General features: G+C 56.5%; 52 protein-coding genes and 1 other RNA gene (2 of these 53 running past the window's edge). 31 read left to right on the forward strand and 22 right to left on the reverse strand.

All coding sequences use genetic code 11. The features are described 5' to 3' along the window. The 10 genes from BLT38_RS09880 to BLT38_RS09925 form a co-directional block, all read left to right on the forward strand. On the forward strand, window positions 1–161 hold the 3' end of the coding sequence (locus tag BLT38_RS09880; RefSeq protein ID WP_083345021.1) for a hypothetical protein. Its footprint begins 682 nt before the window's first position; the window shows 161 of its 843 coding nt (coding positions 683–843); its start codon lies off the left edge, out of view; the stop codon is at window positions 159–161. A 438-nt stretch (window positions 162–599) separates the two neighbouring features. Then, complete coding sequence (locus BLT38_RS09885) at window positions 600–3065, forward strand: ribonucleoside-diphosphate reductase subunit alpha (RefSeq protein ID WP_083345022.1); 2466 nt, start codon at window positions 600–602, stop codon at window positions 3063–3065. A gap of 194 nt (window positions 3066–3259) precedes the next feature. Further along, on the forward strand, window positions 3260–4306 hold the full coding sequence (locus tag BLT38_RS09890; protein WP_083345023.1) for a ribonucleotide-diphosphate reductase subunit beta: 1047 nt from the start codon (window positions 3260–3262) through the stop codon (window positions 4304–4306). A gap of 85 nt (window positions 4307–4391) precedes the next feature. After that, window positions 4392–5030 (forward strand): helix-turn-helix domain-containing protein, encoded by a 639-nt coding sequence (locus BLT38_RS09895; RefSeq protein WP_083345024.1) that lies wholly within the window; start codon window positions 4392–4394, stop codon window positions 5028–5030. Between the two features lie 56 nt (window positions 5031–5086). Then, the gene (pabB, locus tag BLT38_RS09900) at window positions 5087–6964 is read left to right on the forward strand and encodes an aminodeoxychorismate synthase component I (protein WP_231966854.1); all 1878 of its coding nucleotides are present in this window, start codon (window positions 5087–5089) and stop codon (window positions 6962–6964) included. A gap of 126 nt (window positions 6965–7090) precedes the next feature. Then, window positions 7091–7873 carry a ZIP family metal transporter gene (locus BLT38_RS09905; protein WP_083345026.1) on the forward strand — a complete coding sequence of 261 codons (783 nt, stop codon included), beginning with the start codon at window positions 7091–7093 and terminating at the stop codon, window positions 7871–7873. Between the two features lie 130 nt (window positions 7874–8003). After that, complete coding sequence (locus tag BLT38_RS09910; RefSeq protein ID WP_083345027.1) at window positions 8004–10334, forward strand: arylsulfatase; 2331 nt, start codon at window positions 8004–8006, stop codon at window positions 10332–10334. Window positions 10335–10766: 432 nt separating this feature from the next. Beyond that, window positions 10767–10988 carry a 50S ribosomal protein L28 gene (gene rpmB, locus BLT38_RS09915; protein ID WP_083345028.1) on the forward strand — a complete coding sequence of 74 codons (222 nt, stop codon included), beginning with the start codon at window positions 10767–10769 and terminating at the stop codon, window positions 10986–10988. Window positions 10989–10997: 9 nt separating this feature from the next. Beyond that, window positions 10998–11150: a 50S ribosomal protein L33 gene (gene rpmG, locus BLT38_RS09920; protein ID WP_083345029.1), complete on the forward strand. Its 153-nt coding sequence runs from the start codon at window positions 10998–11000 to the stop codon at window positions 11148–11150. A gap of 276 nt (window positions 11151–11426) precedes the next feature. Continuing rightward, on the forward strand, window positions 11427–12293 hold the full coding sequence (locus BLT38_RS09925) for a hypothetical protein (protein ID WP_083345030.1): 867 nt from the start codon (window positions 11427–11429) through the stop codon (window positions 12291–12293). A 156-nt stretch (window positions 12294–12449) separates the two neighbouring features. Here the strand turns inward: BLT38_RS09925 and BLT38_RS09930 are convergent, their stop codons facing one another. The 3 genes from BLT38_RS09930 to BLT38_RS09940 form a co-directional block, all read right to left on the reverse strand. After that, the gene (locus BLT38_RS09930; protein ID WP_083345031.1) at window positions 12450–13712 is read right to left on the reverse strand and encodes a pyridoxal phosphate-dependent aminotransferase; all 1263 of its coding nucleotides are present in this window, start codon (window positions 13710–13712) and stop codon (window positions 12450–12452) included. 500 nt (window positions 13713–14212) lie between these two features. Beyond that, on the reverse strand, window positions 14213–14743 hold the full coding sequence (locus BLT38_RS09935) for a hypothetical protein (protein WP_231966855.1): 531 nt from the start codon (window positions 14741–14743) through the stop codon (window positions 14213–14215). A 115-nt stretch (window positions 14744–14858) separates the two neighbouring features. Continuing rightward, a complete protein-coding gene (locus BLT38_RS09940) occupies window positions 14859–15770 on the reverse strand; it encodes a SphA family protein (RefSeq protein ID WP_172838219.1) in 912 nt (303 codons plus the stop codon). Between the two features lie 184 nt (window positions 15771–15954). Here BLT38_RS09940 and BLT38_RS09945 point away from each other — a divergent pair, with 184 nt between their 5' ends. Then, window positions 15955–17394: an alpha-L-fucosidase gene (locus BLT38_RS09945; RefSeq protein WP_083345033.1), complete on the forward strand. Its 1440-nt coding sequence runs from the start codon at window positions 15955–15957 to the stop codon at window positions 17392–17394. A gap of 53 nt (window positions 17395–17447) precedes the next feature. Here BLT38_RS09945 and BLT38_RS09950 read toward each other — a convergent pair whose 3' ends face one another. Next, window positions 17448–19202 carry a VWA domain-containing protein gene (locus BLT38_RS09950; protein WP_083345034.1) on the reverse strand — a complete coding sequence of 585 codons (1755 nt, stop codon included), beginning with the start codon at window positions 19200–19202 and terminating at the stop codon, window positions 17448–17450. 48 nt (window positions 19203–19250) lie between these two features. Continuing rightward, entirely contained in the window at window positions 19251–19913 is a 663-nt protein-coding gene (locus BLT38_RS09955; protein WP_331711418.1) for an esterase family protein, read from the reverse strand. Window positions 19914–20404: 491 nt separating this feature from the next. Here BLT38_RS09955 and rpsP point away from each other — a divergent pair, with 491 nt between their 5' ends. The 5 genes from rpsP to rplS all read left to right on the forward strand — a co-directional run bounded on the left by rpsP (window position 20405) and on the right by rplS (window position 22994). Next, on the forward strand, window positions 20405–20653 hold the full coding sequence (gene rpsP / locus BLT38_RS09960) for a 30S ribosomal protein S16 (RefSeq protein ID WP_047488381.1): 249 nt from the start codon (window positions 20405–20407) through the stop codon (window positions 20651–20653). A gap of 217 nt (window positions 20654–20870) precedes the next feature. Beyond that, window positions 20871–21113 carry a KH domain-containing protein gene (locus BLT38_RS09965; RefSeq protein WP_331711419.1) on the forward strand — a complete coding sequence of 81 codons (243 nt, stop codon included), beginning with the start codon at window positions 20871–20873 and terminating at the stop codon, window positions 21111–21113. Between the two features lie 11 nt (window positions 21114–21124). Next, complete coding sequence (gene rimM / locus BLT38_RS09970) at window positions 21125–21685, forward strand: ribosome maturation factor RimM (RefSeq protein ID WP_083345036.1); 561 nt, start codon at window positions 21125–21127, stop codon at window positions 21683–21685. Window positions 21686–21727: 42 nt separating this feature from the next. Continuing rightward, entirely contained in the window at window positions 21728–22531 is an 804-nt protein-coding gene (gene trmD / locus BLT38_RS09975) for a tRNA (guanosine(37)-N1)-methyltransferase TrmD (protein ID WP_083347028.1), read from the forward strand. A gap of 103 nt (window positions 22532–22634) precedes the next feature. Further along, on the forward strand, window positions 22635–22994 hold the full coding sequence (gene rplS, locus BLT38_RS09980) for a 50S ribosomal protein L19 (protein ID WP_083345037.1): 360 nt from the start codon (window positions 22635–22637) through the stop codon (window positions 22992–22994). Window positions 22995–23120: 126 nt separating this feature from the next. On the opposite strand, the gene pruA is transcribed toward rplS, so the two are convergent. Both pruA and BLT38_RS09990 read right to left on the reverse strand, forming a co-directional pair. Then, window positions 23121–24758 carry an L-glutamate gamma-semialdehyde dehydrogenase gene (pruA, locus tag BLT38_RS09985; protein WP_083345038.1) on the reverse strand — a complete coding sequence of 546 codons (1638 nt, stop codon included), beginning with the start codon at window positions 24756–24758 and terminating at the stop codon, window positions 23121–23123. A gap of 42 nt (window positions 24759–24800) precedes the next feature. Then, window positions 24801–28385 (reverse strand): glycosyltransferase, encoded by a 3585-nt coding sequence (locus BLT38_RS09990; RefSeq protein WP_231966856.1) that lies wholly within the window; start codon window positions 28383–28385, stop codon window positions 24801–24803. 83 nt (window positions 28386–28468) lie between these two features. On the opposite strand from BLT38_RS09990, the gene BLT38_RS09995 reads away from it, so the two are divergent. After that, on the forward strand, window positions 28469–29899 hold the full coding sequence (locus BLT38_RS09995; protein ID WP_083345039.1) for an ArnT family glycosyltransferase: 1431 nt from the start codon (window positions 28469–28471) through the stop codon (window positions 29897–29899). Here the strand turns inward: BLT38_RS09995 and BLT38_RS10000 are convergent. The 4 genes from BLT38_RS10000 to msrA all read right to left on the reverse strand — a co-directional run bounded on the left by BLT38_RS10000 (window position 29863) and on the right by msrA (window position 32151). Next, window positions 29863–30366 (reverse strand): DinB family protein, encoded by a 504-nt coding sequence (locus BLT38_RS10000; protein WP_083345040.1) that lies wholly within the window; start codon window positions 30364–30366, stop codon window positions 29863–29865. The two genes, BLT38_RS09995 and BLT38_RS10000, sit on opposite strands and share 37 nt — an antisense overlap. Before the next feature lie 20 nt (window positions 30367–30386). Continuing rightward, a complete protein-coding gene (locus BLT38_RS10005; RefSeq protein ID WP_156785078.1) occupies window positions 30387–31154 on the reverse strand; it encodes an enoyl-ACP reductase FabI in 768 nt (255 codons plus the stop codon). A gap of 78 nt (window positions 31155–31232) precedes the next feature. Next, window positions 31233–31613, reverse strand: coding sequence for an EVE domain-containing protein (locus BLT38_RS10010; RefSeq protein WP_083345041.1), 381 nt, complete (start codon window positions 31611–31613; stop codon window positions 31233–31235). Window positions 31614–31674: 61 nt separating this feature from the next. Continuing rightward, a complete protein-coding gene (gene msrA / locus BLT38_RS10015; protein WP_083345042.1) occupies window positions 31675–32151 on the reverse strand; it encodes a peptide-methionine (S)-S-oxide reductase MsrA in 477 nt (158 codons plus the stop codon). Window positions 32152–32334: 183 nt separating this feature from the next. Between msrA and BLT38_RS10020 the strand changes: the two genes are divergently transcribed. Beyond that, window positions 32335–33126: an NIPSNAP family protein gene (locus tag BLT38_RS10020; protein ID WP_172838220.1), complete on the forward strand. Its 792-nt coding sequence runs from the start codon at window positions 32335–32337 to the stop codon at window positions 33124–33126. A gap of 73 nt (window positions 33127–33199) precedes the next feature. Beyond that, window positions 33200–34231 (forward strand): hypothetical protein, encoded by a 1032-nt coding sequence (locus BLT38_RS10025; protein ID WP_231966857.1) that lies wholly within the window; start codon window positions 33200–33202, stop codon window positions 34229–34231. On the opposite strand, the gene BLT38_RS10030 is transcribed toward BLT38_RS10025, so the two are convergent. The 4 genes from BLT38_RS10030 to BLT38_RS10045 form a co-directional block, all read right to left on the reverse strand. Beyond that, entirely contained in the window at window positions 34161–35324 is a 1164-nt protein-coding gene (locus BLT38_RS10030) for a sensor domain-containing diguanylate cyclase (protein ID WP_172838221.1), read from the reverse strand. The two genes, BLT38_RS10025 and BLT38_RS10030, sit on opposite strands and share 71 nt — an antisense overlap. Before the next feature lie 139 nt (window positions 35325–35463). Then, a complete protein-coding gene (gene moaA, locus BLT38_RS10035; RefSeq protein ID WP_419865765.1) occupies window positions 35464–36510 on the reverse strand; it encodes a GTP 3',8-cyclase MoaA in 1047 nt (348 codons plus the stop codon). Between the two features lie 119 nt (window positions 36511–36629). Then, window positions 36630–36917, reverse strand: coding sequence for a hypothetical protein (locus BLT38_RS10040; protein WP_083345043.1), 288 nt, complete (start codon window positions 36915–36917; stop codon window positions 36630–36632). Window positions 36918–36997: 80 nt separating this feature from the next. Beyond that, a complete protein-coding gene (locus BLT38_RS10045; protein ID WP_047488411.1) occupies window positions 36998–37273 on the reverse strand; it encodes a hypothetical protein in 276 nt (91 codons plus the stop codon). Window positions 37274–37366: 93 nt separating this feature from the next. Here BLT38_RS10045 and BLT38_RS10050 point away from each other — a divergent pair, with 93 nt between their 5' ends. Genes BLT38_RS10050 through BLT38_RS10060 form a run of 3 tightly spaced genes read left to right on the forward strand, consistent with a single transcriptional unit; the run spans window position 37367 to window position 38983 of the window. After that, window positions 37367–37549 (forward strand): hypothetical protein, encoded by a 183-nt coding sequence (locus BLT38_RS10050; RefSeq protein ID WP_083345044.1) that lies wholly within the window; start codon window positions 37367–37369, stop codon window positions 37547–37549. Beyond that, window positions 37546–38274 (forward strand): SIMPL domain-containing protein, encoded by a 729-nt coding sequence (locus BLT38_RS10055; protein WP_083345045.1) that lies wholly within the window; start codon window positions 37546–37548, stop codon window positions 38272–38274. The genes BLT38_RS10050 and BLT38_RS10055 overlap by 4 nt, the downstream gene beginning before the upstream one ends. Window positions 38275–38299: 25 nt before the next feature. Further along, window positions 38300–38983, forward strand: a complete 684-nt coding sequence (locus BLT38_RS10060) for an MBL fold metallo-hydrolase (protein WP_083345046.1) — start codon at window positions 38300–38302, stop codon at window positions 38981–38983. A gap of 5 nt (window positions 38984–38988) precedes the next feature. On the opposite strand, the gene BLT38_RS10065 is transcribed toward BLT38_RS10060, so the two are convergent. Next, the gene (locus BLT38_RS10065; RefSeq protein ID WP_083345047.1) at window positions 38989–40569 is read right to left on the reverse strand and encodes a sulfatase; all 1581 of its coding nucleotides are present in this window, start codon (window positions 40567–40569) and stop codon (window positions 38989–38991) included. A 115-nt stretch (window positions 40570–40684) separates the two neighbouring features. Here BLT38_RS10065 and BLT38_RS10070 point away from each other — a divergent pair, with 115 nt between their 5' ends. The 4 genes from BLT38_RS10070 (at window position 40685) to BLT38_RS10085 (ending at window position 43642) form a co-directional block, all read left to right on the forward strand. After that, complete coding sequence (locus BLT38_RS10070) at window positions 40685–41263, forward strand: hypothetical protein (protein WP_083345048.1); 579 nt, start codon at window positions 40685–40687, stop codon at window positions 41261–41263. An 83-nt stretch (window positions 41264–41346) separates the two neighbouring features. Then, the gene (locus tag BLT38_RS10075) at window positions 41347–42132 is read left to right on the forward strand and encodes a ribonuclease HII (protein WP_083347034.1); all 786 of its coding nucleotides are present in this window, start codon (window positions 41347–41349) and stop codon (window positions 42130–42132) included. After that, window positions 42117–42854, forward strand: coding sequence for a PIG-L deacetylase family protein (locus tag BLT38_RS10080; protein WP_083345049.1), 738 nt, complete (start codon window positions 42117–42119; stop codon window positions 42852–42854). Before BLT38_RS10075 ends, BLT38_RS10080 begins: the two co-directional genes overlap by 16 nt. Before the next feature lie 290 nt (window positions 42855–43144). Continuing rightward, on the forward strand, window positions 43145–43642 hold the full coding sequence (locus BLT38_RS10085; RefSeq protein ID WP_172838222.1) for a hypothetical protein: 498 nt from the start codon (window positions 43145–43147) through the stop codon (window positions 43640–43642). A 10-nt stretch (window positions 43643–43652) separates the two neighbouring features. Here BLT38_RS10085 and BLT38_RS10090 read toward each other — a convergent pair whose 3' ends face one another. Both BLT38_RS10090 and msrP read right to left on the reverse strand, forming a co-directional pair. Next, a complete protein-coding gene (locus tag BLT38_RS10090) occupies window positions 43653–44354 on the reverse strand; it encodes a sulfite oxidase heme-binding subunit YedZ (RefSeq protein ID WP_083345051.1) in 702 nt (233 codons plus the stop codon). Between the two features lie 4 nt (window positions 44355–44358). Next, a complete protein-coding gene (gene msrP / locus BLT38_RS10095; protein WP_083345052.1) occupies window positions 44359–45321 on the reverse strand; it encodes a protein-methionine-sulfoxide reductase catalytic subunit MsrP in 963 nt (320 codons plus the stop codon). A 152-nt stretch (window positions 45322–45473) separates the two neighbouring features. Here msrP and BLT38_RS10100 point away from each other — a divergent pair, with 152 nt between their 5' ends. From BLT38_RS10100 to ligD, 3 genes are all read left to right on the forward strand, one after another. Beyond that, complete coding sequence (locus BLT38_RS10100) at window positions 45474–46262, forward strand: 2-keto-4-pentenoate hydratase (RefSeq protein WP_083345053.1); 789 nt, start codon at window positions 45474–45476, stop codon at window positions 46260–46262. A 114-nt stretch (window positions 46263–46376) separates the two neighbouring features. Next, window positions 46377–47375, forward strand: coding sequence for a Ku protein (locus BLT38_RS10105; protein WP_083345054.1), 999 nt, complete (start codon window positions 46377–46379; stop codon window positions 47373–47375). A 90-nt stretch (window positions 47376–47465) separates the two neighbouring features. Continuing rightward, complete coding sequence (gene ligD, locus BLT38_RS10110) at window positions 47466–50279, forward strand: DNA ligase D (RefSeq protein ID WP_083345055.1); 2814 nt, start codon at window positions 47466–47468, stop codon at window positions 50277–50279. 12 nt (window positions 50280–50291) lie between these two features. Here the strand turns inward: ligD and BLT38_RS10115 are convergent, their stop codons facing one another. After that, complete coding sequence (locus BLT38_RS10115) at window positions 50292–51383, reverse strand: aldose epimerase family protein (RefSeq protein WP_331711420.1); 1092 nt, start codon at window positions 51381–51383, stop codon at window positions 50292–50294. Between the two features lie 153 nt (window positions 51384–51536). Between BLT38_RS10115 and ssrA the strand changes: the two genes are divergently transcribed. Further along, window positions 51537–51891, forward strand: a transfer-messenger RNA (tmRNA) gene (ssrA, locus tag BLT38_RS10120). Beyond that, window positions 51843–53204: a glycoside hydrolase family 172 protein gene (locus tag BLT38_RS10125; RefSeq protein WP_156785080.1), complete on the forward strand. Its 1362-nt coding sequence runs from the start codon at window positions 51843–51845 to the stop codon at window positions 53202–53204. The genes ssrA and BLT38_RS10125 overlap by 49 nt, the downstream gene beginning before the upstream one ends. A 71-nt stretch (window positions 53205–53275) precedes the next feature. Here the strand turns inward: BLT38_RS10125 and BLT38_RS10130 are convergent, their stop codons facing one another. The 3 genes in view from BLT38_RS10130 to BLT38_RS10140 are tightly spaced (at most 50 nt apart) and all read right to left on the reverse strand, a layout consistent with a single transcriptional unit that may run on beyond the window. After that, the gene (locus tag BLT38_RS10130) at window positions 53276–53803 is read right to left on the reverse strand and encodes a methylated-DNA--[protein]-cysteine S-methyltransferase (RefSeq protein ID WP_083345057.1); all 528 of its coding nucleotides are present in this window, start codon (window positions 53801–53803) and stop codon (window positions 53276–53278) included. Between the two features lie 50 nt (window positions 53804–53853). Continuing rightward, complete coding sequence (locus BLT38_RS10135) at window positions 53854–56328, reverse strand: heavy metal translocating P-type ATPase (RefSeq protein ID WP_083345058.1); 2475 nt, start codon at window positions 56326–56328, stop codon at window positions 53854–53856. A 10-nt stretch (window positions 56329–56338) separates the two neighbouring features. After that, a protein-coding gene (locus BLT38_RS10140) for a TolC family protein (RefSeq protein WP_083345059.1) crosses the window boundary here: on the reverse strand, window positions 56339–57671 show its 3' portion. Its footprint extends 143 nt past the window's final position; 1333 of the gene's 1476 nt are visible here — the last part of the coding sequence; the start codon falls outside the window, past its right edge; the stop codon is at window positions 56339–56341.

Below are 57671 nucleotides of genomic sequence, written 5' to 3' on the forward strand. Positions count from 1 at the left end.
CAGCCGCTGCCCCAACCATCGGCCTCGGACAAACTCCGGAACAGGTAACCGCCATCCTGGGCGCGCCAAGCCAGATCATCGACCTCGGCGCAAAGAAGATTTACAAGTATCCCGACATGAAGATCATCTTCACCGGCGGCAAAGTCAGCGACGTGCAGTAGCTCTCCCGGCCTAATTACCGGCAGTATTCAGGGCACTTTCGCAAGAGAGTGCCCTGAATGCTTTCTGCAGGAATCCACACCCCAATCGCTAAAAAAATCAAGCCTAATTTCCCACCATCATTTCCACCTCACACAGGCGTAAAGTGAAATTTCGGTAGCTGTTCGGGCAACCTTTGTGAAACCACAAGAGCCCGCCACCGACCTGCACATCTGCCCTACATCTTGTGCTTGCGCCCACCCTCTGGGCAAGCTACAGTGTTCCTACTTCAGATGTCGCGCCACCCGCGTATGCCAAACAAGGCGCGCGCCTGGCGAAAAGAAAGCGTAAAATGGAAGGGGAGGCGGAAGCCCCTTTCGCACGAAATACAGGAGTCGCGCGCCCCCAAGAAACGCGACTCAGAACGGCGTCCATGCGGGCGCAAAAGCAAGGAGCCCCCATTGGCGACAACGGCACAAACAAGCCTCTCTGATATCACTCCCGGATTCCCCGTCCGTGACGAAACCCCTGTCATGCACGTGAAGAAGCGCAACGGCTCGCTAGAAGCCGTGGACGTAAACAAGATCGTCCGTGCTGTGCAGCGTTCGTCGCAGAGCCTTCCGCACGTCGATGCCATGCGCATCGCCTCCAAGACCATCGGCGGCTTGTACGACGGCGCCACCACGCGCGAGCTGGACGCCATCTCCATTGACACCGCGGCGTCGCTCATCGCGGAAGAGCCGCAGTACTCCAAGCTGGCCGCACGCCTGCTCCTGGCCACCATCTTGAAGGAAGTCGCCGGGCAGAACCTGCACTCCTTCTCGCAGTCCATTGAGTACGGTTTCCAGCAGGGCGTCGTTGGCCCCGCCGTGGCAGAGTTCGTCTCCGTCCACGCCCGCAAGCTGAACCACGCCATCGACGAGAACTTCTCGGACCGCTTCGAGTACTTCGGCCTGCGCACCGTGTATGACCGCTATCTGCTCCGCGATCCCCTCTCGCGCAAGGTCATTGAAACGCCGCAGCACTTCTTCCTGCGCGTGGCTTGTGGTCTGGCCGGTACGCCGCACGAAGCCATCGAGTTCTATCAGCTCATCGCCGCGCACGACTACATGCCGTCGTCGCCCACGCTCTTCAACAGCGGCACTAAGCATCCGCAGATGTCCAGCTGCTACCTGCACGATTCCCCGCAGGACTCGCTGGAATCCATCTACGACTCCTATAAGGACGTCGCTCTGCTGTCCAAGTTCTCCGGCGGCATCGGCCTCGCCTTCCATCGCGTCCGCAGCGAAGGTTCGCTCATCCGTGCAACGAACGGCCTCAGCAACGGCATCATCCCGTGGCTGCGCACGCTGGATTCGTCCGTTGCTGCCGTGAACCAGGGCGGCAAGCGCAAGGGCGCATGCTGCGTTTACCTGGAACCGTGGCACGCCGACATCGAAAGCTTCCTCGAACTCCGCGAAAACACCGGCGATCTTTCCCGTCGTACCTACAACCTGAATACCGCCAACTGGATCCCCGACCTCTTCATGAAGCGCGTGGACGAGGACGGCATGTGGTCGCTCTTCGATCCCAAGCTCGTTCCCAACTTCCCCGACCTCTACGGCGAAGAGTTTGAGCAGGCATACCTGCAGGCAGAAGAAGGCAAGATCTACCACCGCCAGGTGAAGGCACGCGACCTCTACGCCCGCATGATGCGTTCGCTCGCAGAAACCGGCAACGGCTGGATGACCTTCAAGGACGCCTGCAACGTCAAGAACAACCAGACCGGCGCACCCGGCAACGTGATCCATCTGTCGAACCTCTGCACAGAGATCACGGAAGTCACCAGCAAGGACGAAACCGCGGTCTGCAACCTGGGTTCCGTCAACCTGGGCCGCCACGTCAAGCTCGACGAAAACAACAACGTCGTCTTCGACTTCGAAAAGCTGGCCAACACCGTGCGCATCGCCGTGCCCATGTTGGACCGTGTCATCGACATCAACTTCTACCCCGTGCAGCAGGCCGCCAAGGCAAACAGCCGCTGGCGCCCTGTGGGTCTAGGTGTCATGGGTTTGCAGGACGTCTTCTTCCAGATGCGTCTTCCCTTTGACTCGCCCGAAGCACAGGCGCTGTCCACCAAAATTCAGGAAGAGATCTACTACTACGCCATGCTGGCCACCACGGAGCTTGCCGAAAAGAACGGCGCACACGCCAGCTTCGACGAAACCCGTCTCGCCCATGGCCAGTTCCAGTTCGATCTCTGGAAGGTCACGCCCTCTGAACCGGCACGTTGGGACGCGCTGCGTGAGCGCATCCTGAAGACCGGCGTACGCAACTCGCTGGTCATCGCGATTGCCCCCACCGCCACCATCGCTTCCATCGTCGGCTGCTACGAGTGCATCGAGCCGCAGATCAGCAACCTCTTCAAGCGCGAAACCCTCTCAGGCGAGTTCCTGCAGGTGAATCGCTATCTCATCAACGAGCTCAAAGCACTCGGCATGTGGAATGAAGAGATGCGCATGAAGCTCAAGATGAGCGAGGGTTCCGTCCAGAACATCGAAGAACTCACCGACGAGCTCAAGGCCATCTATCGCACCGTCTGGGAAGTCCCCATGCGTTCGCTCATTGACATGGCCGCGGCACGTAACGCGTACATCGATCAGGCGCAGTCGCTGAACCTCTTCAGCGAGTCGCCCAACATCGGCCGCCTCTCCTCCATGTACATGCACGCTTGGAAGAAGGGCCTCAAGACCACCTACTACCTGCGCTCGCGCCCCGCAACGAAGATTGCCAAGGCCACCGTGCAAAAGGGCTCCATGGTCGCAGCCACGCCGTCGCAGCAGTTGCAGAACGTCCCGGTGCCCACACCGGAACAGCAGCCGCTTGACGCCTCCGCTGCCATCGCCTGCTCTCTCGAAAACCCAGAGAGCTGCGAAGCCTGCCAGTAATCCGAGGGCGCTCCGTTCTTTCAACCGGAGCGCCTCCTCTTTAGTTCGTCATCCTGAGCGGAGCGCAGCGAAGTCGAAGGACCTGCATTCCCTTCACTCAGCCCGAAAACTTCCATCGTCCACGAGACACACTCAGCCGACGACACATTGCGAAGCAATGTCGAGAACAGTACGAAGTACCAGGAGAACCACCGATGTCCACCGAAACCCTCACGCACGGATCATCCGTTGCCGTTCCCGACACCATCCTCGATCCGGGCCTATGCCTCACGCTACGCCCCATGAAGTACCCGCAGTTCTACGACATGTTCCGCGACGGCATTAAGAACACGTGGACCGTGGAAGAAGTCGACTTCTCCACCGACCTGGTCGATCTGCGTGCCAAGATCACACCGGCTGAAATCCACACGATCAAGCGTCTCGTCGCCTTCTTCGCGACTGGAGATTCTATCGTGTCGAATAACCTCGTGCTCAACCTCTACAAGCACATCAATTCGCCGGAAGCGCGTCTATATCTCTCGCGCCAGCTCTACGAAGAGGCCGTGCACGTGCAGTTCTACCTCACGCTGCTCGACAACTACGTTCCCGACCCCAACGAGCGCGCTGAGGCCTTCGCCGCCGTTGAGAACATCCCCTCCATCAACAAAAAAGCCGACTTCTGCATGAAGTGGATGGACAGCATCCAGCAGCTCGACCACCTGTCCACCAAGGCAGACCGTCGCAACTTCCTGCTGAACCTCATCTGCTTCGCTGCCTGCATTGAAGGCCTGTTCTTCTTCGCAGCCTTCGCATATGTCTACTTCTTCCGCAGCAAGGGCCTGCTCCACGGCCTCGCCTCGGGCACCAACTGGGTCTTCCGCGACGAGAGCTGCCACATCGAATTTGCCTTCGAAGTCGTTCGCGTCGTCCGCGAGCAGGAACCCGACCTCTGGGACGCTCAGCTTGAAGACCAGATCCGCGAAATGATGGCCGAAGCCATTGACGCCGAAGCCCAGTTTGCAGAAGACCTGCTCTCCGGCGGCGTCGCCGGTCTCTCCGTCCGCGACATGCGCGCTTACCTCGGCTACGTGGCTGACTCCCGCCTCGTTCGCCTCGGCATCGAGCCGCACTTCAAGACGAAGAACCCCTTTTCCTTCATGGAACTGCAGGACGTGCAGGAGCTCACCAACTTCTTCGAGCGTCGCGTCTCCGCCTACCAGACCGCCGTCGGCGGCGAGGTTGCCTTCGAAGACGACTTCTAAACCACATCGCCCTCACAAATCACAAACGACAGAAGCTGCCACTTCCGGGCAGCTTCTGTCGTTTGCTTGACATCGAACATTACATATGAATGTCGATGAAGACAAACAATCCGACTCCGACTTCGATGTAGTCGATCCCACCCAGGCAGAGGCTGTCATCGAACAGAAGTCCCTTGGCGAGCGCATCCGTCGCCTGCGCATGAAGCGCTCCATGGGCCTTGTAGAACTCGGCAAAAAAACAGACCTCTCTGCATCCTTTCTCTCCCAGCTTGAAACCGGTCGCGTCGTTCCCACCGTACGCAACCTCGCCCGCATCGCCATGGCCTTCCAGAAGGACCTCTCCTACTTCTTCCGCGACGAAGCCCCCATCACCTTCCGCATCCTTCGCCGCCAGGAACGCGTCCGTCTGCAACGCAGCACAAACGCCAACGCAAACTTCGTCACAGACAGTCTCTCCGCCCTCATCTCTGACGGCAGCATGCACCCCTGCATCGCAGACTTCCGCGCCTCCGGTGAAGAGATCACCTTCCAGCCTCGCCCCTTCGAAGGCGTCGAATTCACACTCGTCATGGAAGGCCGCCTGACCCTCGTCTCAGAAAACGAAACGCGCACGCTGGAAACCGGCGACGTCGCATGGATCGACGCCGTCCGCCGCCGTCGCTACACCTGCGAGGCAGGCCAGACCGCACGCGCCATGTTCATCACCCGACACCGCCGCAACTAACCTGCATCTGCAAGACCCACACCACAACAAACCCCTATCTGCGAGACACTGAAGAGGTGTCCGCATCTTCAAATCCGTGGTCGCCACTCCCTTCTGCATGGCGCACCCGCGCGTTCGCAAATCCCGGCAGCATCCTGCTCGAATCCTCGTTGCCCTCCGCCACGGAGCACACCTCGCTGCTCTTTGAAGACCCCATCGAAATCCTCACGGCCAACACGCCGAACGATCTCCCCACACTCTTCGCAGCTCTCGAAGCCGCATCGCAAAACGGCCATTGGGTCGCCGGATGGATGGCCTACGAAGCAGGCGCACACTTCCTCCAACTCCCCCCGCGCGCCACGTCAGGCCCCATCGCCATCTTCGGCATCTATCGCCAACCGCAAGCCTTCGATCACACCGCGCAACACGAACGTGAAACAACACCACAAACCCAGCCACTACAACTAGCGCTGATGCCCACCATCACGCCAGCGCAATACACAGCAGCCATCAACCGCATCCAGCGATGGATCGCCGCAGGCGACACCTACCAGGTCAACTTCACCAACCCACTCACCTCACCCTGCACACACACACCGCAGCAGGTATACGACGCCCTGCACGCGCAACAGCCATGCAGCTTCGGCGCCATCCTCAACCTGCTCCCCAACAGCACCATCCTCTCCTTCTCACCCGAGCTTTTCTTCAACGTCGACGCCGCAGGCAACATCGCCACACGCCCCATGAAAGGCACATCTCCGCGCAGCGCCAACGCCGAAGAAGACCAAGCGCTAGCCGAAGCCCTGCAACACGACGAAAAGAATCGCGCCGAACACGTCATGATCGTCGATCTCCTGCGCAACGACATGAACCGCATCTGCCGCATCGGCAGCGTTCACGCAGCCAGCCTCTTCGACATCGAAAGCCTCCCCACGGTTCACCAGATGACCTCCACCATCCGCGGACAGTTGCCAGCGAAAACACCGTGGTCCGAAGTCTTCCGCGCACTCTTCCCCGGAGGCTCCATCACCGGCGCGCCCAAGCGCCACACCGTCGAACTCATTCAAAAACTCGAAGCATCCCCACGCGGCGTCTACACCGGAGCCATCGGCTATTTCGCACCCGACCGCAGCGCCTGCTTCAACATCGCCATCCGCACCGCCGTCCTTGAAAACAACACACTCACACTCGGCGCAGGCGGAGGCATCGTCGCAGACTCCACAGCCGCCTCCGAATACCGCGAGATGCTGCTCAAAGCCTCATTCGTGCAGCGCGCATCGCAACCCATCCAACTCATCGAAACCATGCGCGCGGAGACCAACAACATCGCGCTCCTGCAACATCATCTGCAACGCCTGCAATCCTCAGCAGAAGCACTCGGCTTCACCTGCAACACCAGGCAGATCGAAGCCAGCATCCACGCAGCCATCAACAAAACAACACCACAACGCGTGCGCCTCCTGCTGCACCGCAACGGCGAAACAGAAATCACCCTCGCTCCAGCACCCGCATGGCCGCAGCAACTGCGCCTTCGCCTAAGCCACCAACAAACACGCGCAGACAGCCCACACCTGCGCCACAAAACCACCTTCCGCCCCGAATACCAGCCAGAGCTCGAAGCCGCACTCACCAACGGCTTCCACGACACACTCTTCCTCAACACCGCAGGCGAAGTAACAGAAAGCTGCATCGCCACACTGCTCGCAAAGATCGACGACCACTGGTTCACACCACCGCTCTACAGCGGTGTCCTCCCCGGCGTCTATCGCGAACAACTCATCGCCACCGGCCTGCTCACAGAGCGCACCATCACCCTCGACGACCTGCGCAACGCCACATCCATCGCGCTCTGCAATGCCCTGCGAGGCATCGCCCCCGTCACTTCCCTGCAACTTCCCGACGGCGAAATCATCCATTGGAAGTCCCCCTCGGACCTGCCATCCCTCCCTGCGTGATAGAACCGAAAGGGCAACATTCTTAAGCACAACGCTTAAGCAGAACGCCCAAAGCAAAACGAACGACCCCGCGCCCTGAGCCTCTGAACAACTACAGGCCCGGCGCAAGTACGAAAGGAAAGTTTTTTGGAAGCAGCAATCGCAGTCGCCGCCATTCAGGCCATCGCCATCGCCGCGGCCCTGTGGCTCAGCGCACGCCATCGCCTGCTCGATCGCGGCCTGCCTTACCTCGTCTCGCTCGCGGTCGGCGTTCTTCTTGCGACAGCATTGCTGCACATCCTTCCGGACTCCATTGAGACGCTCGGCAACACACCCGCGCTCTGGCTCGTCTTCGCTGGAACGCTCTTCGCCATGTTCTGCTTCGAGCGCATCTTCGCCACGGTCACAGGCCACCCTGTAGAAACACCCGCCGCAGGCGAATCCGATTGCGGTCCGCACCACCACCACGGCTCGCGCCCGCTCTCGCTTATCTTCGGTGGCACACTGCACAGCTTCGTCGATGGCGTAGCCGTCGCCGCTGCCTTCCACACCGGCCGACGCATCGGTTGGCTCACCGCCGTCGCCATCACCCTGCATGAAGTCCCGCATCGCATGGGCGACTACGCCTTGCTCACGCACCTCAAGGTAGGCCGAGGCCGCGCCATCCGCCTCATCACCATCGTCGGCGTCGCAGCGCTGCTCGGCGTGGCACTCGTCCTCGCGGCAGGCCATCTGCAGCTCGGCGGAGCAGTCTCCGCAACAGACTGGCTACTCCCCATCAGCGCCGCCAGCTTCGTCTACATCGCCATGGTCAACCTCATGCCGGAACTCGCCAGCGAAGCCACCCTCAGCGGCGTCCTCCTGCAACTCCTAAGCATGCTCGGCGGAGCCACCCTCGTGGCCCTCATCATCCGCCTCCCCGGCGCATAACCCATAACGACCACCAAAAGTGATCGCCACTTGAAGTAAGTGGCTAGCCTTGTCGCGCTCGCCTGTAAAAACCATCAGTTGTTCGTTGAAATACGGACCGCTAGCGTTTCCGTGAAGGGACGGAAACCCAATGGCGACATCGAAGACGAAAGCAAGCGCGACTCCTGAACCGGCAGTTGCAGGCACCCCGAACATCCTTCCTCGACCTGACTTTCATTTCCCCGGCGAAATCGGCCGCACCTATCTCGACTCCGATCCCGCGCAATTCCCCAAGCCCGTGCAAGCGCCCGAAGGCGCGCCAAACATTCTGCTCATCCTGATTGACGACTGCGGCTTCGGTGAGTTCGGCACCTTCGGCGGAGGAATCCCCTCGCCCACCATGGATCGTCTTGCTGCGGAAGGTCTTCGCTACAACCGCTTTCACACCACCGCTCTTTGCAGCCCTTCCCGCGCAGCGATGATTACCGGTCGCAATCATCACTCCGCTGCCTTTGCAGGCATCACTGAGATTGCCACCGGCTACGACGGCTACACCTGCATCCTGCCAAAGAGTTGCGGCAGTGTTGGTGAGGTCCTCCGTCAGAACGGATACATGACCGCATGGGTCGGCAAGAATCACAACACACCCACATGGGAGACCAGTGCCGTAGGGCCATTCGACCGTTGGGCCAATGGTCTTGGCTTCGACTACTTCTATGGCTTTAACGCAGGTTCCATGGATCACTGGGAGCCCATACTTTACGAGAACCGCAACCTGGTTCCGCGCTCCACAGATCCCAATTACCACCTCACCGTAGACATTGCGGATAAATCCATTGCTTGGGTCAGGCAGGCCACAAGCATTGCCCCCACTCGCCCCTTCTTTCTCTACGTTGCGCCGGGCGCCACGCATGCTCCGCACCACGTCCCCAAGGATTGGATCGATAAGTTCAAAGGCCAGTTCGATGAGGGCTGGGACAAATACCGCGAACAAACACTCGCGCGCCAAAAGAAACTTGGCGTCGTTCCTAAGGACACCAAACTCACCGAACGCTCCAAAGGTCTTCCTGCGTGGGACTCCCTCAATGCAGATCAGAAGCGCCTCTACGCGCACATGATGGAAGTCTTTGCAGCATATGCCGCACACTGCGACCACGAGCTTGGTCGCGTAGTCGATGCCGTAAAGCAACTCCCCGGCGCTGACAACACGTTGATCATCTACATTGCCGGCGACAACGGATCAAGCGCTGAAGGCGGCCTGGAAGGTTCCATCAGCGACAACATGTTCTTCAACGGCTTCGCTGAGAAGTGGCAAGACAACATCAAGGTCATTGATGAATTAGGTGGCCCGAAGCACTTCAACCACTTCCCTGCCTCATGGGCGCACGCCATGAACGCACCTTTCCAGTGGACCAAGCAGGTCGCCAGTCACTTCGGTGGCACGCGGAACCCGATGATCGTCTCATGGCCCGCCCGTATCAAAGATAAAGGCGGTGTGCGGTCGCAGTTCCTTCACATCATCGATATCGTCCCAACGATTTACGAGGTATGCGGTATCACGCCTCCACGTGAATTGAATGGTGTGCAGCAGCGACCCATTGAAGGTGTAAGCTTCGTCTCCACATTTGGCGATGCAAAAGCCGAAGCTGTTCGCAAGACGCAGTACTTCGAACTCGCATGCAATCGCGGTCTTTATCACGACGGATGGATGGCTTCCTCTCCTTCGTTCGTGCCCTGGGAGCCAAATCGTGGCGGCTGGGATTTAGATAAAGCTCCGTGGGAGCTCTACAACATCGAAGAGGATTTTTCGCAGGCCAACGACCTGGCTGAAAAGTACCCTGACAAGCTGAGACAACTACAGGACCTGTGGTGGGTTGAAGCCTCGAAATACAACGTCATGCCGCTTGATTGGCGCGGTACCGTCCGCATGGATGGAGAGGCCATGGGGCGTCCAAGCCTGACCGCCGGACGCAACAAGATGACCTACTATCCCGGCACCATCGGGCTCCCCGATGCTGCGTCGCCGTCCATGATCAACAAATCGTGGACCATCAGCGCAGACATCGAACTGCTCGACGACAAGACGAGCGGCATGGTTGTCACTCACGGTGGATTCGAAGGTGGCTATGGCCTTTACCTTCGCGACAATGTTCCAACCTTCGTCTACAACGTGCTGGTTGATCGTCCGACATTTACAGCGAAGGCTCCGCTCCCCAAAGGCAAAACAAAACTTGTCGTGGATTTCGCTTACGACGGTGGCGGCAAGGGCAAGGGTGGAAAGATCACCATGTCCGCCAACGGAAAGAAAGTAGCCGAAGGCCGCATCGAGAGAACCATCCCGATTCGTTTCACGATGAACGAAGGTCTGGATATAGGTTGCGACATCGGTTCGCCCGTCGACTTCACCTACGAGATGCCCTTCGTCTTCACCGGCAAGATCGAAAAAGTAACCATCGAACTCCAGCCCAAAGCCACCGCTTAGAAATCAAGCGATGATGATCTTGCTTTCCTTCTGACGGCTAGTCGCCAATCTCGCCGTCAGCGGCTTGACACGATCCTGTCAAGCCCCACACCGACTCAACCTCAACAAACCACAAGAAATAGAGTTGGCATGGTATTTCCGCCAACGCTCTAGAATAGAAACAGCAGAGAAAAGGGCCGCGTCCAAGCGCGACCCTAACTCGTTTAGAAAGACGATTTTGCCCCTAAACCCAATGGGCAGACGATTTTGCAGCCACCCAAGCCGTAACCCCAATAGAAAGACGATTTTAGAAAAACAGGGGGGAGGGGAGGTATACCACGCACCCCATCAGATTCCACAAACTTCATTGCAGAATTCCGTGCAAATCTGGTCAAAATCTGACATAATCGTAGGGTTGGTCTGAAACATCGGACCCGGCATCAGGAGATCGTCATGGCAAAGGTATGCCCCATCACCGGCAAGCGTCCGATGAGCGGAAATAAAGTGTCGCACGCGAACAACAAGACGCGTCGTCGCTGGGAGCCGAACCTTCAGTGGAAGCGCATCTGGGTTCCCTCCGAGAAGAAGTTTGTGCGTATGCGTGTTTCAGCACGTGGTCTGCGCACCATTAACAAGATCGGCGTTGAGGCCGCTCTGCTCCAGGCGAAGGGATAACACACAAACATGCGTACCCTCATTAAGCTCGTCTCCTCTGCTGGCACCGGCCACTTCTACACCACCAGCAAGAACCCCAAGACCACCAGCGCCAAGCTGGAGTTCAAGAAGTACGATCCGGTCGTGCGCAAGCACGTTCCCTACCGCGAAGCCAAGATCTAACTGCTCTTCGCTACTCGTACCAGGAAACTGATGCCGCGAAACCGAATGGTTCGCGGCATTCGTGTTTCTACCTCAGCTCTGCTCCGAGATCGCCAACACTCATAACGACGACCGTCATCCTGGCCAGTCGCAATGCCCGCGCAAACAGACAGGTTGCCCCTGACCAACCGGAAATACTGCACCACCAAGGCGACACAAGCTGCCAGTTTGCATCTCACGGTAATGACACCGCGCTATCCCCCAGCACGAAGCGGTTGGTTCAGGAGGTCCTTTCGGATGCGAGCATCTGTCCGTTCCCTTGCACTCTGCGCCACACTTTCCATCGGCCTGCTTGCAGGCTGCCATTCGAACGATGCCAGTGCAACTGGCGCAACCACAGTCCGCGTGCCCGACGGCACCACACAGGTCATACCTGCTGGCCAGGCACTTCCTGTCGGCTCCACTGTCGTAGCAGTTGGCAACGGCAGCGCTCCCATCTCCCCCGCAACCGGAACACCGGTGAACCCAACCACGGGAGCGCCCGCACCGGCTGCAACCACGGCAGCTCCCGCACCTGCCATGACTCCCGCTGCCCCGGTAACCACTGCCGCTGCACCCGTCCTTCCAGCCCCGGAGACAGCCCCCACTCCCCCACCGGCACCAGCACCACTGGTAGTCCCCTCCGGCATCACCGTGACCATCCGCACCACCGAGTCCCTCTCGGCAGAACATAGCGGTGGAGTAGGAACGCCGTTCACCGGCTCCCTCAACAACGCCATCGTCGTCAAGGGTGTCACGGCCTTCCCGCGTGGTACTGCGGTCAAGGGCGAGATCACCAGCGCCAAGGGCCGCGGACGCATCAAGGGCGAAGGTAACCTCGGCATTGCTCTCACCGCCATTGGAAGCCACAGCGTACAGACCAGCGAATACGTTGCAACGGCCAAGGGTCGCGGCAAGCGCTCCGCAGGCTTCATCGGCGGTGGCGCAGGTGCTGGTGCCCTCATCGGTGGATTGGCTGGCGGCGGCAAGGGTGCACTCATCGGCGGTCTGGCTGGCGCTGGCGCTGGTACAGCAGCCGGTGCCTATACGGGCAGCCGCGACGTCACCATCCCCGCGGAGAGCGTAGTCAGCTTCACCCTCCGCTCCTCCATCAAGGTGCGCTAACACAGCCCACTTGACACGGCGGCAACGCCCACAACCCTCCCCCAATCACAAGGGCCACCCACCGGGTGGCCCTTGTCTCTATTGAAAATTACTGAAAAGAAGAAGCCCCGACGCTGCAATCGTCGGGGCTTCTTCTATCACCTGCGATCAGCAGGGTTACGCACGATCAAGCTCGTGCGGAATGTCGTACTCGTGCAGCATCGCGTGCGCCACAGTAGGCTCGTTCATCACCTTGTGGAACGCCACCTGGAACTTCTTCATCTCGTCCGGCGTGCCGACAGTGACGCGAACGTAGGTAGGCATGATCGGCCACACACGGCCAATTGCCACCTTCTCCGTCATCATCATCTTCTGCACTTCCATACCCGGGCGCTTCACGTCCACCATGAACATGTTCGCCTGGGCCCCCGGTACAAAGCTGTAGTTATTCTTCTGAAGGAACGCGAGCGTATCGTCCAGAACATCGCGGTTGATCTTGCGGCGCAACGGCACCAGATTCGGATCGGTCAAGCTAGCGGCAGCGGCGGAGGCCGAGGTCAGCGAGATGGAGCCGATCTGACGGTTGTTCACCGTGACATTCTCGAACCGTGCCAGCAGGTCAGGACGACCGAAGGCAAAGCCTGCGCGAACGCCGGCCATACCGTAGATCTTCGAGAACGTGCGAAGCACGATAATGTCCTGATCCTGAGCGACTAGATCCAGAACCGAATCCTGATTGGAGAAGTGGTGGTAGGCCTCATCCACGATCACGACAGAACCGGCGGGCTTATTCTTCACCAGCCACACGATGTCTTCTTTGGGAGTGATGGTGCCGGTGGGATTGTTGGGGTTCACAATGTAGTAGGCACCGGGCTTGGGGTCGGCAGCCAACATCGCCTTCACGTCATACTTGTAGGTCGTCTTGTCGAGCGGGATCATATGACACTTGGCTTTACAAGTGGCTGCAGCGCGGAAGCCCTGCTCATACGAAGGATCGCCAACAACGAGCGGCTTGTCGGGACCGATGTTGGAATACAGCGCGAGATCCAGCGGACCACCCGAACCCGGATAGACGCGGACATAACCCGGCTTGAGCTGGAACTGATCGCTGATAGCCTTCGTCATTGCAGACGAATATTCGCGATCATAACGACCACCCTTCTTGGCAGCAGCACTGATCGCTTCCAAAGCGACGGGAGCCGGTCCAAGCGGATTTTCGTTTGAGGAAATGATCACGGTGTCAGCAGCCATTGGCATGCGCATGCCACCACGCTGACGGCCGTTCGGGCCATCTACCGGAGCCTGTGCAGCAGCCTGCTGGCTCATGGCCTTTGCAAACGACGGCATCGCTGCAGCTGCAGCCGATGCGATACCCGCGTTACGAACGAACGAACGGCGGGAAAAGTACTGCTGGGCGGAAGCGAAGTTCTTCAAATCCATTACGAGTCTCCTCAGGATGAACTGCGGTATTCGAATCGGAGGTACGAGTTGGCTAAGCCAACGCGGCTCTGCGTTTGCAAAGAAAACCTGTGTTTGAAGCGGACTCCGACACACAGGACGGCTGATTTGTATGTCGATGTGTAATCACAATAGCGTGAATCCGGCGATTCGTGGAGAGGGTTTTCTAAAAAATTTTCTGGAAAGTTCACTTTCCTTACAAAATGGCGCGGGGCTTCATCGCAGACTGCCAATCTTTCGCGGCAAATTCCACGACTGCTTCCTCGCCCTAGCGAGTGTGCATGTAGTTGATTTCACTGAACAATTCAATACGTAGAAGCGCGCTTCTACGCACTGCGCAGACGTCGCCAGTCGCATACAGTCGCGCGGCAATCTGGCGCTGCTGAAAATAACTTAGTTTGGTATCCAAACCATCTCAATCGAGCAACACAAGCAGCGCGACACGTTTTGCATCCTTTGGAACACAGCAGAAGCCGTTTCCGTTAGGGAACATTCGTCGGTGGATTTTGATTCAGCTTTTCGTACCATCGCTGCGGCCGAACAAACAGGACCAGCTCTCCCGGAGCGATGCGTACAGCAACATCACCACAGGTATTCTCAGCTGCCGTTCCCTTCGCTGCGATATCCGCTAGGTTGTAACCAATCGGTGGGCTGTAACGCTGCGCATGGCGGCAATCCACTGCACCATCGCTGCGCACGAGGATGCGCACAGGCTGTCCAACGGGAGCAGGCATCAGCGCAACGCCACGCCCATTCGTCGCCAGGATGTAGCCGCTTCCAGATGGTTCGTCGTACCACAGCTTCACGTGTCCGCCCGCGACAGGACTACCGTTTCGGCCGTCGAGCAACCGGATGCGGAAGGAATGGGAATCCTGCGCAGTATTGTCTGAAGCTGGAGCAGTGGTGGACGATTCTGGTGCGGGAGCCACGGCGATACCGCCGGAGGCTCCTGTCTGCTGCTGCGCATGAGCGAGCACAACCATTCCCAACGCGATCGTCGCCAACAACTTCACTGCCTACTCCCGTCCACACATGTGGATGCATGTACGACTCTATCGCGTTGCGAGAGACGGCAACGTGAGCAGCAGAATTCGCGAACAGAGTGAGGAGTAGATTCGTTGCGATGCGCTATTTGGAAGGCTTTGGTGGAGTCATCTTGAGATACGTGATGCTGAAGACAACCACCTGCCCCGATGTTCGTAACTGCACGCCGTACTGCTGTTCAAAACGAACGTCGTAAGCAAGCCTGTGTTTGATGTCAGTAAACTTCCACTCGCCGCCAGCACCAAATCCACGATCGCGATATCCCTGCGTCAATGAACCCACCGCAGACCCGCTATCGGCAGAAAGCTTCTGCGAGGCATAGCCGACAAAGCCAGCGTTCATCTGGTACTTGAAGAAGCGACGGCCGAAGCTGTATTCGGCATTGAAGATTGGGCCCGGCTTAAGGTCCTCACCCAACTTGGAATGATTGAACTCCCATATGGTTAACGCGGACGCATTCCAGAGTTTCTTCTTATCCAGGCTGAGTGACATGCCTCCCGAAACCTGGTGTTCCCAGAAACCCAGTCCAGGATTCAAAGCGGAATTCGGATCGAAGTCGCCAGTGGGCGCATAGAACGCGTAGTTCAACGTGTAATTCGCTGCGCCTTTAGCCCATCCAAGATTCACAGGCTCGAACAAGATGTCTGATATTCCTGCGGACTGCGCGGACTTGTTAAACAGATTGGAATTGAAACGAGTGTTCAATACCGGAACCATAAACGCCAGACCATACTCACCTCCCAAAATTTTCTTTTGCGAGGTATAGCTGAACGCCGTGATGGCACCACCTACATTGATGTCTGGCCGCACTACCGTTCCGCCATTGGGTCCCTTAATACTGTTCACAGGTTCGACCAGGCCGAATTCTGCTGCATAAAATCCTGGAGGCGCGGATGTGCCGTTATCCAACCCGCTGAAGCCGCCAATATAGTGACCAAGTGTTTGCGCCGCTGCGCATGGTGCAACCACCAGCATCGCCAATACAGCAGCTCTCACAAATGCATTCTTCCTCGGCAATGATCCGTCTCGATGCATCTCCAACCCTCTGCCCCACAGCAGACCGCGCCTCGCATTTTGAAACAACTGTCAGTTCCTGCAGGTGCGCCATTACAATCCTCCCGGGTTTGCACGTTGGCATTTGCCGTCGCGAAGCTCAAGCTTGTGCAAGGAGAAGGTCAGGATGATGCGTTGGAAGTCAATGGTGGCAGCAGGATGTGTAGCAGCTGTAAGCGTATGTGCGCAGGCGCAGCTTGAGGGATCGCGAATCGACACCGCAACTGTGAACCACCCTGTCAAAGCCATTCAGGATACAGAAACACCAGCGCAGCGCGACGCACGTATGGCGTGGTGGCGCGAAGCACGCTTCGGCATGTTTATCCATTGGGGCCTCTACTCCATTCCCGCAGGCACATGGGATGGGAAGCAGATTCCTGGCATCGGCGAGTGGATCATGAACAACGCCAGCATTCCCGTTGCCGATTACAAGGCGCTCGCCTCACAGTTCAATCCGACAGGCTTCAATGCGCATGACATCGTTGCGTTGGCGAAGGCAGCAGGCATGAAGTACATCGTCATCACGTCGAAGCATCATGATGGCTTCGCAATGTTTGACTCAAAGGCTGATCCCTTCAACATTGTTGCGGCAACACCATTTCATCGTGACCCTCTGAAGGAACTCGCGGAAGAATGCCGTAAGCAGGGCGTAAAGCTTGGCTTCTACTATTCGCAGTCGCAGGACTGGACAGCACCTGGCGGCGGCGCGGCAATGCGTCCGGGACATGATCCAAAGACACACCACTGGGACAAGGCGCAGGATGGCAGCTTTGACGAGTACCTGCACAAGAAAGCCATTCCGCAGTTGACGGAGCTGCTGACGAATTACAAGCAGTATCCCGTTGTCGTGTGGTTCGACACGCCCGGAGATGCAATGACTCCGGAGCGTTCCGCGGAGATCGTTAAGCTGCTTAACAAATATCCGAACCTCATCTGGAACAACCGTCTTGGCGGCAAATATCAGGGTGATACGGAAACTCCCGAACAGTTCATTCCACCGCAGGGATATCCCGGACGCGATTGGGAATCATGCATGACCATGAACGACACATGGGGCTACAAGTCCTATGACAATAACTTCAAGTCCACTGAAACACTGGTGCGCAACCTGATCGATATTGCCAGCAAAGGCGGCAATTACCTTCTGAACATTGGGCCGGACTCGCATGGCGTTGTTCCGCCCGCAGAGGTAGAACGGCTGCAGCAAGTAGGCAAGTGGATGAGTGTCAATGGAGAAGCTATCTATGGCACCTCACCGACGCTCTTCGGACCGGAAGCAGGCAGCTTCAGCAAGACGGAGATTAATGAGAAGACCAAGCAGCCAAAGTGGATTCCCTCGTGGGAATGGCGTTCCACAACAAAGGCTGACAAAGTCTATGTAGAAATCTTCAAGTGGCCCGGCACCACGCTGCACCTGGACAAGATGCCGCGTAAGGTAACCGGAGCCTATCTGCTGGCAACAAAGAAGCCGCTCACCTTTAAACAGAACGGCGATGGTGTGGACGTAACGCTTCCTGCAAATGCCATCGATCCAATTGCAAGTGTGGTGGTATTGAAGACGAAGTAATTCGCTATCCGAAAGTTGAATCGCCAGTAAGCGTTCTGCTTACTGGCGATTTCTTATTTCGTGGCAGCGTGAAGCGGAGCAAGTTTGCGGACACTGTCGATAGGCACTTCAACCGCGCCGACCTTGTCCGTGACAACGTCATGCACCACAATCCGCAGGAAGTAATCACCTTTGGCGGGAACGCTGATCTCTTCGTGAAACTGTATGCCCTGCTGCATATCCTTCTGCAGCTCCTGCTGCGTGGCAGACGCATGGAGCTGATTGGTCAGATGATTCATCAACACGCCGTCCGCACGGTACACAAGCACGGCAACGTCAAAGCTGGCACGGACTTTATCGTCGTCGCCGTGTTCGAAGGCCAGGTCGGTCGGGTTCACAATGGTGTCGATCGTGTAGCGCTGGAATGGGCCGACAACATTGGCTGCGAGCAGGTTATGGGGAGCCGCCTCAACTTCTTCCGGATTGTCTGGGGTTGCCGGGAAGACCGCCGACTTCAGGAAGATTTCTGCCGGTGCAGGTGCACCAAGTGAGGTTGCACCGCGCATGGCAGCAGACGTTTGGGCTGCAACGTTGGCAGGTGAAGCAAAGTAGCCGCGACGATAACGCAGCATGTAAGCAGGATTCGAAAGCTGCAACTTGATCTTGCGATAGCCTCCATCGGTCTTTGCATTCGTCGGCGTGTATGCAAGTGTGTAGTAGTCGGCTCCGTCTGTCAGTGCGGAAGCAACAGCGTCCGCTAGTCCGTTGGTGTCGTGAAAGGCACGGCCTCCGGTGGATTGAGCCATTACGTTCATTGTGTCGTTCTCAGCAAGAACGGTTGATTCGAATTCCGCGTTGTCGGTTGCACCTCGGCTAGGCAGAGAGGCGTGCAGGCGATTTGAATAAGTCTTGTTGTTCTCTGCCTCAAAGACAGGCGATACACGCAACCCAGCGGCACCCACTGGGTAGACCGCGACCTGTGCCTGAGCCAGGAGACTAGTTGTCTTACGGAGTTCGGCCTGGTAGTTCGCAGAGGTAGCAAATGGATCACCGGGCGCCCGAGTACTATCCGGAAAGACATTCAGTGGGAACGAACCAGAGAGCCACACCAGATTCTTACGCCCAGGCAGTCCAGAGAGATAGCGGCCCAACTGGTTCATGGCTGCCAACGTCGACTTCACTCGAAAATCCAATTGATTCGCGTTTGTCTGGGCTTCGAACTGTCGTAATGACCCCACAACGGCAGGAGGGGCGCCCAGGTTCTCCATCTGGTCGGCAAAGGAGTCGTGTAGCTGGTCAGGCTTCAGCGTTGCTTCACGCGTTGTGGCGGATTGCATCGCCGCGCGCAGCCTTGTCAGGTCTGTTGTAGGTCCCTGCAACATCGATAGCTGAGAACCAAGAATGAAGATGCCGATGCGCGTTCCGGGCACTGCGTTCTTCAAAAATGTTGCCAATTGCCGATGCAAATTCAGTTGGTCGATTTGATCAGTATTAAGACGGTCGATCAGCAGAATGTTCGTTACGTTATCTGGCGGCGTAGTGGTGAAATTGGTAAACATGCCGGGAGGCATCTGGATCGCTCCCGCCTGTGCAGATGCGCCAGCAACATGTTCTTCAAAGTTGCGCAACGTCTGCGACGTACTATCTTCCGTCAGACGAAAGTCCGCTGCCTTTAATCCGCGAACGGCCTTGCCGTTGTGATCTGTAACCACAACGTCCACCAGAACGAGTCGCGCTGCGGTCTTGAGGGTAGGTGTGTCAGTGGAAGGCTTCTGCGCCAGTAGAGGCATGACAATAAAAGCAGCAAGGTATTTGAGAGCGCGCGGCATGAACGTTCCTTCGTGTGGAACATTGAAGCACACATCAACGACAACGCTTCACACGTAGGTTTGCACCATGCGGCGCCACCATGGCCAATCGTGTCCGGTATTGTCCCCCCAGACATCGAACCGAACAGGAACGCCCTTATTACGCATCATCTCCGCCAATCGCTCATTGTCGTTCCAGTACTGATCGTGATGTCCGGTGGCGAGGATGTAGGTGTTATGGCGGTAGCGATCCAGATACCAGGGATCGTGCAGATTTGGCAGAAAGTCCATCGGTAGGGTGAAGTACAGATCGTCGCAGTAATAGCCGTGGAGGAAACGGGCAACGTCGAATGCTCCTCCCATAGACAACGCCGCATTGATCTTGTCGGGGTGGCGTAAAGCCATGCTCATGCTGTGAAACCCACCGAAGGAACATCCCATCACGGCCAGCATCTTGTTTCGATTACGCCTATGGATGTATGGCACCAGTTCGTCCAGGATGTAGTGCTCATACTGAAGATGCCTTGCGACACACCAGCTTCCTTCGGCACCTTCAGCGAACCAACTTTCGTGATTCACCGAATCAACGCACCACAGTTGAATCTGGCCACGGTTGATCTTCGTTTCCAGCGCCCCCACCATCGCCTGATCTTCAAATTCGTAAAATCGGCCGCGCGAGGTGGGAAAGACGATCACCGGCAGACCATCCTGACCGAAGACCAGATGCTCCATGGAGCGCCCCAATGCCTCCGATTGATCCACGTGGTATTCGCGGTGCATGGTGCTACCCTCCGGGTACTAGGTGGGATGCCGTGCTCTATCGATATGGACGCATAGTACAGTCTTCGGACGCACTTACGGCGCGGAAAGACGAATTCGTCTGGCATCCTTCGCAGGAAGAATACTCGATGGGTTTGGCTCTAACCGTGAATCCCCTCTGACGAGGCTCTGGCAGATCGCCGGTATCGGTATCATCCGTGATTTTTCAAGGTGCATGCGCCGAGTAGCCCGGGTGCGGCAATGCGAAAAGATATTGGAATTACGTTTTATGGAGGATCTTAGCCGTCCCCTTCTTGTATTTTTAGGCTCAATAGCCCACAATAGATAGGTTGGAATGTGTTGCGCGCACCCCCGTCGGTGGCAGGCATTGCGCAATTTCCGCTGCCTCGTGCACCGGCCATCACCAAGACATTGTTTGTGAGTGAGGAAGTAACCAAGTGGTCATGATTCGTTTGGCGCGCGTTGGAGCGCGTAAGCAGCCCTACTACCGCATCGTTGTGATCGAAAAGGATCGCGCCCGCAACGGCCGTTCTATCGAAGTGGTTGGTACCTACAATCCGCGTACCGAACCTGCAACGGTTAGCCTGAAGCGTGACCGTATCGACTACTGGACCGGCGTTGGCGCTCAGATGTCGGATATCGTTGCGAAGCTCGTTAAGAACGCGCCCGCGACCGAAGCAGTGGCTGCCTAAGCCACTGTAAGGAGCGTTTCCACCTCGGGCCGCGGTTCTATGCCTTCAATGATTCGCATAGCTCCGCGGCTGTTTTATTTCAGTCACTTCTGGCGGTATAGGATCATCTAAGTTCGGAAGAGTTTCTCTGCGCAGCGGTAGTGTATGGTTGCTGAGCAAGGTATGAATCTCATTCCCTTCCAAGGTACGTATGACGGACCATTCCTCCCCTGAATCTGTGAATCATATCTCTGAGCTTCTTACCGGGATTGCTAAAGCACTCGTAGACCATCCGGAAAACCTGCGGGTGGAATCAGAAGCATTTGAATCTGAAACGGTTATCCGCCTCTTCGTTCACCCGGACGATTTGGGCAAGGTGATCGGCAAGCAAGGACGTACGGCAAGGTCGCTGCGAACCATCCTCAGCGCCGCCGGAAGCAAGATGCAGCATCGCTTCAGCCTGGATGTGCAGTCGGAGTAAAGGCGGCTCAAATGGCAGCGGATTGGATCACGCTGGCTCGCGTGGTACGTCCTCAGGGACGACGCGGAGAAGTTCTGGCCGACCTGAAGACGGACTTCCCAGAGCAGCTACGGCAATATCCCAACATCTTCCTTCGTCTTCCAGACGGCGAGCCTAAGCCCGCGGTCGTAGAAGACTCGTGGCTGCCCACCGGGCGTAGCGCTGGACGGATCGTTATTAAACTCCAGGGTGTCGATTCGATTTCCGATGCCGAAAAGCTTCTCGATGCAACAATTGAAATAGCTTCAGATCAACGACTTACGCTATCAGATGGAAACTATTACGTTAGCGATCTGATCGGATGCCAGATGGTGCATCACGGCGATATGGTGGGCACAGTTGTTGATATGCATTTCCCCCAGGATCCTTCTGGAAAGCGCATTGATGACGCCGCTGCGCTCTTTGTTGTGGAACGGGCCAACGGAGACGAGATACTCATCCCGTTTGCGAATGCCTTCGTTGCCAGCATCGACACTTTGGCCCGAAAGATCGAAATGAACTTGCCGGATGGCCTTCTGGAGATGAACGGCTAGAACCTCCGGTTACCCTGAGGAATAGCGACTCTCATCATGGCCCTGCAAGTCGACATCGTGACCATCTTCCCCGCTTTTCTGGAAAGCACCCTGCGCTATGGCGTAGTCGCACGGGCGTTGTCTGCAGGGATTGCGTCCGTGAACTGTGTAGATCTACGGAGCTTTACCCACGACCGACACCGCACCGTCGATGACCGCCCCTTCGGGGGTGGCGAGGGGATGGTTCTGAAGCCAGAACCTCTAAGCGAGGCCATCGAATCGCTTGGAATCGCCCCTAAGCCAAGTCGCGACACGCAGAAAGAGTCTGTGGTCCTGCTTTCGGCACAAGGGCGCCCATTCACACAGTCTGTTGCGCAGGAATTGAAGTCGCTGGATCGCCTCGTACTGGTTTGCGGGCGCTACGAAGGCGTGGACGAACGAGTAAACGCGCTACACTGCGACCGCGAGATCTCCATCGGAGACTATGTCCTTTCCGGCGGTGAATTAGGCGCGGCAGTCGTCGTAGATGCCGTGGTACGCCTGCTTCCGGGAGTGCTCGGCAACCCCGATTCTGCTCATTACGAAAGCTTCGGCCATGCGCATGATAGCGAACAGGCCGAAGACGCTCCGCCGCTGGCCATGTCGCCCTCAGCGGGGCTTCTCGATTACCCGCACTACACGCGTCCGGCGGAGTTCCGCGGTATTGCCATTCCCGATGTTCTAGCAGGCGGCGACCATACTGCGATTCGCAAGTGGCGGAGGCAACAGGCGCTGCAAAAAACAGTTACAAATCGGCCTGATCTATTGGAAACCGCAGCTCTATCCGCGGAAGATAGACGTTTTCTGGCGAAACTGCGCAAGGATTAAAGAAACACGCAGACCAATACGCCACGCGAGTGCGATTTATACCAACTTTTCCAGATTCTGCGGTATACTGAAAAACGATTACTAAGTAAGGAATTCAGGCATCATGTCCATTCATCCCATCATGCAGAAGCTCGCAGCCAAGCTGGAGCGTACAGACCTTCCGGAATTCGCTCCAGGCGACACCGTGCGCGTACAGGTCAAGATCAAGGAAGGCGACAAAGAGCGTCTTCAGGCGTTTGAGGGCATGTGCATCGCTCGCAAGAACGGACCTCAGGGGTCCTTTACCGTCCGTAAGATGAGCTTCGGCCAGGGCGTTGAGCGTATCTTCCCCTTCAACTCGAAGGTTGTCGACAAGGTTGAGAAGGTTCGTTCGTACGAAGTGCGTCGCGCCAAGCTGTTCTACCTGCGCGGTCTGCGTGGCAAGGCTGCCCGTCTGCGCGAGGTTGCACGTACCAACGCGTAAACCAGTTTCTCAGTTGGACTTTAAGAAGGCGAGCGCTTCGGCGCTCGCCTTCTTCATTTGCACTTCCCTGCATAACAAAGGGGCATGACAATCGCCATGCCCCTTATAAGACTTTTGAAGCAGAATTTAAATGCCGTTCGGCTTCGGCATTTGGTCCGACTCGTCAATGACGCCCTGTTTCTCTGCGATGGACTTCGCCTGCGTAAAGAGCAGGAGGTAATCGCCACCGCCCGCCTTGGAATCCGTCCCGCTCATGTTGAAGCCGCCGAACGGATGCGCCCCCACCATGGCCCCTGTGCACTTGCGATTTAGGTACAGGTTCCCCACATGGAACTCCTGCGCCGCGCGGTCCAGACGTTCGCGTGACATGGAATAGATAGCGCCGGTAAGGCCATACTCCGTGCCGTTAACGATATCCAAGGCCTCGTCGAAGTTTTGCGACTTGATCACCGCCAGCACTGGTCCGAAGATCTCTTCCTGTGCAATACGTGCGTTCGGGGCGATATCGGCGAAGACAGTTGGCTTCACATAGTAGCCCCCGGTTTCATTCGCAAATGCCTCGCCACCAGTCAGTAGCCGGCCTTCCATCTTGCCTGTCTCAATGGCGTTCAACACGCGATCAAACGCGATCTTGTTCACGACCGGCCCCATGGCAAAGTTCTCCACGGGATCGCCGACCTTGATCTTCTCTACGCGTTCCACGAGGCGATCGCAGAAGACGTCGTAAATGTGCGCATCCACCACTGCCCGCGAACATGCCGAGCACTTTTGGCCGCTGAAACCGAATGCGCTGGCCACAACGCCTTCAACCGCTGCATCGATGTCCGCATCCGCGTCAACCAGAATGGCGTCCTTGCCACCCATTTCAAGGATGGTTCGCTTGATGAAGCGCTGCCCGGGCTGTGTCTTCGCGGCGGTCTCGTGCACGATGAGGCCCACCTTCTTCGAGCCGGTAAAGGCAATGAAGCGAATCTTCGCGTTCGCCACCAGCGCGGCGCCCACGCGGTCGCCCGTACCCTGGCACAGGTTAACCACGCCTTCCGGCATGCCTGCCTCTTCCAGCAACGCAAAGAAGCGCGAAGCAATGGTCCCCGCATCGGGCGACGGCTTCAGCACCACGGTGTTGCCGCTGACAACGGCAGCCATAGTCATGCCAGCCATGATGGCCAACGGGAAGTTCCACGGCGGAATCACCGCACCGACACCCAAGGGGATGTAGCGCAGCGTGTTCTTCTCTCCCGGAAACTGAATTGGGGTGGTCGCGCGGTCCAGCTTCAGCGCCTCACGCGCATAGAACTCCAGGAAGTCGATGCACTCGGCCACGTCGGCATCTGCCTCGGCCCAGTTCTTGCCAACTTCATACGTCAGCCATGCGCAGAACTCGTTCTTGCGCTGCTGTACCAGCTTCGCAACATCCAGCAGTAACTGCACACGCTGCTGCACCGGTACGCGGCTCCACGTCTGGAATGCCTTCTCACCAGCGGCCACAGCCTGCTCCACATGCGCAAGCTCTGCTTCCTGATGCACACCAATCTTCTGGGCTGGATTCGCGGGATTGGTAGAGACGATCTTCTCCGCGGCATACACCCGTTCACCACCAAGGATGAGCGGGTATTCCTTACCCAATTCACTCTCCACCAGGCGAAGAGCTTCCTGCATGTTCGCCTTCACAGCGGAGTTTGTGAAGTTCTGGAAAGCTTCATTGACGAAGGTCTTCAGCGGAGCCTGAGGCTCGCGTACGGTGGGAATTGCATTCGTTGCCATAAATCCAGTTTATTCCTTTTGCAAACGGCCGTTATACATGGCCTACTTTGGCGACGGAGTGCCGTTCAGCATCTGATCCGTCGATTTGCTCATCTGCGCCGTGCGCTCCAGCTTGTCCCAACTGAACGGGCGGCCATCGATCACACGCTTGATCGTCTTAAACAGCACCACGCTGAACACTTGGCGATACGTGAAGCGCTGAATCCATATGTGCATCAGCAGCCACATGTCGCCTTTGCTGGCGGGATGCTTCCTCTCCAGCAGGAATGCCAGCGCTGACGCTGAGAAATCAATCACCATGAACGCCAGGAAGAAGTACAACAATTTCACAAAGCTGGCACTCGAAGCCGACTCCGGATGGAAGTGGTGATCGTAAAGAAACTTGAGGAAGCTGGCTACAAACATCAGGTCGATCAGCGGCGACACCAACGGCAACAAAATCTGAAAGATGATGATGTTCGGTAGCGCGAACAGGCCCATGGCGCGACGCTTCGTTACCGCGCCGATGTGCTTGAACACGGCCTGCATGATGCCGAACGACCAGCGGAAACGCTGCCGCATCAGGCCGTTCATGTTGATGGGCGCTTCGGTAAACGCCAGCGCGCGATCTTCATAGATCACACTAAGCCCCTGCTCTAGCAGGATCATCGTCAGATCAGCATCTTCCGCGACCGTGTTAGAGTGATAGCCGCCGCCCTTGTGGACAGCCTCCGTACGCCATGCACCGATGGCCCCCGGCACAACGACAACAACATCGAACAAGTCCAGGGCGCGACGCTCAAAGTTCTGACTGGTGATGTATTCCAACGCCTGCCAGCGTGTCCACAGGTTTACTCGATTGCCCACCTTCGCATTACCCGCCACCGCGCCAATCTGTGGATTGGCGAAGTGAGGAACAAGCCGTGCGATAGCGTCATGAGCAATCACAGTGTCTGCATCAATGCCCACGTAAATCTCTTCATGAACGTAGTTCTGCAGCGCATAGTTCAACGCTTCTGCCTTGCCGGCATTTTCTTTCTTCACCACCGTCAAACGACCGCTGGCAATGTCTTCGGGATACGCTTCACGCGCAACCTCTGCCGTAAGATCTTTTGATCCGTCATCAATCACGATGATGTGCAGGTTCTTGTACGTGCTCATCATCACGCTACGGATAGTGCGAACAATGACTTTCTCTTCGTTGTACGCAGGAATCAATACCGCAACACGCGGCTGGTAATCCGGCCCTGCGTAGTTCTTCCTGCGGCGGAAGCGATCAATGATGGCGAACAAACCAATGATGATGAGGCGGCCACTCATCAAAATATCGCCGATGAAAAATACAGCAACGACAAAGTGATTGAACGTTGCCAATCCAAAGAATGCCAGCGAATCCACCTGCGCCAGGAACTTATTGCGCCATCCCTTGATAGGCGGCATAACCTGTTCGCGGCTCTTGCCCACGAGGTCTGCGACAGTGACAAACTCATAGCCATGTTGACGCATCGTGGTAATGAGCAACGGCAGCGTGGCCACCGTCACAGAGCGATCGCCGCCACCATCATGCATCAGGATGATGGAACCAGCCTTATCAGGCCGTTCCTTCATGGCATCTAGTTGCTTCAGAACGCTATCGACAATCTCCTGTGGTGTCTTCTTCGGATTCTCCTGCCAGTCGTTCGTGTCAATCTTGTTACCCACCACAATGTAGCCGCGAGCCTGAACCCGTTCCATAGGAGCAGCCTGATCGTTGGTGTCTGGCTCTTCATCAATGTCATACGGCGGACGGAAGAACAGCGGTTGGACACCCAACTTGGCGGCAAACAACCGCTCCGTCAGATTCATCTGCACGTCTACTTCGCGGTTGCTGATAGCGGAGATATCGGGATGCGTGAAGGTGTGGTTGCCTATCTCGTGACCTTCGCGGTAAACGCGTTGCATCACACCAACGCTGTTATCGGCTTCTTCTCCGATCATGAAGAAGACACCCTTCACACCGTACTTATTCAGCACATCCAGAATGCGCGGCGTCCAAACAGGATCGGGGCCGTCGTCGAAGGAGATCACTAGCTTCTTTGGGTGATAGCCGAAGTAATCCACCGAGTACGACAACGGATAACTCGTCAATGTCTCGCTGTCGACAAGCTTGGAATCGTCATCGATGGTCATCGTGCGATGCCCGTTCTTCGGCTTGCCGGAGACGTGCATGATGTCGCCCATGCCCTCAATATCCAGGTCGTATCCCGGAGCGACATCGGCAAGATCTGTTAGTGGATTGGCCTTGATAGGCTGATCCCAGATCTTCCACAACGATTGATCTTCCGATCCCAACCGCCACAGTGAAAACGTCTGCAATCCCATCCTGCGTGCCGCACGCATCTCGTTCAGGATGGTCACGCCATCCAGGAACCATACCTGATGGCGCTGGTGCTGATCCTCATCGTCGTATGTGATGTGCGGATTCAACGAAGCATCGTCCAAATCGACGTAAGAACCAGAATCTGACGCGGTCTGCCACACCTCTTGCAGGGACTTATTTTCTACGCGAACCAATTTGGGCTTTGCCGGTGTAGCTTTCTTAGTCCGCTTCCCTTTGCCTGTGGGTTGTTCGGCGGATGGCAGAGTCGTCACCCAGTCGTAGCCATAACTGCCAATGTCGACGATGATCTTGTCTTTCGGTACCTGCTTCAATACGTCCTGCAGGTTCTTCACAAACCAATCTTGCGCTGCGATCGGTCCGGCTTCGCTCTCCGACTGATGCTGGTCATAGTTCATCAGCAACAAGCCGTCAGAGTGCGCAGCCATGTACTTCAGATCCCAGTCATCATCCGCGACCGGTGTATTGATATACAGCTTCAGCCCACGCATATGAAGCGCAATGAAAGCATCGTTGATCAGTTGCCGATAGCCGGGCTGCGCCTCCGCGGGCATGCTTTCAAAGTCGAACGAGATGCCACGATAATGTGGATTCGACGCAACAAAGCGCATCAACTGATCCAGAAAATGCTGGCGCGCAGTCGGACTTTCAAGGAATGGCCCAACCGTATCCGAAAAGTCTGCATTCACTGCGGAGTTACTGACCATAGGAAACAGTTCAGTTCCGGCAGCCGCTGCGGTCAGTGTGCGCTCCACTTTATGGTCGATATCAACGTTGTTCACCGCGCCGGATCGGTCGATCACATTAAAGGTGCGGAATTCGCTGTTGTAGGCCTGTAGCTTGCCGTCGGGGGTAAGCACATGAAGCCAGTCCGCGAACACCATATCAAGCTGCTTGGCATGTGCCTTCAGCGAACTGTAGCTCGCTGGGTCCCAGTCCACATAAAACGCCGCACGGAGGCCTTCGTCAGAATTCAACGGAATATCAGAGGCTTTACGGTCCGTTTTGCGATGCGCCGAACGCACCTTCTTCGCCTTGTCATCCGACAGAATGTTCCGCGAATTCTGCGCTCGATAGTTGTGCTTTGCCGGAGCCAGCAAGAGCTCAGGCAGAGGCCGCATGCGCAGCACGCCCAGCACAAAGACGATGAACGTCAGCAGGCCCACCGCTGCAGAGATATCCAGAACCCGTCGCAGCCGCTTCCACCTGCGTCGTTTCTCGTCTAAAAAAATCGGCTTCTGTTCTCGCGTACCCGGCTCTGCCATATCCATTCGTTATGGTATCCATCCTTGCGAAAAACTGCGCGCCCCTAATGGACTCTTTCCGCAGAAGATAACCGTTATGATGCAAAGCGATGCACGCCGCGCTGATAGGTAATCCGGACAAGCAACGCCACCGCGGCCTCATAGCTGCCCTGTTGCTTCTCTGTGGATTCCTGCTCCGCCTCTATTTCCTGCAAAAACAGGCCTTCCTTGCCGCTGACTCTGTTCTTTATCAGGACATTGCTCTCAACTGGCTGCATCACCACATTTATGGCCTGACCGAGGCTGGACAGATTCGAGCCACTCTCATCCGCCTGCCTGGATACCCGGCGATACTCGCCACACTTTGGTGGCTGTTCGATCCCCTTTTGCATGCTGCGCCCGGAACGCTACGCAGCTTTCTGCCGGTGCTCTGGCTGCAAATTGCCGCAGACCTCGTCACCTGCTGCATGGTTGGCCTCATCGCGCGCAGGATCGGCGGAACCACCTGTGGCCTGGCAGCGCTGGCTCTGGCCTGCCTCTGCCCATTCACAGCCAACTACGCGGTGGTTCCATTAACTGAGACCTTCACACTCTTCTTCCTCACGTTAGCGTTCTACCTGCTGCAGCGCTGGCTCGCTGACCGCCGCACACTCTGGATTCTTCCATTGGCGTTCGCTCTGTCCTGCAGCGTGCTGCTGCGACCGGACCAAGGGTTGCTGGCGGTCGCCATCGTGCCCATACTTCTCATCGGTAATGGAAACGAGACTCTGCGAAAACGCCTTCAGCCAGCGATCCTCTGCGTTGCCCTGACAATACTTCCCTTCGTACCGTGGACCGTGCGCAACTACCGAACCTTCCACGTCTTCCAGCCCATTGCGCCGAAACAGGCCACAGACCCCGGAGAACCAGCACCGATCCACTTCGAGCGATGGTTCCGAACGTGGGGAGCCGACTTTACCTCAACGCAGGATGCCTACTGGAATTACCCGGAAGATCCTATCAACGCTGCCGATCTTCCCGAGCGTGCTTTCGACACTCCTTTGCAACGTAGGCAAACAGAAAGGCTGCTGCAGCAGGCCGGATACGAAGGCAAGCTGAATCCGGAGGTGGAAGCGGGCTTTGAGACTCTGGCGCAGGAGCGCATCGCCGCACACCCGCTGCGCTATTACGTACTGCTGCCTCTTGCGCGCTTGGTGAACATGCTCTTCCATCCACGGACGGAGATGCTGCCTGTTGCGGAGCGCTGGTGGCAATTCAGCAAGCATCCCGCGCAAACGATCTTTGCTTTGGCTTATGGTGCGCTGAATCTTGCTTACTTCTTCGCGGCTATCGCAGGATTCCGTTTCGCCCTGAAACGCGAAAGGCTGCTCGTGTTGTCGATGGCTGGATACATCGCTCTACGATGCCTCCTTCTTCTCACCCTCGACAATCCCGAACAGCGCTATACGTTGGAGTTCTTCCCGTTGCTGATCGTCTTCGCTGCGTGCTTCTGGATGAATCCCGGTCAGCCGCCGAAAGGTTCATCAGCAGACGGCCCGTAGATACCGGGCACCTTCACATCCAACAACCGCAGATACACCGTCAACTGCCCGCGATGGTGAATCAGGTGGTTGAAGAACATGGAACGGTATAGCTGCAACCGCGGTGCGTCTCCAATCAACATGTCGCCAAACAGCAGCTTCCAGTGTTCTTGAAATTGCTCGTCAGACATCCCGCCCAAAGCATCGCGAACCTTCGCCGCAGCGTCGACCGCTATCTGCACTGCCTCTTCCGGCGTGGTGAAAACATACTTCGGGAATTTGTCCGTCTGCATGTTCATCTGCGGTGTGGTCAGAATCACATAACCGAAATGCGCTAGCCCTGCAACATGCGCAGCAAGCGTACCAAGCTTCATGGACTTGTCATGTGGCTTCCAATCAGCTTTATCCGCAGGAACACGTTCCAAAACGCGGCGCGTGTTCTCTGCCTCTGAAGTGAAATCAGCCAGCAACACTTCTGCAATGGTCATGTTGTCTCCGAGCCTCTGCCTTACATGCCGGTAACGTTATAACCGCAATCTACGTACGTAATTTCGCCGGTAATGCCGCTCGCCAATGGCGAGAGCAGGAACGCCGCGGTGTTGCCAACTTCCACGGTCTCCACATTGCGGTGCAGCGGAGCGCGCTCCGTCACGGTATCCAGAATCTTGTTGAAGTCGCCGATGCCACGCGCTGCAAGCGTCTTGATGGGACCAGCAGAAATCGCGTTCACACGAATACCCTTCGGTCCCAGCGACGCGGCCAGATAACGCACAGTAGCTTCCAGAGCAGCCTTTGCCACACCCATCACGTTGTAGTTGGGGAAGACCTTCTCGCTACCGTAGTAGGTCAGGGTCAGAATGCTGCCGCCCTCATTCATGATCGGAGCCAGCGCACGTGAAACCGCTACGAGAGAGTACGCGCTCACATCCAGAGCAATGCGGAAATCCTCACGCTTGGTCAGCAGGAAATCGCTCTTGATGGCGTCTGGCGGAGCGAATGCTACCGAATGAACAATGATGTCTACAGTGCCGTAGGCAGCCTTCAGTTCTTCAGCAACACGATCGATCTCAGCATCAATGGACACGTCGCACTGGAAGCTCTTCGCGTCCTTCAGCTCCGGGATCAGTCCATCGGCTTCCTTCTTCAGGCGCTCGTTTTGGTAGCAGATAGCCACCTTTGCACCAGCATCGCTCAACTTCTGCGCAATAGCCCACGCAATGGAACGCTTGTTCGCCAGCCCAAATACAACCGCGGTCTTACCTTGCAGATCAATCATTTTTTCAAACCTCTTTCCTTACAGCCGGTCATCCTGCGCAACGCACGATTCGCCGACAGAATTTCATCTCGTGACGAGCTATCCGTGGATCAGCCAGTCATACTGCTCATCTGTCAGCGGCACAACGCTCAGCCGGAACTGTCGGAACATGATGCTGCCCTGAAACACTCCAGCATCACGAATCTCCGCGAGCGGCTTGGGCCGCTTGAGTCGTTTGCCCGCCTTCAGCTTTACGATTGGATTCTTCGGATCGCTGGCATCCACGCTCAGCACAGTAGCCGTTCCTACGGCCTCTTTGCCCACGTTGGAGTGATAGATGACCGCATGCTCGCCTTTTTTCATATTGCGAAGCGTCATGAGCGCCTGTGGATTCTTGATGCCGTCCCAAACGGTTTCGCCATCGCGCAACAGGTCGTCGTAGGAATACTTGTCCGGTTCTGACTTCAGCAGATAGTTCATCGCGTCCCGTGGATGAGGATATCAGCCACGGGCACGCGATGCGGGTGAAACGGCAAGCCTGTTAAATGTGACAGGCAACCATGCCGCGTTTCTCGAGGTAACGCTGGTGGTACTCCTCCGCCTTCCAGAACATCGAGGCGGGTTCCACCAAAGTGACAATCGGTCCACGAAAGACACCGGCAGCGTTAAGTTCAGCAATTTTGGCAATCGCTTCGCGATATTGTTCATCATCATGGGTGAAAATGACGCTGCGATACTGCGTACCCCAGTCCGGACCCTGCCGGTTGAGTTGCGTGGGATCGTGCAGCGCAAAAAAATGATCGAGCAGCGCGTCATAACTCACGCGACTGGGATCGAAGGTAACCTCTACCACTTCTGCATGACCAGTCTGATCGGTACAGACGTCCTTATAAGTTGGGTTGTTTGAAGTACCACCCTCGTATCCAACGGCCGTCTCCAAAACTCCGGAAATCTCTGCCAAACGGGCTTCTACGCCCCAGAAACAACCTGCTGCAAATGTTGCTTTTGCCTTTGCCACTACTTTTTACCTCCTACCCCGGAGACCACCCGCAGGCAGTTCCTGAGCACACGCATTTTGATGCCTGAAGGACTGTTTTGTCACCCTCGGGGAACATGAAAAGTCGATGACCGCACGGACGTCTCAGACCTGCTAAGGTGAGCAATGCAGGAATTCGGAAACGATTTCCGGAGGTAAATTCCATTGAATCGGCGCAACTTTATTGCAAGCGCGGCAGCGGCCGCAGGCATGGCATCCATGACATCTGAATCACTTCATGCAGCGGCGAGTCCCGCAAAGGCCCCCACCGAGTTCTATCAACTACGCCGCTACGGTCTGCGCAACGGTCCACAGCCCATGCTGATGCAGGATTACCTCCAGCACGCTCTGATTCCGGCGCTGAATCGGATGAGCATTGCCAAGGTAGGAACATTCGTTCTGTCCATCGGACCCGAAACGCCTACCTACTATGCGCTCATTCCCTCCACCTCTTCAGAGCAACTGCTGACGCTGGACCTGATGCTTGCGGACGACGCTGAGTTCGCCAAAGCTGCGACAGCATTCTGGACCGCCCCTGCCACCGCGCCCGCCTTCCAGCGCTCAGAAGTACGCATGTTGTCCGCGTTCGCCGGCTTCCCAAAGCTTGTCGCTCCCAAGCCTGGCAAACGCATGTTCCAGCTCCGCACTTACGAGAGCCCGAGCATGGCCGCGCACATGAAGAAGGTCGAGATGTTTGAGACTGCGGAAATCGGCATCTTCCAGCGCACCGGCCTCACGCCCGTCTTCTTTGCGCATGACCTTACCGGCGAGCGCCTACCCAGCCTCACCTACATGCTCACCTTCGCTGACGTCGCGGAGCTGACAGACCACTGGTCGGTCTTCGGCAAGGATCCGCAGTGGAAGGAGCTGTCCCACAAGCCCGGCTACACCGACCCGGAGATCGTCAGCAACATTACGAACCTCTATCTAAATCCGCTGCCCAGCTCGCAGATTTAGTCTGGCTGACACCATCACAGGCTGCATCGTACCGATGCAGCCTGTATATTTTTCAAGCGTCTAACTCACTGAGATGAAGTACGCCGCCATCTGCACGCTGATTGCCTTGTCGCTTCTCCCCGGTGCATCACTCCATGCACAGGGTTCAGCCCCATTGCAGCGTGAAACCTCGCCCGGAGAGGGCCTGCGTCGCACACGCCTCTACCTGAAAGATGGAACGTTCCAGGTGGTGCTCTCTTACACCGTCAAGGGCGACTACGTGTATTACCTCTCCGCTGAGCGTGGCGCCCAACAGGAAGCCATTCCCGTACGACTTGTCGATCTGGACGCAACGCATCAATGGGAACAACGTGCGGACGCTCAACGCAACGGCGTTCCGGCAGTTCAGATTGATCCGGAACTAGCCAAAGAAGAGGCAGACCGCGCCGCACGCACACCAGAGGTTGCGAAAGACCTGCATCTGCCAGAGTCCGATTCTGTCCTTGCACTGGACACGTACCATGGCCAGCCGCAGCTCGCCATCCTGCAACAGACCGACGGTGAGCTGAACCGGCAGACTGCGCACAACATCCTGCGCCAGACCATCAACCCTCTTTCGCACGCACACCAGCTCATCGAGATCAAAGGTCAGAGCGCGCCGGTACAACTCCACGTGAACGACCCCGAATTTTACGTCCGCATGGATGACGAAGACCCGACTTACAACGGCGGCGGAGCCTTCCACGTGGATACCGATAGCACCAAGGGCCGTAAGGTGGATGCGCCGTCACCCAAGAGCCAATACGTCATCGTGGCCGTGGACGTGCGCCGCGATGTTCGTGTGGTTACCAGCTTTTCTATCGGCCTTCTTGGAAGCGCGAAGCAGCAGGCGGACATCGTGGAGACCACAACGTCACTGCTGCCCGGCGGTCATTGGTTGAAGATCGTGGCCAAGCAGCCGCTTCGCATGGGCGAATACGCGTTGATGGAAGTGATCGACGAGAAGACAGTAAACACAGGCGTATGGGACTTCGGCGTGCATCCCATGGCAGCAGCTAATCGCGATGCGATCCTGCCGGAAGCGCGGCGTGCTCCCGTGCTGGCTCCACGGCGTTCCGGACCTTAGACTCCCGCAGATTCAGTTCCCCCTCCTTCAGGATGGAACCGATACCTGCAATGGCAAGGTTGTTACGCGTGGTGCCCTTCACGTGATACATCATGTCGTCGGCAGCTTTGATGATGCCTTCCACAGTCAGCGCATCGTCTGGGTATGTTGCCATTCCGAATGATCCACGAAGACGCAACAAAAGGCCTTTATCTTCCAGGAACGAGCGCTCCCGCAGCTCACGGAAGAGCCGCATCGCCATGTCGCGTCCTTTCAGACGGTCATGGTCGGGGAGCAGCACCACAAACTCGTCACCACCATAGCGGAACGCGGGAATATCCGGCCCAATTACGCTTCGAATCATCTCGCCCACTTCTGCTAGTAGACGGCTACCCACCAGATGTCCGTGGGTATCGTTAACGCTCTTGAAGTGATCCAGATCCATGAATAGCAAGCTAAACGGCGCTTTGTCCGTTCGCGCAAGCTGTTCTTCCAGCAGTGTGTAGAGATGACGCGCATTAAACAGGCCCGTGCAATCATCCGTGATCGACAGCAGATGAATGCGCTTCATGTCGGCCGCATTACGAATCGCAATGGCGCTGAAATCGCACAACACGCGCAAAAACTGAATAGAAAAGTCGCTAAGCAGATCGACCTTGCTGTTCAGCAACTGGATCACGCCCAGCACGCCTTCCGCGGAACGTACCGGAACGCAGGCAATCGACTGGATGTTTAAAGTTGGGTTGCGCTTTGAAAAATCTTTCCAGCGCGGTTCGATGCTGGTGTCTGGAACCACAATGGGGTTCCCTGTCGACGCCACCCAACCGGCAACGCCTTCGCCCATGGGAACACGCAGACCACGCAAGCTGTTGGAATCCTCACCGGCCGCAATGGCATAAAAAAGGTCGTTCTTTTCCTTATCCACCAGCATCATGGACCAACGCTCAGGCTGGAAGACCTGGGCCATCTTGGTCATGACGGTGGTAAGGACAATCTCCAGCTCAAGCGTGGACGTTAGCGCCCGCGCAACATCATGGAACAGACGTGTATAGTCCTGCTGCCATGCCTGCGCAAACTCGAGTTCAAGGTCTTTCTGAGATTTTTTTCGTATCATCCTGGGCCTGGGTTTGTTGCTCTATGGATTTCCCTTAGCCGCGTTCGCCGCGCACCACAATTGTTCAATGAGTAAAACACGCATGACTGTTCGAGTGAAATGACGCGAGATGAAGACATTCGCGTCTCACACGCACAGATCATCCGCCGATCTGCACCATGGAACGTGATGGTTTTGCAAATCCCGCTTCACCGATGTGATGTCGTTCTTCTTTTCCACGCACCACACTTCGAATGTACGCTTCTAATTCCTTATCCGCGACTGCTTCTTGCGTCTTCCCGTAGAGATCGTGATCCACCTGTGAGAACAGGCAGGTCCGAAGTTTGCCGTCGCTGGTCAGCCGGAGTCGTGAACAGTGTCCACAAAACGGTCTCGACACCGGCGCAATGACCCCGATCTCGCCACGCCCATCAGCAAAGCCGTACCGACGAGCCGTTTCACTGGCACTGTTCGGCGTCAACGGAAGCAGCGGCCACATTGCGCCCAGCCGTTCCAGAATCTCCGCTTCGGTCACGACCGCATCACGGGACCATGTGCGATCCTCCTCCAGCGGCATGAATTCAATAAAACGCAAAATCACGTTTTCGCGACGCGCAAACTCCCCAAACGCTTCCACCTGATCGTCATTCCAGCCACGAAACAACACGCAATTGACCTTTACCGGGGCTAATCCGGCATCCTGCGCCGCATGAATGCCATCAAGAACGCGTCCGAAGGCACCCGGTACCCGTGTAACGCGCGCAAATGTTCCCTCATCCAGCGCGTCCATGCTCACGGTAATGCGATCCAGCCCTGCCCGTTTCAGGTCCTTCGCTATAGGCGCAAGCAGGTGACCGTTGGTAGTCAGCGCAATATCCAGCGGACCTCCATCGCTGGTAGGCTGCCCCGCGTCATCGAAGGCTCTGCGCATCGCCCGTACGCTGCGAATCAGCTCCGGTAGATCCCCGCGCAGCAGGGGTTCGCCACCAGTGAGCCGAATCTTCTCCACTCCCAGGCCCACCAGAACGCGCACCATGCGCGCATAGGCTGCCAGCGGCAACTCTGAGTACGAACCACCGGAGGTTCCCGTTCGGCAGTAGACGCAGCGATAGTTGCAACGGTCCGTAACAGCCACTCGCAGATCGGTTATCGCTCTCCCGAAACCGTCGCGCAGCCGTCCCTCTGCCCCCAGGAGCCGGGGATTCATTGCCATCTCCGGAATGATCTGCGTTAGATCCACAGTGGATTCATCCCCACACGAAAACCGTGTTCAAAAAGCAAACCCGTGCCGAAGCACGGGCCGCCGAAGTGATCGGAGAATACAGCTTAGTAGCTGGTGAACTCGTGGAATCCACGGCGCAGGCTAATTCCCCGCAGCAGGCACGCAATCGACACTGTACCAGTGATGCATGCCCAGTAGAAGATGGGATGCGACCAACCGGGCGACTGCGCCAGATCCTGGCCAACCCACAAAACGCTCACGAGAGTCGTGACAATTGCCGTCTGCAGGCCGATGATCAGCAGCAAGTGACCGCGACGACGGCGGCGATCCAGCGCTTCAACTTCTTCCGTGGTCAGGTGGCGCTCGGAAACGACAACAGGTGCTTGGCTCATCGGAACTTGATTCTCCTGCGGAAATCTACGTTTTTATTACACCACATCCAGTGCAATGCGTCTTGCAAAACTGCTATTAGCTAGTCGATAAACGCCATGGTCTTTATCCCGGCGATTTCAAAACGCTTACGGCAGCGCGGATTCGAACAGTTCGCAGTATCGTCCCGCAACACCATGTAGTTCTGAGCCTTGGCGAAACGCGCGCGATCCCGATCATCGGCCCGACCAGACAACTGCCGCTTCTTTCTGCGTACCAGCCAGTTCAACTGGTATTCCCCTGCAACACCGCATTTCGAGCAGACCAGCGTATGTGTTCGTGGTTCGGTCCGTTCATCAAAAAAATCGCGCTCTTCCATGCGGCCCTCCCGCGGCAAAATCAAAATCGATTCACCATCAAGGAGGATAATCCTTTCATCCTGCAGAGTGCATCTTTGTAATGAGAGACAACGATGAGTAAGACAAAGAAAGAAGTTTTCTCCGCTACGAAGGCGGTCAAGGCAAACGCACGTGAACGCGTTGGCACACCACCGCCGGAAATAGTTCTACCCGACGACAAGACGCGCTCCCAGCGACGTACGTCCAAGCACAAAGAAACGTTGCAGAAGCTTCTGCAGCGGGAGGAAGAAGCATGAGAACGACCATGATTGCCGCCGTTGCCGCAACCCTGTTTGCCGCCACGTCTTTTGCGCAGGTCAACCAGACGTTGTCTATCAACAAAGACAATCGCAGCATCACCGTAAGCGCCACCGATAGCGCCTTTGCCATGGCAGACCAGGCAGTCGTCAACATTGGCTATCAAGCCTATGGTGAAGATGAGCAGAGTGCTTACGCTGAAGGCTCGCGCCGCTCCAACGCCATCAGCGATGCGCTGGCCGCAGCACACGTCCCTGCCGACACCATCGAAAGCCAGGACCAGAATCTGCAACCGCTCAATGAATATGAGCTAAAGAATCTGCCAGCCTCGCTGAAGAATATGAAGTTCCGCATTACGCAGAGTTGGACAGTCCGCACAACACCCAACGACGCCGCACACGTACTTGATATCGCGGTGAAGGCCGGAGCGAACCAGAGTGGCAGCATTGGGTGGGAGATGAAGGATCCGTCGGCCCTCGAAGCCGCTGCATCAGCCAAGGCTCTGGCGCATGCACAGGCCATCGCAGCGCGTATGGCGGAAGGTCTGCACATCAAGGTCGGATCGCTGCTCTACGCATCGAACCAGCCCCAGGAGATCGTTCGTCCCGTCCCGATGATGGCGATGGCTGCACGTGCCAAAACAGCTGACACAAAACAGTTGAGCATCTCCGCCCGTCGCGTGGAGCGCTCTTCCACTGTCTTCGCAATCTTCTCCATCGAATAGGGCAGCAAAGAAGAGCAGAGTGCCGATGAAGACTACTTCCGTTGGGCAGCACGGTCTGCAATTTACACGCGCTTTGCTCTTCAATTGCTTCCTGGTGAGGGAAGACGACGGATGGACTCTGATCGACGCCAACCTTAAAGGAACCGGCGCGGATATTCTCCGCGCCGCAGGCGCCCCGTCCATCCGTCGCATCCTGCTCACGCATCCACATGTCGACCATGTTGGCAGCGTGGACGAGCTGGCCGCAGCCATCCCCGGCCTCATCGTGGCCACGTCGCGGCGCAGCGTTCCCATGATGAATATCCCGCCGGATCGCAGCTTGCTGCCCGGTGAAGGAAGTCATCCCATCAAAGGAGCAACGCCCGGAGTACGAACGCCAGTCAGCCTGCTGCTAGAGGACGGTCAGCGAGTCGGTTCCCTGTTGGCTGTGGCAACGCCCGGTCACATCCCTGGCCACTTGTCGTTTCTGGATGAGCGGGACGGCACGCTCTATGCCGGGGATGCCATGGGCAATTTGGGCAAACTCTGTGTGACCGGCTTCACGCCATGGTGGTTTCCTCTCAACAAGTGTTGGGACAAAGAAATCGCGCGTAGAAGCGTGCAGTCACTTCGAAACCTTCCCATCCGCCGCATCGCCTGTGGACATGGCAAGACGATCGAAGGCGGACTTCCGCTACTGGAAGAGGCTCTTGTCCGCGCTCGTCCCTGATTCGCTTATCCCACGGGCCACTGACTTACGGGCTTCTCCGCAACACTCTCCGGAATGTACTTCGCCGTAATGCGATGCAGCGCATCCAGATCCTGCGTCACACCCTTGGCCGTGTTGACGATGTTGCGATCCTTCGTCCATCGCTCATACCAACTGCAGACTTCAAATGTGTCGTTCTGTTGCTTGCGCCACTGCTGCGAAACATCCCGATAGTGCCGCAAAGTCGCATCAGAACCACGATCCTCCGCGAGATTCATCATCTGGTAAGGATCACGCCGATTGTTGAACAACAGTTCTTTGTCATCTTTGCGATACACGGCGTAGGTGTACTCGTTATCCCGCAACGCGCGCCACTCCGAACCATCCGTCCATGCAGCGGTCGCGCCCATCCCTTGCATATGCGCGACGTCTTTCACGCCAGATTTGCCATGCAATAAAGCTGCACTCAAGTCCTGGCCTTCAACCGTATCGGGGATGGACAAGCCCATCATCGACAGCAGCGTCGGCATAATGTCTGGCGTGCACAGCGGCACATCCGTCACGGACTTCTTCGGAATCTTCTTCGGCCATCGCACCAGGAACGGAATACGAGCTGCCTCTTCATAGAAGATGAGCTTCGCCTGACGACCATGCGATCCAAACATCTCGCCATGGTCTGAGGTGAAGACGAAAATGGTATCGTCCGCGATACCAGCCGCCTCCACTGCACGCATCAATCTACCAAGATTCGCATCTAGGCTCGCCGTCTGTGCATAGTAAGTGCGCATCCAGTCGTGAATGTTCTTTTCGAAATCCTTAGGCAGCTTCTGCCACGCATCGCAGTACGGGTCTTCTTTGGTAGAGTAATTCGGCGACAGCGGAATGTTGACGTCGCGAAACTGCTCACTCCACTTCGGATCAACATTGTCTAGGCCCCACGGATAATGCGGCGGTCCCCATGAAAGAAACAAAGCAAAGGGCTCGTCGCCGTGCGCATGGCGTTTCACATAATCAATCGCCATGTCGGTCTGCCCATCCGGCTCGTAACCCTGCCGAATATGCGGCTCCGCGTTGTTCAGAAAGTACGGCGAGTGGAAATAAAAATGGTTGAAGTTATAAGCAGCCCATTCCCCATCGAAGCCCAAACGATACGGCCCTGGCGGCGTGAATCCATTCTTGATCAGGTTGTGATGGCCAAGCTGGTTGGCCCATAAGTGCCACTTACCGATGTAGCCGGTCTTATAACCGCTCTGCGTCAGCACATGGCCAAAACACTTATGTTCAGGGCTGAGTCGAATTTCATTGATAACCATGCCCGTACTTGACTGATATTTCCCTGTCATCAGCGAAGCACGATAGGGCGCGCACACCGGCGTGGAGGACACGGCTTGATGTACATTGCAGCTTTCAGCCGCCAAACGATCCATGTTGGGCGTACGCGCATACTCGTCACCCGCATAACCACAGGACTGATATCGCAACTGGTCAGCAAAGACATAAATCAGGTTTGGCTTCCGCGGCCCTTTTGCCACCGTGGCGCCATGCGCCGCAACGCTCGCAGCCCCCACAGCCGCTCCCAGCCCCGATACGAACTCACGTCGATTCATCCTGCTGCCACTCTCCAATCCAGACGCCACCATCTTATCGTCGTCGTAAACATCAAGATGAAACAGAACCGATCAAAGGCGTATAACGGTTGAGCGAAGCACAGGGAGCCAGCCAATGACCACCGCAGTGCAGGAACCACACCAAGACACACAGTCCACCATTGAGATCCCCCGCCCCATGCCGGAAGCCGAAGCTATATACCGGCGATGGGTGGCTCATCTGCACGCCGAATTTTCCCGTAATACCACCTGCGTACGCCGCAGCGAGATCGTTCGCGACGAACTGCACATGCTTCTGCTGGGCCGTCCTCATGGCGGACGCATGAACGCCGCCTTGATCAGCGAACTGCCCATGTCCGTGCTCGCCGAATCCATTGACCCTCGCAATGTCACATTGCCAGCCGAGATGGAAGAGGACTTGGACCGCGATCGCTTCAATCCCATCAAACCTCTGATCTGGTTCTGGCGCGGATTCGACCGCACCGTCCTGGGTCAGAATCTGTGGCTGGGTCTGCGTTTCCGCTCCATGCTGGGTCATCACATCTTCGCTGGTCTGGGCACAGGCGTTCGCTTTTATCGCGACGTGGTCTTTGAACGTGGCTATACGCTCACGTTTGCGGACAATACGATCATCCGTCCCGGCACACGTATCAATGACCGCGAGCCCCTCAACCTGAGCGGCACCGTCTCGTAACCTATTCTTTCTCTTCACGGAAGCCGGTGGCCCTGCCATCGGCTTCTTTCATGCCGAAAACCGTTACACTGGAGACGCGCCAGATGGAACGGACAGATCCCCTTTTTCGCCGTAAACGGGCCTTCATTGCCGAGGGCCAGACCAAGGAGCAGATGCTGCGTACCCTGGTCTGTTCAGACGCGCCGGAACAGGCGCTCCGTTACCACGGATTCGTCTGCATCGCCGGCGTGGATGAAGTAGGCCGTGGCGCTCTGTTTGGCCCCGTCGTTGCAGGCGCAGTTGTTCTGCCGGAGCGCACCACACGCCTGCAAAAGCTCGGCTTGCGCGACTCGAAACAACTCACACGCGAAGAGCGCGAGAAGCTGCGCAAAGAAGTTGTGAAATGCGCCATTGCTTACGCTGTCGCGGAAGTCGACGCCGAAACGATTGATCGCATCAACATCTACCAAGCCTCGCGTCTTGCAATGCGGCTTGCCGTCGACGCACTCGGATGTACGCCGGATCATCTGCTCATCGATGCCATGCGCATCGACCATCCCAGCGCACAGACAAAACTTATCTACGGCGATTCCCTCTCCATCTCGATTGCTGCCGCCAGCGTTCTCGCCAAAGTGCATCGCGACGCGCTGATGCGCGAGATGCACGTCGATCACCCGCAGTACGGGCTGGACTCACACAAGGGATACGCCACACCGGAACATCGCCGCGCGCTTGAAGAACACGGTCCAACCAAGTGGCATCGCCGCTCCTTCGCCCCCGTAGCGAAGTTCTTTGGCGATGATGCGCTGGAAAGCGCCGTTGCCACCACTGGCCTGCTCTTTGACGACGCCGAATTTGCACAGGAGATCGAACCATGCCAAAGCGCCTGATGTGCGTGATCGCACACCCAGACGATGAATGCTTCGCCTTTGGAGGAGCCTTGGCGCTCGCAGCAGATGCGGGTTGGGAAACCTACGTGATCTGTCTCACAGACGGGCAAGCTGCGACGAATCGCGGCGACTCCAATGACGGCTCAGACCTCGGCCGTATGCGCCGCGACGAATTCGCGCGCAGTTGCGATGTTCTTGGTGTAACCAAGCACGAACTGTTGGACTATCACGACGGCAAACTTGAGACCGTCCCCATGATCGACGCAGCGAAGCGCCTTGTCGAACGCATGCGCACGTGGAAGCCGCACGTCGTACTTACCTTCGGTCTTGATGGTTCGTTGAACGTTCATGCAGACCACACCGCCGTCTGCGCGTTCGCCTCTGCTGCATTCCATTGGTCAGCGCGCTCCAAACGCTTCCCGGAACTCGGCCTGGAACCGTGGGTAGCGCAGCGCCTCTATCACCAGAGCACGGACTTCACCCTTCCCGACCGCGAACCGCAGCAGCCCATGCCATGGACGGTGGAGCTTGATGTCTCATCCGTAAAGCAGCGGAAGTACGAAGCCTTTGAGCAGCACACCTCGCAACTCCCCGTGCTGGATAAAGTGCGCCCCTTCTGGGAGAAACATGGCCATCGCGAGCTTTATACTCTGGCCGCCGCAAACGACCCGCAAGCTGCAACCATCACACATAGTTTGATCGAAGGCATCGAAGCCGAGTAAACGTTATCTTGCCGTCTCTTCAGAAGCTCAGGACCATGCCTCGATTCGCGCCGTCAATTGCATTTATGTTCGCAACGGCTTTACTGCTGGCCGACACGGCGCATTGTCTCGGGCAAACGCCTGTACAACTGCTTCACAGAAAGAAGCTTTCGCCTACAGCAGATTCTTTGCCAAGGATTAAAAACCCAACGCCGGCTCAGACGAAAATCAACCGGCATCTTCAGATGGTGGATTCAGAGGCACGTGGGTCTGCTCAAGGATGCACCGGGCTCGACGAGCAGGGAGACAACATGTTCTTTCAGCGCGATATTCGGGTGACATCAAGCGGACCGCTTTTCTTGAGCGTTGAGATCCACGAAGGTGCTGGCTGTGGCGGCGTACATCCTTACAACGCTAGCTTCACCCTTACGTACGACCTCACCACTGGTGCTTTGGTTAAGTGGAGCAAATATCTCACCAGGACACGTGCAAAAGACCTCACATTCACTCCCTTAACGGAAGGCATGATTCTGCCCGCAGTGCGATCTGCAGTGCTTGAGAAGTTGTTTGTCGCTGGCTGGCAGGACCGCCAAGGCTGCACTGTAGAGGCTGTGGTTGGACCCGACTCAAAATCGGAAGCTGAGTTGACGGACTTTCAGTTGTCAGCAGCAACAGGTGGGCTAAGCGTTCTACCGGTCAATCTTGCAAGCGCCGCATCAGCCTGTGCCGCGCCCGTCATTCTGGGCAAGAGCGGTATGGACGAACTTGGCATTCCCCAGAACATTCAGGACGCCCTACTGCATCAGTAACGTGGGGACATTATGCTGTTGCTGCGTTCATCTTTCGCCGAGCAGCCACGCGATCCTGCAGCCACTTCGTCGCGGGGCGAGCCAACAGCAGTAGCGCTAGCACAACGGTGTCCTTCATCGGCGCGTGATTGCCCTTCTTCACTAACCACCAGTAGTGAATGATGCCAAGCACCGCAGCGCCATACACGGTGCGGTGCAGCGTTTGCCACGACTTGCCGCCCATCTTGCGTAACACCCACTGCGGCGACGTCACCGCAAGCGCCAGCAGGATCACGTATGCCAGCATGCCCACCTGGATGAAGCGACGCTTCTGAATGTCTTCCACCATGGTCGGCCACACGGCCTTCCAGTCCTCAACCACGGTATGAAGGTCGCCCGCACGTAGAGCAGTGAATGCACCGGGCAGATCAAACCCGGAGAACAGCAGCACGTAGGTCAGCAGATGCAGAGTCGCCCAGAAGAACGCCCATAGTCCCAGCATCCGGCGGAAACGAATCAGCCACGCAAGCTTTGGCGAAAGTCTGCGCAATGGCGTCACGGCCAGTGACGCCAGCAGCATGTAGACGGTCCAGTCGCCCGTCTCATGCGTGAGCGTATTCACCGGATCGGCGCCAAGATTGTTCGTCTGGAACTGCCAGACGATTCCCGCCACTGGTACCAGCGCCGCGAGAAACAGAAGAACTTTCAGAATGCGAATCGTGCGATTGGACATGCGCTCAGAAGTACCGGTTCAGATCCATCCCGTTATACAGACTGGCCACTTCATTCGCATAACCATTGAAGGGCAGTGTCGCAATCGTCTTGGGGAAGACACTGGCATCGATACGTCGTTCATGCGCCTGACTCCATCGTGGATGGCTGTGGCCCGGATTCACATTGGAGTAGAACCCGTACTCATTCGAAGCCATATCGTTCCACGTGGTGGTTGGCTGCTTGTCGGTGAAACGAATCTTCACAATCGACTTCGCCGACTTGAATCCGTACTTCCACGGCACGATGACACGCACAGGCGCACCCTGCTGATTCTCCAGCGTCTGCCCATAGGAACCAAACGTCAGCAATGCCAACGGATTCATCGCCTCGTCGATCCGCAAACCTTCCTTGTACGGCCAATCGAAACCACCAGGCAGTTCCATCTGGGAACGGTCCGCCAGTGAGGTGAACTCCACAAACTTTGCCTGAGGCTTGGGATCAGCAAACTTAATCAACTCCGCCAGCGGATAGCCAACCCACGGAACGATCATGCTCCACGCTTCCACGCAGCGAAACCGATACGTGCGATCCTCCAACGGCTTGAATTTCAGTAGCGCATCAATGTCGACAGTCTTCGGGTTGTTGCACAAACCTTCAATCTTGATCGTCCATGGACGCACGTGCATCTTGCCTGCGTTGGCTTTAGGATCAGCCTTATCCGTGCCGAACTCATAGAAGTTGTTGTAGCTCGTAGCCTTGCCCTGTGGAGTTACAGGATCGCTCACCGGCGGGAACGTGCCCGGCACAGTCGCCAGCTTGCTCGACGCCTCAACCGAAGGCGTGTACAGCGGCGGCATTTTCTTATGCCATTCATACGCCACGCCTGCCGCGGCCAATCCGCCAAAGATAAGATTGCGGCGATTGAGGAATTTCTCGCGCGGCGTAATGTCAGACGACTTGAATTCCGGCGCTTTGCCAATCAGCATGGCTCCCCTTTTCCGGTACGGCCCACCACAGTGCAGCCCCCATCATAAGACGCTGTAATCACTGGAATGCATCGCAATCCGTTTGCACGAAAGATATTCGTGCGAAAGACTGAAGAAACAAACCGTAGTGGCATGAAAAGGATGGTCAAGGAATGGCAATTTCGGCAGCGCGTGAGGCTGTGTTACAGCAGGCAGCGGACCATCTCCTGACGGCAAGGCGCACAGCCACCCCCATCCACTCCCTTCCAGAGGCCGTGGCCCCTACAACCGAGGAAGAATCCTTCGCTATTCAGGACATCCTGGCCCTGGCCTACGCCCCCATCGGTGGCTGGAAGGTGGGAGCCCAATCGCCCGAAGGTGTCCCATTCTTTTGCCCGTTACCTGCGGCGTGGATGGGCGCAAACGGCGCGGTCTTTCGTGGCATGACGCATCGTCTCCGCGGCATTGAGGCTGAGATCGCCTTCCGCGTGGGCACCGCGCTGCCGCCGCGCGCTACGCCTTACACACGGGAAGAGGTAATCGTCGCCATGGACGGCGCCTATCCCGCCATTGAAGTTCTGGAATCCTCTTACGTTAACCCGCTCGCCATGCCACGCGAACACATGCTGGCCGATCTGGCCATCCACGGCGGATTCGTTGCCGGTCCACGCATTCCCGATTGGCAGGAGATTGACTGGTCGCAGGAACACGTCGTCGTCACCACAGACGGGGTGGTACGCATTGAAAATACCGGTTCTAACCCCGGTGGAACGGACCTGGTCCGTCTGCTGGTCTATTTGGCCAACGAAGGATCGACGCGCACCGGAGGCCTGAAAGCTGGCGACTGGATCACCACGGGTAGTTGGACCGGAGTCACCTGGACTTCAGAGGGAACCGAGGTGGTCGCCCGCTTCAACAATGCAGGTGCTGTAAGCCTGCAGTTTGAACGCACAACGCACTAGCCTGCGTTGACTTTTTCGTTAATCACCAATGCGTAACTGCATTGACTTTGATGCAGTAAAAGAGACATCCTGCCAGTGCCCGAACGGAATCAGAAACTGCAGGAGTCTTTCGCAATGGCGCGTCCTTACTGGTCAGGAACCATACAAATTTCGCTGGTGCAGTTTGCGGTGAAGTTCTTCGTCGCCACTGAAGCAAAGAGCCAGATTCGTTTTCACCAGGTAAGTCGCTCCACCGGCGAACGCGTGCGCCATCAGAAGGTGCTGGAGTCCACCATAGAAAACGGCGGCGAGGAGATGTCCGAACAGTCCGCCACCGTGGGCAAGGATGACATCGTCAAAGGCTACGAATACGCCAAGGGCAAATACATCCTGATCGAGCCCAGTGAAATTGCCAACCTGCGCGTGCCTTCGAAACACACCATTGCAGTGGACCAGTTCGTGGACGAAAGCGAAATTGATCCGGCTTTCTTCGAAAAGCCGTACTTTGTAGCACCCGACGGTGAAGCGCAAGCAGAAGCCTTTGCCGTGGTGCGCGAAGCCATGCAGAAGGCGGGTAAAGTCGCTCTGGGCAAGATCGCATTCGGCGGTCGTGAACACATCGTCGCACTCATGGCCAGTAAGGATGACGAAGGCCGTGGTCTCATGGCCTACACGATGCGTTACGCGGAAGAATTACGCAATCCGAAGGAATACTTCTCTGACATTCCGAAGGTGAAAGTCGAAGAGGATCAACTTGAACTCGCAGAGCAGTTGATCAAAAAGAAGACTGCAAAGTTCAATCCCGATAAGTACAAAGACGGCTACGAAGTTGCGTTGAAGGAACTCGTCGATGCCAAACTGCATGACGAGCCCATTCCTGTAGATGAGCCGCAACCGAAGCGTGCGAAGGTCGTCAATCTGATGGACGCTCTGCGCAGTTCCCTCTCTGGCAAACCTACCGACGAAGGCGAAGATACGCCGCCCCCAGGCAAAAAGAGCACGAAGAAGGAGCCAGCAAAGAAGCGCTCCAACGTCGCGGAAATGCCGAAGCGCGAACAAGCATCCGAGCCGCAACGCAAAAAAGCTTCGGCCAGCGCGAAACCGGCAAAAACAGCGCGGCGCAGGTCGGCTTAGCAATCTCGAAACAGAAAAGCGAAAGGCGTGGCCCATCAGGCCGCGCCTTCGTTACTTGCAGGCATCAGTTCTTGTAGAAGGGCATGAGGCATGGCGACGAAGAAAGTAGCGAAGAAAACGGCTTCAACAAAACAGGCAAAGCCCACTGCTGGTGACGCGGTAGACGAACAGCTTGCGCGCTATCGTTCCATGCGCGATTTCTCTGTGACTGCAGAACCGAGCGGCAAGCAAAAATCAACTTCCGCTGCGTCTCTACCCTTCGTCATTCAGAAGCATGCAGCCACACGCCTGCATTATGACTTCCGTCTTGGCTGGAACGGCGTACTAAAAAGCTGGGCTGTCGCGAAAGGCCCCAGCTACGTTGTCGCGGATAAGCGGCTCGCCGTGCAGGTGGAAGATCACCCCATGGAATATGGCGGTTTTGAAGGAATCATCCCCCGCGGGCAGTACGGCGGCGGCACAGTGATGGTGTGGGATCAAGGGACATGGGAGCCTCATGTCGACGTGAACGAGGGCCTGCGCAAAGGCTCGCTGAAATTTGCGCTGAATGGAAGGAAACTGCATGGCAACTGGACACTCGTTCGCATGGGTGGCAAAGCCGCGCAGGAGGCCAAGCCCAACTGGTTGCTGATCAAAGAACACGACGAATACGAACGTACACCGGATGATCCCGCCATCACCGAAGAAATGCCCGACTCGGCAGTCACCGGCCGCTCGCTTGAACAAATTGCGGAAGCCAGCACGCATGTCTGGAACTCAAAAGAAACGGCTACCGAAGGCCAGGCATGGTATCGCCAACGGGCGCGGGACGCGGATGCCGCTTCTGGCGGCACAGCAAACGTCACCGCACCTTCCAAGAAAACTCCGACATTCAACAATGCTTCGTTAGCAAAACTACCTAAAGAAAAGCTTCCCGACTTTATCAAGCCGCAACTGGCGCAAGAAGCGACCGCACCGCCATCGGGAGACGAATGGTTGCATGAAATCAAGCTCGACGGTTATCGTATGCAGGCCCGCAAGCAGGGCTCACGCGTGCAACTCTTCACCCGCAGCGGCCTTGATTGGACGCATCGCATGAAGTCCGTCGCAGAAGCGATCAAGACGCTTGACGTGCAAGACGCGATCCTCGATGGTGAGGTTGTGGTCCTCGATGAAAAGGGGATTTCCAGCTTCGCAAACCTGCAAGCCTCATTCGAGAAGAACGAGAAACACCCGGTCACCTTCTTTCTTTTCGACCTGCTTCATCTCAACGGCCACAACACACGCGGCCTCCCGCTGAAAGAGCGCAAGCGTCTCCTGCACACAGTACTCAACAATGAAAACGATGGGCTCAAATTAAGCGAAGATATTGCAGGCGATGGCGCAAAGATCTTCCGCTCTGCATGCGAGCTCCATGCGGAAGGCATTATCTCGAAGAAGGCGGACGCCGTGTACCACTCCGGCCGCAGCACGCTCTGGCTCAAATCAAAATGCGTTCTGGAACAGGAGTTCGTCATCGGCGGCTGGGTAGATTTATCCAATGGCAGCAGAGGTGTCGGTTCACTCCTGCTTGGCTATTACGACGATGCAGGCAAACTCATCTATGCCGGTCGCACCGGTACCGGCTTCACACAGAGGACGCACAAACTTCTCCGCGACAAGTTGGACGCCATCGAAACAAAATCAAACCCATTCGCCGCCATTGATGCCGCTGGCCGTAAAGATGCTCATTGGGTTAAGCCTCAACTCGTAGCGCAGGTTCGCTTCGCCACATGGACTGCCGACAATCTCGTACGTCAGGCCGCATTCCAGGGTCTTCGCGAAGACAAACCTGCAAAAGAAGTCCATCGCGAAATGGGTCCGCCGTCCGCGAAACACAAATCCATCGCTCCAGCAGAAACAAAGAAAGACGTGCAGACGCTGCTCGAACCCGCCGCAGAAACAAAAACAACGACAAAGTCAGCTAAGGTCGTTTCCATCGATTCCAAGCGCCCCAAGCGCGCAGCAGAGCAACAGACGAAAACCACTCCCAGCCTTCGATTAACACACCCCGAAAAGGTCGTCGATCCGGAAAGCGGAGTCACGAAACGCGAACTCATGGATTACCTGTGGGCTGTGTCGGAAGAGATGTTGCCCCACATCGCAGGTCGTCCACTAAGCCTCGTCCGCTGCCCCGAAGGTTCGGATCACCAGTGCTTCTATCAGAAGCACGTCAACCACATGCTACCTGCGGGTGTTGGCAGCGTGATGGTGGCCGATAAAAAAGGTGGAGCGCCCGAACCCTACATCACGCTGGACACGGCAGAAGCTCTCGCAGGGCTCGCGCAGATGAGCGTGCTTGAAATCCATCCATGGGGCTCACGCAACGACAATCTCGAACACCCAGACCGCATCATCATTGACCTTGATCCCGACGAATCGCTTCCTTGGTCCACTGTTTGCGAAGCCGCACTTGAAGTGCGCGACGTATTGAAAAGCGCAGGCGTAGAAAGCTTCGTAAAAACCACCGGCGGCAAGGGCTTGCATGTTCTCTTCCCCATAACACCGAAGCATGACTTCGCGTTCATGAAGACATGGACACACGGCTTGGTGCAAGCCATGGAGCAAGCACGGCCTGAACTCTATCTCACCAAGATGACCAAGGCCGCACGCACTGGCAAAATTTATCTCGACTATCTCCGTAACGAACGAGGTGCAACAGCGGTCGCTCCGTACAGCATGCGCGCACGCAGCGGACTTCCCGTGAGCATGCCATTGGAATGGAAAGAACTCACCAGCAACACGCGCCCACGTTATACGGTTCATGATTTCGAGGAATGGAAGCCGCGCCTGAAGAAGAACCCTTGGCGCAAGGTGTTTGAACTAAAACAAACACTCAACGCCGCAGCGTTGGAGCACTTCGCACCGAAGGCGAAGCGCTCCTAGCCGCAGCGAATATTATTTCGTAAAGCTAAAGACCGTAGTCGTGTGATACGTCTGTCCAGGCCGCAGCAGTGTGCTTGGAAACGCCGGATGATTCGGCGAATCCGGATAGTGCTGCGTCTCCAGGCAGAACCCGCCACGGCGCACATACTTCTTGCCGCCCGTACCGGTGATCTCGCCATCCTTGATGAAGTTGCCGGTATAGAACTGCACGCCCGGCTCTGTGGTCTTCACCGTCAACGTACGACCCGACGTAGGATCGGTGACAATGGCCGCAGTCCGCAGCGTTCCAGCAGCGCCGTTCAACACGAAGTTGTGGTCGTAACCACCCGCGATTGTCAGCTGCTCGTTCTTCGCTTCGATTCGTTCGCCAATGGCATGTGGCGTACGGAAATCAAACGGGGTCCCCGCTACAGCAGGCAGATCGCCCGTAGGAATCAGAACCTTGTCCACTGGCGTGTAGTGGTCAGCATTGATCTGAATCTTATGATTCAGAATCGTTCCATTCCCCTCACCCGCCAGGTTGAAGTAGGAATGGTTCGTTAGGTTAATTACCGTTGGCTTCGTGGTCGTGGCACTGTACTCAATCTTCAGATCATGCCCGTGCAACGTGTACGTCACATGCGCGGTCAACGTACCGGGATATCCCTGGTCACCGTCGGGTGAAACCAGCGTGAACTCCACGCCGTCCGCCACTTCCTTCGCACTCCAGATGCGGTTATCGAAACCATCTAGACCGCCATGCAGTGACTGACCATTGTTGTTGATCGGCACATGATAAGTGTGGCCGTCGATCGTGAACTGCCCCTTGGCAATGCGATTGCCGTAACGCCCCACAACGGCCCCAAAATACGTGCCGCCATCATCCTGATAGCTCGCAGCCTTCGGATGTCCCAGCGCCACGTCAGCAAATTTTCCATTGCGATCCGGAGCGTCAATCGCCTGAATGCGCGCGCCAAGGGTGATCAGTTTCACCTGCAGTTCCGGGCTTTTCAGCGTGTAGATTTCAACGGGCTTGCCGTTCTTTGCCGTGCCGAACGACGCCTTCGTTACTTCCGCATTCATACCGGTTCCAATCATCCCCAGCGCCAGAAGCGCCACTGCCATCTTCATTGTTCCATGCCCTCATGGCCGCCAAGCGCGGACTCCGCGAAGTATACCGGGCTGGGGCGGCGGCACGCGAATGCTGCAGGATTTATACTGGTTACAGTTCTTTGACAGCGCTGCAACATGCAACGCTCGAAGCTGCTCCACAAAGTTGGGGGCGTCATGGTTTCGACGGGGTCGCTTGTGGCAAGAGGGCATGCCGGGGTGGGTACACCCGTAATCGAACCCAAAAACTATAAGTGCCGAACCTCAGTTTGCACTTGCTGCTTAATTAAATAAGTAGCCGATTGCTCCCGCTTCGCCTATGGGCGGGTACCAATCGTCGTACAGTAGGCTGGTCAAAGCTGTTCCGCCTGGACGGCAATGACGAGATCGATCAGGCTGGTGGCCGTTACATCTTCGCCCGTTCTAAGTGGCGGCTACGAGACAAAGATGATACGGGAAAAGCATGAATGCCTTTTGTCATTGGTTTCTTCGGACGGGAGTTCGATTCTCCCCGCCTCCACCAACTTCACCACATATCCATCACGCACTTCACGCGTGACAGCAGAACGCAAAGCCAGTAGAGTGGTGGCGCTCGCCATCTTCCTTACGGAACTGGATATCTCGCTTATGCGCTTTGTTTTACCTGCCCTGCTTTCGTCTCTGATCGCGCTCCCTGCTTTTGCGCAGGCGGTTCGTGGCAATGTTGACCTTACTCATCCACAGACATACACGCTGCATCGCATTGGAAGCATGGACCCAACAGGCGGGAACCATGATTCACTTCGCGTACTTCCCGGCGCCACAGCAACCCTGATGGACGTCGATGGCCCTGGCCAGATCTCGCATCTGTGGGTGACCATCTCTGATTCCGAAAAATACTTCCTTAAGCGCGTTGTTCTGCGAATCTACTGGGACGGTGAGACAAGCCCCAGTGTCGAAGTTCCTATCGGAGATTTCTTCGGTCAGAACACAGGCGAATATGTCGGCTTTGAATCTGCCGTACTCAACGTGGGTTCAAGCCGTGCGCTCAACAGCTACTTCCCCATGCCCTTCCGCAAACACGCGCGCATCACGATTGAGAATCAGGGCAAACTGCTCATCAACAGCTTCTACTACAACCTGGAATATCGCACTGGCCCCAACGTGGCTGACAAAGACTCGCTGTACTTCCACGCACAATACCGCCAGGCTGTACCTAATAAAGGCTGGACCACGGATTTCTATGCCAACAATGACTATCGCGTGGATCTGAAGCCCAACCTTGATGGCAAGGACAACTACACCTTCCTTGAAGCGAACGGCAAAGGTCACTACGTCGGCCTCACGCTTGGCGTGGTGCAGAACCAGGATGGCTGGTGGGGCGAAGGCGATGAGATGCTGTTCATCGATGACATGAGCAAGCCGACCATCACCGGCACCGGGTCAGAAGACTACTTCCTCGGCGCATGGGACTTCGGGACTCACTTCGCATATCAAAGCAACGGAGCGCCGCTCGTTGGATCAGAACTCGCCGGAAGCCATAATCTCGTTTACCGCTTCCATCTCGATTCGCCGATTCCCTTCAGCAAGGAATTCAAGGGAACCATCGAACACGGTCACGCCAACCACCGTTCTGACAATTACTACTCAGTCGCCTACTGGTATCAGACTGAGCCTCACGCGCCATTTCCAGAGCTTCCTGCAGTAGAAACACGTCTGCCTGCCATCTATCCCACAGGTGGCCCCGGCAACGGCCCGCAACAAAACATTGCACCGCCGGTAACACCGCTACCGATCCCACAGCCGGGCACCATCTCACCCACAGCGAATCCTCTAACACCCACGCGGCCTCAGTAAACAAAACGAATGCCCAGGTGCAAAACACCTGGGCATTCGTGTGAGAAAACTGCACCGCCGAAGTGAGCGCTTTAGATCTTGGAAGTATTTATCGAAAAGAGTGGCTTCTGTCTCGGCATCGAGGCTCCTTCTAACTCCAGCAACACCCGTTTTGTCTCCAGTCCTCCAGCAAATCCTGTCAGAGCGCCCGACGTTCCAATCACGCGATGACAAGGCACCACAATCGACAGCGGATTCCTACCATTCGCAGCGCCCACCGCGCGGCTCGCCGTGGGCCTTCCCAAACGCATCGCAATCTCGCCATAACTACGCGTCTTTCCATACGGAATGGCCAATAGTTGTTCCCAAACCAGCTTTTGAAATTCAGTACCACGCGCATCCAGTGGCAAATCAAACTCAGTGCGTTGCCCCGCAAAATACTCTTCCAACTGAACCACAGCTTTTTTCAAGACGGGGTGCGACGCGTCCTCGCGCGCTTCCTCTAAACGAACACGCTTCGGATTGTCCTCTGGCCAAAGTACAGCGACCAATCCAGCGTCGCTCGCCACTAACTTCAGCACGCCCACAGGTGATGGCATTGACGTTTTCACCAAGCCCATATCTTTGGCCTCTCCTTGCGATGCATGTGAGTCGCAACTTCATTCAATACTCACTGCAGCTTCAGGGAACGCAGTCGCAATGAATTTCCGATGACGCAAACCGACGAAAGACTCATCGCGCCTGCAGCCACCATCGGATTCAACGTCAGATGAAACAACGGATACAAAACGCCCGCGGCGAGAGGGACTCCCAAAGCGTTATAGAAGAAAGCAAAGAATAGATTCTGCCGAATGGTCCGCATGGTAGCGACACTCAATCGCCGCGCCCGTAACAAACTTTGCAGATCGCCCTTCAGCAGCGTCACAGGCGCAGACTCCATGGCGATATCCGTCCCATTCCCCATTGCAATACCAACATCCGCAGCAGCAAGCGCAGGCGCGTCGTTGATACCGTCGCCCGCCATGGCGACGACAGCACCAGTGTCACGCAGTTGTTTTACCAGCGCCGCCTTGTCCTGCGGCAACTGGCTCGCTCTGTAATCAATCTGCAACGGTTCAGCTACAGCCCTTGCCGTTGCCTCATGATCGCCAGTAGCCATCACGATCTTCAATCCCTCACGCTGAAGCTCCTTCACGACATGCGCAGCAGAGGAACGTATCGGATCAGCAATGGCAATGCTGCCTGCAAATACATCGTTAACAGCAACGAAGATCAGCGTTCTGCCATCCACTCGTGAAGCATCAACGTCGCGTGGCAGGTCACGAATTGCCGAAGCGTTTCCAACCACAATACGGCAACCATCAACCATCGCACGCACGCCCTGCCCAGTCGTTGAAACAAATCCTTCCGCCGAATGCAATAACACACCACGCTCATCAGCCGCACGCACTACTGCACCGGCCAAAGGATGCTCGCTCATTTTCTCGACACTCGCAGCAAGTTGCAGCACATCCTCTGCACTGAACCCCGGCTGCGGGATCACCTCCGCAACAGAAGGCTTACCTTCTGTAAGCGTTCCGGTCTTATCGATCACCAGCGTATCAACTTTGCCTAACTGCTCCAGCGCCTCCGCATTACGAAGCAACACACCTGCATGCGCTCCGCGTCCTGTGCCTACAGTGATTGCCATCGGCGTAGCCAACCCCAACGCACATGGACACGCCACGATCAATACAGCCACTGCACTCACCACTGCGTGCGACAGTCGAGGCTGAGGCCCCACCAGCAGCCATGCCGCAAATGCAATCACTGCAGCCGCAAGCACCGCGGGGACAAAAATGCCACTCACGCGATCAGCGACTCGCTGAATCGGCGCACGCGTTCGTTGCGCCTCACTCACCATCCGCACGATTTGTTGAAGCATCGTATCTGCTCCGACGCGTTCTGCACGCATACGGAACGCGCCTGTGCCGTTCATCGTGCCACCGGTAACAGCATCATTTGCGGTCTTCGCAACAGGCATCGACTCGCCAGTCATCATCGATTCATCAATCGACGAAGCACCATCCAGCACAACGCCATCTACCGGAACACGCTCACCCGGACGGACGCGCAGCACGTCCCCTACATGCACTTCCGACAACGGCACATCTTTCTCTGTATTGCCTTGCACACGCAGTGCCGTCTGCGGGGCCAAACCAAGCAAAGAACGCAACGCCGCACCGGTGCTGCTCCGTGCGCGAAGCTCCAACACCTGTCCCACTAAGACCAGTGTGACGATCACCGCCGCAGGTTCAAAGTAAAGACCAATCTCTCCCGATGCGTCGCGGGCTGTTGCAGGAAACAATTGCGGCGCTTCCACCGCAACCAGACTGTAAAGATAGGCAGCGCCCGTTCCCAACGCAATCAGCGTAAACATATTCCAATTGCCGGTGCGGACTGACTGCCATCCGCGTACAAAGAACGGCCATCCACATCCCCAGACCACTGCGGTAGCCAACAACAATTCCACCACTGGCATGTGTCGCATGAACATCATCAGCAACAACGGCAGCGTCAATAGCGAAGCGATCCAAATCCGCTTCGTCATGTCATCTAACTCAGAGGTATCTTCCTCCAACACAACTCCCACGGGCTCCAACGCCATGCCACAGATCGGACATGTTCCAGGCCCAATCTGCCGAATCTGTGGGTCCATAGGACACGTGTATTCCATGCTTTCCGCGCCCGCAGGCGGCGGAGCGTCGGAAGCAGGATGGAGATATTTTTCAGGATTAGCGGTGAACTTCGCGTGACATCCCTTCGCACAGAAGTAATAGATGTCGCCCTTATATTCCGCGGTGGCTGCGGCCTTGGCGGGATCAATCATCATCCCACAGACAACATCCGTAACCTTCGGAGTAGCAGGGGCTGAAGACAACGTCACGAGTTGCTGTCCGCTGCCGCAGCAACTGTCGGCCTTCGTGTCTCCCTGCAGATACTTTTGTGGATCGACGACAAACTTGTCGCGGCAACCTTTGCAGCAGAAATAATAAGTTTTTCCTTCAAACTCTGTAGAAGCAGCAGCATTCGTCGGGTCCACCGACATGCCACATACTGGGTCTATCTGCACCTCTACCGCCTTCTCTTCACCACAGCAACTCATGCAACACACCTCAATTCCCCGCACTTGAAGGCAGATTCCGCATCGCATCTTCGGCGCCGATGCTTACAGGTTTTTCCAGCGCTCCATCAAGAGTAAAGTTTTCTAAAGCAATGGCCGTCGACCATTCCTCATGCAGCGCCTTCACATAACCAAGCTCCAACTCATACAACATGGCCTGCGCCTCAAGCACTTTGGGATAGGCCTGCCCCATCTGCTGGTACTTCATCACTTCCAATTCATATGCCCGGCGGGCTCGTGGCAACATCTGCGTGCGATACCGCTCCGCCGTGAATCGCGCCTGTTCATATTGTTGTGCAATGGGCTCAGCACGGTCCCGTGTCCACATCTGCGTTCGTACAACTGCAGCCTGCGCACGAGAGAGTTCCGCCTTCGCTGCACCAACATTACCCTGATTGCGATTCCACAATGGCAACTGAACGCCCGCCTGCGCAAAGCCCATCCAGCCGGCTGCTTTATTCGTTCCATCCAATCGCTCACCGGAGTACCACTCGCCGGCGGTGATCTTCATATCAGGAATCGATTCGCGTTTTGCGGACTTCACCTGTGCCTCTGCAATCGCAACAGATGCTGTTGCCTGCTTCACCGCGGGACTATCATCTACTCCCTTGCGCATCAAATCCTGAATATCCATCTGCGGCGGTTCAGTCAATTTTCCATCCAACGGCTGCGCACTCATCGACGACACGCCCGCTGTAGCAGCAAGCCTTCCAAACGCTCCAAGAAACATCCGTTGAGCATCGACAAAATCCATCTTCGCCTGCTCCGCTTGTATTTCAGCTTTTAATACATCTGCTGCATCCGCCTGCCCCACACGCATTAATTCATGCGCATTCACCTGCGCATCCTCCGCTCGCTTCAACATACGTTCATGAATGGACACCGACACTTGCGCACTCAATGCATCAAAGAACCGCTGCGCAACGTCGTTATGAACACGCGCACGTTGTGTTTCTACGCCAAGTTCATTCGCCTTGCCTTCCGCGCGTGCGACGTCACGACGCAATGCAAGCTTTCGTCCCAACACAATCTCCTGCGAAAGGAACGCGCCCTGCTCGCCGCCATGATAACTGCCGCCGCGAATATGCTCTCCTGAATAGCCAACCACCGGATCGGGCGGCAACGCTACCTGCCGTGCTTGTTGCTCACTGCGTGTCACAGCCGCACGCGCCTCAATGAGCGAAGGATGGTGCGTCTCTGCAAGATCTAACCACTGCGCCAAGGTCATCGCGGGCTTCTGCATAACGTCCTTCAACAATTCCGGCGCGGGAAGATTCTCACCCGTGCGAAACTCCAGTGCCTCCGGCTCCTGCACTTCCTGCATG

The organism is Terriglobus roseus, from assembly GCF_900102185.1.
In the GTDB taxonomy this organism is placed as follows: Bacteria; Acidobacteriota; Terriglobia; order Terriglobales; family Acidobacteriaceae; genus Terriglobus; species Terriglobus roseus_A.

Coding starts and splice junctions, on each gene's coding strand:
- BLT38_RS09890 (WP_083345023.1), top strand. CDS start 3,260: ATGTCCACCGAAACCCTCACGCACGGATCATCCGTTGCCGTTCCCGAC.
- BLT38_RS09895 (WP_083345024.1), top strand. CDS start 4,392: ATGAATGTCGATGAAGACAAACAATCCGACTCCGACTTCGATGTAGTC.
- BLT38_RS09910 (WP_083345027.1), top strand. CDS start 8,004: ATGGCGACATCGAAGACGAAAGCAAGCGCGACTCCTGAACCGGCAGTT.
- rpmB (WP_083345028.1), top strand. CDS start 10,767: ATGGCAAAGGTATGCCCCATCACCGGCAAGCGTCCGATGAGCGGAAAT.
- rpmG (WP_083345029.1), top strand. CDS start 10,998: ATGCGTACCCTCATTAAGCTCGTCTCCTCTGCTGGCACCGGCCACTTC.
- BLT38_RS09925 (WP_083345030.1), top strand. CDS start 11,427: ATGCGAGCATCTGTCCGTTCCCTTGCACTCTGCGCCACACTTTCCATC.
- BLT38_RS09930 (WP_083345031.1), bottom strand. CDS start 13,712: ATGGATTTGAAGAACTTCGCTTCCGCCCAGCAGTACTTTTCCCGCCGT.
- BLT38_RS09945 (WP_083345033.1), top strand. CDS start 15,955: ATGATGCGTTGGAAGTCAATGGTGGCAGCAGGATGTGTAGCAGCTGTA.
- BLT38_RS09950 (WP_083345034.1), bottom strand. CDS start 19,202: ATGCCGCGCGCTCTCAAATACCTTGCTGCTTTTATTGTCATGCCTCTA.
- BLT38_RS09955 (WP_331711418.1), bottom strand. CDS start 19,913: ATGGAGCATCTGGTCTTCGGTCAGGATGGTCTGCCGGTGATCGTCTTT.
- rpsP (WP_047488381.1), top strand. CDS start 20,405: ATGATTCGTTTGGCGCGCGTTGGAGCGCGTAAGCAGCCCTACTACCGC.
- rimM (WP_083345036.1), top strand. CDS start 21,125: ATGGCAGCGGATTGGATCACGCTGGCTCGCGTGGTACGTCCTCAGGGA.
- rplS (WP_083345037.1), top strand. CDS start 22,635: ATGTCCATTCATCCCATCATGCAGAAGCTCGCAGCCAAGCTGGAGCGT.
- pruA (WP_083345038.1), bottom strand. CDS start 24,758: ATGGCAACGAATGCAATTCCCACCGTACGCGAGCCTCAGGCTCCGCTG.
- BLT38_RS09990 (WP_231966856.1), bottom strand. CDS start 28,385: ATGGATATGGCAGAGCCGGGTACGCGAGAACAGAAGCCGATTTTTTTA.
- BLT38_RS09995 (WP_083345039.1), top strand. CDS start 28,469: ATGCACGCCGCGCTGATAGGTAATCCGGACAAGCAACGCCACCGCGGC.
- BLT38_RS10000 (WP_083345040.1), bottom strand. CDS start 30,366: ATGACCATTGCAGAAGTGTTGCTGGCTGATTTCACTTCAGAGGCAGAG.
- BLT38_RS10005 (WP_156785078.1), bottom strand. CDS start 31,154: ATGATTGATCTGCAAGGTAAGACCGCGGTTGTATTTGGGCTGGCGAAC.
- BLT38_RS10010 (WP_083345041.1), bottom strand. CDS start 31,613: ATGAACTATCTGCTGAAGTCAGAACCGGACAAGTATTCCTACGACGAC.
- BLT38_RS10025 (WP_231966857.1), top strand. CDS start 33,200: ATGAAGTACGCCGCCATCTGCACGCTGATTGCCTTGTCGCTTCTCCCC.
- BLT38_RS10030 (WP_172838221.1), bottom strand. CDS start 35,324: ATGATACGAAAAAAATCTCAGAAAGACCTTGAACTCGAGTTTGCGCAG.
- moaA (WP_419865765.1), bottom strand. CDS start 36,510: ATGAATCCCCGGCTCCTGGGGGCAGAGGGACGGCTGCGCGACGGTTTC.
- BLT38_RS10040 (WP_083345043.1), bottom strand. CDS start 36,917: ATGAGCCAAGCACCTGTTGTCGTTTCCGAGCGCCACCTGACCACGGAA.
- BLT38_RS10045 (WP_047488411.1), bottom strand. CDS start 37,273: ATGGAAGAGCGCGATTTTTTTGATGAACGGACCGAACCACGAACACAT.
- BLT38_RS10050 (WP_083345044.1), top strand. CDS start 37,367: ATGAGTAAGACAAAGAAAGAAGTTTTCTCCGCTACGAAGGCGGTCAAG.
- BLT38_RS10055 (WP_083345045.1), top strand. CDS start 37,546: ATGAGAACGACCATGATTGCCGCCGTTGCCGCAACCCTGTTTGCCGCC.
- BLT38_RS10060 (WP_083345046.1), top strand. CDS start 38,300: ATGAAGACTACTTCCGTTGGGCAGCACGGTCTGCAATTTACACGCGCT.
- BLT38_RS10065 (WP_083345047.1), bottom strand. CDS start 40,569: ATGAATCGACGTGAGTTCGTATCGGGGCTGGGAGCGGCTGTGGGGGCT.
- BLT38_RS10070 (WP_083345048.1), top strand. CDS start 40,685: ATGACCACCGCAGTGCAGGAACCACACCAAGACACACAGTCCACCATT.
- BLT38_RS10075 (WP_083347034.1), top strand. CDS start 41,347: ATGGAACGGACAGATCCCCTTTTTCGCCGTAAACGGGCCTTCATTGCC.
- BLT38_RS10080 (WP_083345049.1), top strand. CDS start 42,117: ATGCCAAAGCGCCTGATGTGCGTGATCGCACACCCAGACGATGAATGC.
- BLT38_RS10085 (WP_172838222.1), top strand. CDS start 43,145: ATGTTCTTTCAGCGCGATATTCGGGTGACATCAAGCGGACCGCTTTTC.
- BLT38_RS10090 (WP_083345051.1), bottom strand. CDS start 44,354: ATGTCCAATCGCACGATTCGCATTCTGAAAGTTCTTCTGTTTCTCGCG.
- msrP (WP_083345052.1), bottom strand. CDS start 45,321: ATGCTGATTGGCAAAGCGCCGGAATTCAAGTCGTCTGACATTACGCCG.
- BLT38_RS10100 (WP_083345053.1), top strand. CDS start 45,474: ATGGCAATTTCGGCAGCGCGTGAGGCTGTGTTACAGCAGGCAGCGGAC.
- BLT38_RS10105 (WP_083345054.1), top strand. CDS start 46,377: ATGGCGCGTCCTTACTGGTCAGGAACCATACAAATTTCGCTGGTGCAG.
- ligD (WP_083345055.1), top strand. CDS start 47,466: ATGGCGACGAAGAAAGTAGCGAAGAAAACGGCTTCAACAAAACAGGCA.
- BLT38_RS10115 (WP_331711420.1), bottom strand. CDS start 51,383: ATGGCAGTGGCGCTTCTGGCGCTGGGGATGATTGGAACCGGTATGAAT.
- BLT38_RS10130 (WP_083345057.1), bottom strand. CDS start 53,803: ATGGGCTTGGTGAAAACGTCAATGCCATCACCTGTGGGCGTGCTGAAG.
- BLT38_RS10135 (WP_083345058.1), bottom strand. CDS start 56,328: ATGAGTTGCTGTGGTGAAGAGAAGGCGGTAGAGGTGCAGATAGACCCA.